The sequence below is a fragment of the Haloferula sp. A504 genome (genome assembly GCF_044385805.1).
Classification (GTDB): Bacteria; Verrucomicrobiota; Verrucomicrobiia; order Verrucomicrobiales; family Akkermansiaceae; genus Haloferula.
Map to the genome: position 1 here is coordinate 1 of NZ_JBISBU010000036.1, position 54,992 is coordinate 54,992.

Here is a 54,992-nt window from a genome sequence, read left to right on the forward strand (position 1 = left end):
CCCTCCACCCCCCTGCCTTTTCAAACCGGGTGACTCCGAGAACAAAAAAGCGGTTGCATGCACGGCCACCGCTTCCGTAGTCTCCCGCGCCGCGACGGAGGGTGCCCAGGCCGACTCCGTTTCGCCCGGCCAAATGCGCGGTTAGCTCAGCGGTAGAGCACCTCCCTGACACGGAGGGGGTCACTGGTTCGATCCCAGTATCGCGCACCATCCTTTCCCGGCCCTCACCCCGCCCCATGCCTGGACCGTCGCCCACTGCCGATTTCGCGACCCTGCTCCGCCTCCTCGACGACGAAACCCCGGAGGTCCGGCAATCGGTGGCCACCGCTCTCGGCTCGTTCGACGGCGATGTGAGCGAACTCATCGGAGAGATCGAAGGCCCGCTCCGCGCGGATCACCTGCATCTTTTGTCCGATCTCCTCCGGCCCGCGAGGCGGGCCCGGCTTCGCCGTGAGTGGATCATCCCCGGCCAGGGCCTCGCCTGCCTGCACGAGGACTGGGATCACAGCGAGTCCATGCTGCGCGTGATCTCGGATTTCCTTCACGACGGCGTGACCCTGCGCCAGCCGCTCGTGGATGCGCTCGATCTCCTGGCGGAGGAATCCGAACCCGCCTTTCTCCGCGGAGGAGCCGTCGGTCTCCTTCAACATCTGCTTGCCGGGGGCACGCTTCGCTGCGACTCGATTGACGAGCTGCAGCCCGCCCATCTCGATCTGGCGGCGGCGGCGAGCGGCCACCCGTCGAACGCCGTGGGATGCGGCGCGGTGACCCTGCTGGTGGCCCGCCGTCTCGGTGCCGCGATCTCGGGAATCAATCTTCCCGCGACCCTCCTGCTGGTCTGCGAAGATGCGCAGGGAGGCACGGTCCATGACCCCGCCTCGCACGGTCGGGAAATCGATCGGGAGGATCTTCTCCACCGGATCAGCCGCCACCCGGATGAGGTCCGCATCCGCTGCGGACGCCCCATCAGCCCGGGAGAACTGCTGCTTCGGGTCGTCGAGGAGCTGGCGTTGTGCTACTCGGCGCTCGAGCAGGATGAAGACGCCGACTTGTTCGACCAATTGGTTGCAAGCTTCAGCACCACGGTCTGAAACCGGCAGGCACGGCACCTTGCTCAGGACACCTCGCCGTCTGGATAGAGTTCGTGCGCCTTGATCGCCTCGACCGCCACCGCGGCGGCGGTTCCGTAAAGGGTATCCTCGGAAGCGGTCCGGGGCACCTGCGCCAGCGGCCGGGCCATCCCGACGAGAAACTGACCGAAGTTCTGCGCCCCGGCGCAATGCTGCAGCAGCTTCATCGAAATGTGCGCCGCATCGAGACTCGGAAACACGAGGACATCGGCCGACTTGAAGCGATTACCCGGAAGCTTCACCTCGCAAGCGGCCGGATCGAGCGCCACATCCGCCTGCAGCTCGCCCTCGATCCGGAAATCCAAAGCCTCCGCGGAGGCCTTCTCGCGGGCGAGCACCGCGGCGGCGGCAACCCTCCGGGCCGGCTCGGTGACCGCCGAACCCTTGGTGGAATGACTCAGCAGCGCAACCCGCGGCGCCCGGCCGAGAAAATGGCGTGCCAGTTTTCCGGTTTCGACCGCAATGGTCGCCAGCTCCTCCACCGATGGATCCGGCACCAGACCCGTGTCCGCCAGAAAAAGCACGCCGTTGCCCCCAAAATGCTCGAGATGGGGCGCAGACAGCGCCGTCACGCCGAAAAGTTTCGGGATCGAAGGCATCGGCTTGATGGCATGGATGACCGCCCGGAACAAGGTCGAGGGCATCGCCAGGTTGCCACCCACCAGCGCGTCCGCCTGACCGTACTGCGTCATCATCGCCCCGAAGTAGTGGGGCCTGCCGACAAGCTCCGCGACCGCCGAGGGCGAACGTCCCCGGTAGCGCGCGGTCTTTTCCAGGCGCGCGCGGAACAGGTCGAAGTCCGAGGACGACGCCGGGTTGATCACCTTCACGAAGCGCATGTTGATGCCCTCGTCGGAGGCCATCCCAAGGATCCGCGCCCGGTCGCCGAGCAGGATAGGCACGACGGCCTGCTCCGCCACGAGACGCTCGGCCACCCGCAGAATCCGGAGATCCTCACCCTCGGTGAAGACAACCCGCTTCGGATGACGTCTCAGCTTCTCGATCAGCGGTTCAATGAACCGGGATGCAGCTTGGCTTGTCGCGTCATTCATCAGAAACTCGACGCAGCCATTCCACCGCGCCCGCGCAAACATTACGGACTGCCTAACTTGCCGCAACCCGAAACCCGTGCCCGCCGACTATCACACCCACACCCCCCTCTGCCGCCACGCCGAAGGGGCGCCGGAAGCCTACATCGATGCCGCCATCGCCGCGGGGCTCACCGAATACGGCGTTTCCGACCACGCCCCGGCACGCCCGGAGCCCTTCGACGACTGGCGGATGAGCGAAGCGGAACTGCCGGACTACCTCGAGTGGATCGACCGCGCCCGCCAGCACGCCGGCGACCGGATCCCGGTGAGGGCCGGCCTCGAGTGCGACTGGCTCCCCGGCTGCGAAGAGTGGATCGCCGATCTCGCCACCCGCCACGAGTGGGACTACCTGATCGGCTCGGTCCACTACCTCGACGACTGGGATTTCGACAACCCGAAGTGGATCGGGCGCTGGGCGGACGAAGACCTGGAGGTCGCGTGGACCCGCTACTGGAGAACCTACGCCGCCATGGCGGCAAGCGGGCTGTTCGACATCCTCGGGCACCCGGATCTCATCAAGAAGTTCTCGCCCGGCCCCTCCGGCGATCTCGACCGTTTCCATGAGCCGGCGATCGACGCGATCGCCGCGTCGGGATGTGCCATCGAGCTCAACACCGCCGGCAGGCACAAACCCTGCACCGAAGCCTACCCGTCACCCCGCTTCCTCGAACTCGCCCGGGAGGCCGGCATCCCGCTGGTCATTAGTTCGGACGCCCACACCCCCGCGGAAGTGGCCCGCGACTTCCCGGCCGCCGTGGAAATCGCCAAAGCAGCCGGATATACCGAGACGCTGCTCTTCGAGAGAAGGAAACGGAGCGTCGAGGCGCTTTGAGAAAGTGGCGCAAAGCTCCTGCTTTGCGAGAGATCGACCAAGCTTCGCTTGGTCGTGGGAAGGAATGTCGGCGTCTTCTTCCCTGCGCGGAGGCAAGACAAAGCCTTGCCCATCCCTCGCAAAGCAGGAGCTTTGCGCCACTCAAGCCATCACCGCGTTGACGATCTCCCCATAGAGATACTCGGCGCTCCGGACGTCACCGCTTCCCCCTAACACCACCGGACGCTCGCCCTCGGGCACGACATCCCGTCCGTGCGAGCCCTTCACCAGGCCGGCATCCAGCGGCACGACCTCCAGCAACCCGCGCAGACCGAGCTTTTTCCTGCCGAGAAACTTCGCGATCTCCCACTTCGGGAAACGCAGCGCCGGATCGATGAACAATTCCACCGGATCATAGCCCGGCTTGCGGTGGATATCCACGGTCCGTGCGAAGTCCGGCGCCTTCGCATCATCCTCCCAGTAATAGTAGGTGAACCAGGCGTCGGCCTCCGCCACCACCACGAGATCCCCCGCCCGCTGCGCACCGACTCCACTGCCCCACATTTCGGCCGCCGCGCGGACCTCCGCGACGCCGGGGACCTCGTCGAGAAACGCCCGGACCCGGCCCAACATGGACGGATCCCGCAAATAAACGTGCGCCACCTGATGATCCGCCACCGCAAACACCCGGCACCCTCCGGCATCGAGGGTTTCCCGGCCCAGCTCCTCCTTGACCTGGATCCAGCCCTGCTCACGGAACAATCGATTGAGGTGGATCGGCCGGCTGACCGGTGAAATGCCGTATTCGGAGACCACGACCGGCCTCACCTTACGAGACTCGTAGTAGTCGATCAGATCTCCCGCAACCCGGTCGATCGCCCCGAGTTCCGCCGTCATCTCCGCCGCCCCCGGACCGAACTTCTGCAGGCCGTAGTCGAGGTGCGGAAGATAGACGAGACTCAGGGTCGGCGACTCGCGCTCCTCGGTCCAGCGCGCTGCCGCCGCAATCCACTCCGAACAGGCAATTCCCGCAGCCGGACCCCAGAACGACGGAAACGGAAACTCGCCGAGATCCGCCTTCACCTGCCCGCGCCAAGCCATCGGCTGGGTGTGAATGTCGAAGACCTTTCTTCCATCCGCCGGATAGAGCGGCCGCGGCGTCATGGTGAAATCCGCCGACGAGTACATGTTGTACCACCAGAAAAGCTTCGCGCAGGTGAAGCCCGGCAGACGCTCCCGGAGTTCGTCCCACACCTTGCGTCCGTGGACCAGGTGGTTGCTCTGCTTCCAGAACCGGACTTCCGCCGACTCCCGGTCATACCAGCCATTGCCGACGATCCCGTGCTCGCGGGGACAGGTCCCCGTCAACATCGACGACTGCGCCGTGCACGTCACCGCAGGAAATGCAGGTCGGAACGAAGACCGGCCCGCCCGCCCGGCGAAGGCCGTCAACCGGGGCATTGCGGGACCGAGCAGGGACTCCGACAGGCCGACGACGTTGATCACGGCGACTCTCTGCATGCCCGCGACTCTCCGCGCTGTGGCCGGTGGCGCGAGAAAAATCGCCCAGCCCGCCCGAAGCGCTGCCCGAACTCCCGGTTGATTTGCGGAGCAATGCGTCCACGATCTGCTTGGCTCTCAAAGACATGGCGAAATCCGAAAAGATCCTGGTCGTCAACGCCGGCAGTTCGTCCCTCAAGCTCGCCATCCGGGAGAAGGCGGAGGCGGAACCGGTGGCCACCGTCCTCCTCGAGTCGCTCGGCACCCCGGCCGCCCGGGCATCGATCCGCGTCGGAACCCGCCATCGCCACCTCGACCTGCCCGACGCCGACCACGACTCCGGTTTGCGTGCCGTGCTCGACACCCTCGCTGCCGAACTCGGGGACCCGCTGCCGATCCGCGCCTGCGGCCACCGCGTCGTCCACGGCGGCGAACGGTTCTCCGGGGCGACCCTGATCACCGGCGACGTGCTCGACGGCATCCGCGCCTGCGCCGAGCTCGCCCCGCTCCACAACCCACCCTCCATCCGCGCGATCGAGGCGGTCTCGCGGCTGATGCCCGACCTTCCCCAGGCCGCCGTCTTCGACACCGCCTTCCACCAGACCATGCCGGCCCACGCGTATCGCTACGCGGTGCCCCGCGACTGGTACGAGGAACACCGCATCCGCCGCTACGGCTTCCACGGCATCAGCTACCAGTATCTGGTCGCCGAGGCCGCCGACCTGCTCGACCGCCCCGTCGCCGAGCTTCAGCTTCTCGCCGCCCACCTCGGCAACGGCTGCAGCGCCGCCGCCGTGCGCAATGGACACGGCGTCGACACCAGCATGGGCCTCACTCCTCTCGAAGGCATGGTCATGGGCACCCGCAGCGGCGACATCGATCCCAACGTGATCGGCTTCCTCGTCGCGCGCACGGAAATGACCGCCGCCGAAGTGCTCGACCGCTTGCAGCGGCAAAGCGGGCTGCTGGGCATCTCCGGCCGCTCGCACGACATGCGCGAGATCACCGAAGCCGCCGGGGCGGGCGACGCCGACTGCCGGCTCGCCTTCGAGATCTTCTGCTACCGGGCGGCCCGCTCCCTGCTGGGTCTCGCCGCAGGACTCGGCCGGATCGACGCCCTCGTCCTCGCCGGGGGCATCGGCGAACACGCCGCACCCGTCCGCGCCCGCGTGCTCGACCACCTCGCGGTTCTCTCGCCCCGGCTCGATGACGGCCGCAATGCCCGCCACGGCCGCGACAGCCGCTGCCGGATCACCACCGACGACTCCCCGCTTTCCGTCCTTGTCGTCCCCACCGACGAGGAGCGCATGATCGCCCGCGAGACCCGGAACCTTCTCGATTCCACCGCATGAAACCTGCTTTCTTCCTCTCGCCTTCTTCGATCGACGTCGGCCTCACCACCGTCTCGCTCGGCCTCGGCCGCGCACTCCAACGCCGCGGCGTGTCGGTCGCCTTCGTCAAGCCGATCGCCCAGCAACGCGCCGATCCCTCCGAGGGAGAACGTTCCGCCGCCTACGCCGAGAGCGCCCTCGGCATCCGCCCCGTCGAACCCATCCCCTACCCCGAGGCCGCCGAATGGCTCCACGAGGGCAAGCTCCAGGAACTGATGGAGCGCATCATCGAGGTCTTCGAGCACTCGACCCGCGAAGCCGATGTCGCGGTCGTCGAAGGACTCATCGTCAATCAGGCCGACCTCGCCTCGGCACGGCTCAACCAGGCCATCGCCCGCAGCCTCGACGCCCGTGTGGTCCTCGTCGATGCCTTCACCGACTCAGACACCAAGGCCCTCGAACACCGCCTCCAGGCAGCCAGTTCAAGCTACGGAGGGGTCCGCACCCGGCGCGTGGTCGGCTGCATCCTCAACAAGGTCTCACCGGAAACCTGCGGCCCGACCCGCGAGGAGTGGAAAAGCGCCCTCAAGGATTTCCGGGAACGGGTGCCGGACTTTCGCAGTGGGACCTTGCAACTCCTCGGTTGCGTCCCGCGCAACCCGGCACTGCTCCACTGCCGCACCCTCGACATCGCCCGCCACCTCGGGGCCCGGATCGCCACCGCCGGCGAGATCGCCAGCCGCCGCGTCACCTCGGTCAAGATGGTCGCCCGCACCGTGCCGAACCTGCACGACACCTTCACCGCCGGCGCGCTGCTGCTCACCCCGGCCGACCGCGACGACGTGCTCATGGCGACCTCGCTCGCCGCGATCAAGGGCATCCCACTCGCCGGACTCGTCCTCACTGGAGCCGACACGATCACTCCGGATCCTTCGGTGCGCGAACTCTGCACCCCCGCCGCCGAATCCGGCCTCCCGGTGCTCCTCGCCGCCGGCAGCAGCTACCGGGTCGTCACTGCCGTCGGCCAGCTCAATACCGAAATCCCCACCGATGACCAGGAACGGCTCGACGCCACCCTCGACTTCATCGCCCGCCACCTGGACTGCGAATGGCTGATCAAGGAAGGCATCGACCAGCAACTCGAAGCCCAGCTTTCGCCACCCGCCTTCCGCTTCCGGCTGGCCGAAAGCGCCCGCGCCGCCAACAAGCGCATCCTCCTTCCCGAAGGCGACGAACCCCGCACCATCGCCGCCGCCGTCAGCTGCCACCAGCGGGGCATCGCCCGCTGCGTCCTCATCGGCGACCCGGAGGAGATCCGCGCCAAGGCTGCCGGGGTCGAGATTCCGCCGGAAATCGAAATCCTCAATCCTGCCGACATCCGCCAGCGCTACGTCACGCCGCTGGCCGAGATGCGCCGCCACAAGGGCCTCACCGAGGCGATGGCCGCCGAGTTGCTCGAGGACAACGTCTACCTCGCCACCGTGATGCTCGCCCTCGACGAGGCCGACGGCATGGTCGCAGGCGCGGTCCACTCGACCGCCTCGACCATCCGCCCCGCCCTCCAGCTCATCCGCACCGCACCGGAGGCCAAGGTCGTCTCCTCGGTCTTCTTCATGTGCCTCCCCGACCAGGTCCTCGTTTACGGCGACTGCGCAGTGAACGCCAATCCCGACGCCGAAACCCTCGCCGACATCGCGCTGCGCAGTGCCGAGAGCGCCGAGACCTTCGGCATCACGCCGCGCGTCGCCATGATCAGCTACAGCACCGGTGAATCCGCCGGCGGCGCCGAGGTGGAAAAGGTCCGGACCGCCACCCGCCTTGCCCGTCAGCTGCGGCCCGACCTGCTCATCGACGGCCCCTTGCAGTACGACGCCGCCGCCATTCCCGAGATCGCGAAAAGCAAGGCCCCCGACAGCCCCGTCGCCGGAAACGCCACCGTCTTCATCTTCCCCGACCTCAACACCGGCAACACCACCTACAAGGCGGTCCAGCGCTCGGCCAAGGTCGTCTCCATCGGCCCGATGCTCCAGGGACTGCGAAAGCCGGTCAACGACCTCTCCCGCGGCGCGCTGGTCGATGACATCATCTACACCATCGCCCTCACCGCCGCCCAGGCCGCCGGGCGGTAGTGGCTGCGGCGGCCCGCCGCAGGCCGTGGAGGCGGCGGCCCGCCGCCTCTTCAGTTCACCCCACCGCAAACCCATAGAAATCCTCCTCGTCGAACCACCCGCCGCGACCGACACGCCTGCTGTGGCCCGGCTTCGTCATGGTTGAAGGGTGATTCGCAAAGCGGAGGCAAGCCTCCGCACTCCAAAGCCTCCGGCATGCATCCCCTGACAGAAGACCCTTCCCATCCCGCAGCGGAAGCCCGATCGAACCTCGTCGCTGTCAAAAACTTCATCTTGCTTCTCCTCCCCACGCTCGCCTCCGGCCCCGATCCCGACGCCGGAGGCGTCGCATTCCGGTAGCCGGTGGTTGAGCGAGGCACGAGCGACACCACCGGATCGCGGTCTCATCCCGAAGCCGCACCCCGGCAGGGGTGCCATGTGGTGGGCGGTTGCCATCATGGAGGACCGAAGCGCTGCCTCTCATGGCAATGACCTTCGACTCTTCTTACCACGATTTCATTCAGCGGGATCTCACGCGGGCCTTGTCGGGTTCTCCTCTTTTCCGGCAGGCCGCGTTGCGGACTGCGAGCTTGGCGGGTGCCTGCATTTCCGGTTTCCTTCATTCCATGCACTTCGCCCCTGCCTTCGGCGGTCCGCAGCGCCGGATCCGCCTCTTCTCCGAGACCTTCCCCTGCCGCACCCGGGCCGAGGTCATCCGCACCCTGGCCAAGCGCCGCATCACCGTCTGGCGAATCACCGGCGCTCCCGGCCGCTGGACGACCTGGTTCCGCCTTCGCGGCCGCAAGGACACGCTGGGTCGCCAAGAACTCTCCACTTCCGTCTGGCGCGGCGTCGAGCGACCGACCCTCTCGACCCAGGCACTGCCTGAAGCTCACCGCCCATGCCATGTCAAAAACCGATGTTTTTGGCATCGCATCATGAAAAATAAAGCATTGTTAGCAGCAGGAATTGCAGGATTAATGGCAGCAGGATCATCTAAAGGAGCTACTGTTGCGAGTAGCGCTTTTCAGAGTGCGGGCTCAACCAATATCGATACATACATTACAAATAATGATAATGCAATCTATAATTCAGCAACTTTTGATCTTGTTGGAACTTATGGTAATCTACTGCAAGCAATTAAAGATAATAATCCTACATATGCTGGACTCGGATTAAATGATATCGCAAGTAATATCGGAACTACAATTCGTTCAAATCCAACTGGTGAAGTTAATAATGGATGGACTTCTGCATATGATATTGCAACTGGGAAGGTTACTTTGGCCCATATTAATGGAATCCCAGGTCTATCATACGATCAATGGAACTCTGCCGTCGCAAATAACGACATGATGGCACTCACTTTCAACTTTGGCAACATGCTCGACTTCAACGATAACGGTGTCACAGACTTCACCGAACTCCTCCAACCAACAGGCACAACATATACTAATGGTTTTCGAGGAATTGAAGGTGGATTACAATATGGTGGAGATACACCAATGTTTGAATTGGCGAACATTCCTGAACCATCATCTGCATTACTAGTAGGAATTGGTGGACTAGGACTCGCTATGCGACGACGACGTGAATTTCGCTCCGCGTTTCCTTCCGTGAGCAAGGGGAGCGGGATACGAGCCGCGTAGGCCCCAGATTCCGCAGGTTTCCTTCCGTGCTCCGGGTTCCAGGCGTGGGGTGATTTCGATTTCCATCCGGGACTTTTTGATAAGCTCTGGATTGTCAATATCCCCGGTTCTGACATCCTCTTCCCATGTCAACGACGCATGAATTGACGATCCAGTTCCCCACGGGCCTCGAACCTGGTGAAGAACTCCTGCAAATCGCCCGCGAAGGAGCGGAGCGGGCCCTGCGCGAGGCGGCGGACCTGCAAGCCAAGGTCAGGGACCTCCAGGAACTCGGGATCGACATCACCCTTGCCGAGTTGCTGCGCAAACGCCGCGGAGCCTCCCCCAAGGCCGCATCGTCCGCCACCCGCCGCACCCGGCTGACGCCTGCTGAGAAGGACGAGATCCTCGCCGCACTGAAGTCCGGCACCCCGGCCACCGCACTCGCCGAGCGCCACGGCCGTTCGCTCGGCACCATCATGAACCTCAAGCGCCAGGCTGGCCTCACCCGCCCACGCAGGTGAAGGGATGACGGACACTCCCCTGGCACTCCGAAGCTCACAGAGCGAAGGCGGCTGTCGATCTTCATCCATCCCGGACAAGTGCCCTATTTCTCACCCCTTTCCGGCCGAACCACCCGCACCTTGACGCCACCCGCGAGAACATGTATTCGTTTTTGTATGACAAAGGTTTTGACAGTCCGGATCGACCCGGCGCTGCTTGAGAAGGCAGAGGCACGGGCGGCTCGGCTTGGGCTGGATCGGGCAAAGTATGTGCGCACGCTCATCGAAGAAGACCTCGCCGCCGGTGACGAGCCGTCCGGTCCGGGCTTCGCATCATCCGACTTGGCGGGCATCTACGAGGGCACCGGCAAGGCGGCCACCAACGATGAAGCCCGCGCACGCCTGCGCCGACGGCGGTGAAGGAGATCGCCGACACCGGGCTGATCGTCGCGCTGCTGTTCCGCAACGATCCGTTTCATGCGTGGGCCCAAGAGGCCTTCCGCAAGCATGCGCCCTTCCTCACCTGCGATCCGGTCCTCACCGAAGCGGCGAGTTTCTGCCCCGACCCGGTCGCGGTGCTGAAACTCGTGACCCGCGGGGACCTGATCCTCGATCCCGATTTCTCGCTCGACGAGGAAGCATCGCACCTCGCGTCGTTGGCAGCCAAATATGCCGATCGTCCGATGGATCTCGCCGACGCCTGTCTGGTCCGCATGAGCGAGCGGCATCCGAGATGCCGCATCTGGACGGTGGATCGCAACGACTTCGCCACCTACCGCCGCCTGGGGCGCCGCGCGATCCCCTGCGAGTTCCCTCCAGCGGGCTGACGGGGCACCAGGACCAGCGGTGATGAAACCGGCACGGCTGCTCATCCGCCCCCGCCCACCTCATCGCCGGGGCGCACATCGGCGGCTGATCCCGTCAGATTTCACGACGACGACGCCTCACGGACGATGGCAGGATGTTTGGCGGCGATCTTCAGGAGCGTACGGGCGGCACCGCTCGGCCGGATGGTTCCCCGTTCCCATTTGCGAACCGTGCCCAGGGAAACGCCGAGCATGCGGGCGAACGCTTCCTGGGTGAGGTTGATTTCCCGGCGGATCCTGGCGGCCTCGGTTTTCGCTTCCCACGCGCGGGCCTGGGAGGTCCGGTATGCTTCCGGGTCGAGGGCCTTGCGCTCCACGCTGCCATCCGGGCGCTTGGTGACCTTCCAGACGCGGCCCGCTTGGATTTCCCCGCGCTCCATGGCCAGGGCTTCACGCTCGAGGGTTTCGATTTCACGCTTTTTCATGGGTCCAGTTCGGTTTGGATTTGCTGAATTTCGGTCTTGGAGAGATTGGATTGATCCGATTTCTCGTAGATTCGGCAGAACTGGATTTTCTCCGGCTCCACATACCAATAGTAGATCACGCGCGAACCGCCTCGTTTGCCCTTCCCGCCGGTGGCCACACGGATTTTCCGCAAGCCCCTGGAACCCGGAATCAGATCGCCCGCATCCGGCCTGTCGATCAGGAGGTCTTGCAGTTCGAAATAATCCTGCTCGCGGAGGATTTGCTGCACGGCCTTCGTGAACGAGGGCGATTCGCTGAAGATCACACCGGGCAATCTGCCCACGGAGCCAGGACGCCGCAATGCAAAAGTGAGCAATAAGGGTATTTAGCCTTCATCGCCGAGCTCAAGGCCGGCACCCCCGCCACCGACCTCGCCGAGGGCCACGGCCGCTCGCTGGGCAACATCATGAACCTCAGGCGCCGGGCCGGCCTCACCCGCCCGCGCAAGTGAAGCGCAGGGCTCAAAGTGGCTGCGGCGGCCCGCCGCAGGCCGTGGTGGCGGCGGCCCGCCGCCTCTTCGCGACGGGATGTGCGGCGGCTGTTCATCAATTCGGGGGAGGTCGATGGCATCACGCGCTCTGTCCCTGTCCGGGTGGCTTGAATGTTCACTTCTTTGTGAACAAAATCACTCAAGCACCTTTTACGACCTCCTCCTGAACCCCTTTTTGAGTTGATTGTTCACTTCTTTGTGAACACTCTCATATCCATGAAGCTTTTCGGAACGGACGGCATTCGTGGCCGGGCCAATGAATTCCCGATCACCCCTGAGGTGTCGCTCAGTGTCGGTCAGGCGGTCGCCACGGTCCTCCGCAACAGCGACCCCCGCCGCAACCGGGTGGTGGTCGGCAAGGACACCCGGATCTCCGGCTACATGTTGGAGACCGCGCTCACCGCCGGCCTCGTTTCCTCGGGCATGGATGTTTATCTGCCCGGCCCCCTCCCCACCCCGGCGATCGCCCACCTGACCAAGTCGATGGGCTGTGCCGCCGGCATCATGCTCACCGCCTCCCACAACCCCTTCGAGGACAACGGCCTCAAGATCTTCGGGCCGGATGGCTTCAAGCTGAACGACGAACTCGAAGCGAAGATCGAGGGTCACATTCTGGGCGAGGAGGGCGAGACCCACACCGTCCCCCCCTCCGAGATCGGCAAGGCCTACCGCATCGACGATGCCCGCGGGCGCTACATCGAGTATGCCAAGCAGACGGCGGACAACATCCCGCTGCACGGACTGAAGATCGTGGTCGACTGCGGAAACGGGGCCGCCTGGTTCATTGCCCCGCTCATTTTCCGTGAACTGGGTGCCGAGGTCATCAAGACCGGCTGCACCCCGGATGGCCTGAACATCAACGACGACTGCGGTGCGCTCCATCCCGAGCACGCCGGCGAACTCGTCCGGGCCCACGGCGCCGACCTGGGCATCTCCTTCGATGGCGACGCCGACCGCGTGATCTTCACCGATGCCAGCGGCACGCCGGTCTCGGGCGACCGCATCCTCGCGCTCAGCGCCCTCGCCCTCAAGGAACAGGGCCGCCTCCGCGGCAACACCATCGCGGTCACCGTGATGAGCAACCTGGGCCTCCACGACGCCATGAAACAGCACGGAATCAAGGTGCTGACGACCGCGGTCGGGGATCGAAACGTGATCGAGGCGCTTCGTGCCAACAACCATTCCTTTGGAGGCGAGAACTCCGGGCACCTGATCTTCGCCGACCATGCCACCACCGGCGACGGCATCCTCTCGGCCCTGCAGGTGCTCGCCATGATGAAGCGTCGGGACGCGACACTGGCCGAACTGGCAAACTGCATGACCGAGTTCCCGCAGAAACTCGTGAATCTCCCGGTGAGTTCGAAGCCTCCCTTGGAAACGCTGCCGGAATTATCCAGGACCATCGCCGATGCCGAGGCTGCCTTTGGCAACTCCGGGCGGCAGTTGATCCGCTACTCGGGCACCGAGAACAAGATCCGGATTCTGGTCGAGCACCGGGAGGAAAAGGTGGTCGAGGAATGGACCGGCCGCTTCATCCGCGCCGTGCAGAACGAACTTGGAGCCGCCTGAGCCACAGCCAAAAACTGCTCCACCGAGATGTTTCGCATGATGAATGGGATGGAAGTGCATGATTGTCGCAACGGGTTTCACCGGCGCTCATGGGTTGGAGTCTTGGAACGGCGACAGCGGATGTGGCCGGGGCTTCCAGCCCCGTCGCCATTCCTCGAACTGGATGCGGCGACGGGCCTGGAAGGCCCGGCCACGGCCACCGCGGCATGACCGGTTTCATCGTTCCCTCCCTTCCATTGCATCGAGCAAGCATCCCCGGAAATCCCACCTCCTGAAACCATGCCCGTCTTCGACACACGATCCATCCGCGACTTTCCCATCGGCAATATCCCGCTGCGCGACCATCACGCGACCCTCCCCAAGGACTGCTCCATTCATCCGGAGGCGTGGATCGACGCTCGGGATCTGGCGGCCCTGGCCGATCAAGGCGAAGGATCCCTCATCGACGAATCCGGGCTTCCTCTCGCCTGGTTCAGTGAAAGCCCTGCCTCGGGCCCGGCCCTTCAGGCATCGAATTCCTTCGTCATCCGGCACCCGTGGGACCTGCTCCGTGCCAACGAACTCCACGTCTCACTCCTCGCCGAAAGCTGGATCCCGGCTGACCTGAGCCCCTTGGTCTCCATCGACGGCTGCGTCCGCATCGGCGAGGGGACCAAGCTGCTTCCCGGAGTGGTCATCGAGGGCAACGTGGTCATCGGCGCGAACTGCAAGATCGGCCCCAACTGCTATCTTCGTGGCAATACGTCCATCGGCGACCACTGCCACGTGGGCAACGCCGTCGAGATCAAGAACTCCATCCTGCTTTCCCACACCAATGTCGGCCACCTGTCCTACGTCGGAGACTCGGTGCTCGGCGAGAAGGTCAATTTCGGAGCCGGCACCATGACCTCCAACCTCCGCCACGACGGCAGGAACCACCGCACGATGGTCGGCGAAACCCTCGTCGATACCGGACGCCGGAAATTCGGCTGCATCGTGGGCGACGGCGTGCATACCGGCATCAACACCTCCATCTACCCCGGCCGGAAACTCTTCCCCGGCACCTCCACCCTGCCCGGCGAGATCGTCCGCCGCGACGTGCATGCCTGATCTCCGGGCGCGCAGGACTCTTGCTTGGAACTTCGAACTTCTTACTTGGAACTTCAGCATGTGCGGCATCGTCGGTTACATCGGAAAATCATCGGCCCCCGAGGCGCTGGTCCGCGGCCTGCGCCGCCTCGAGTATCGCGGCTACGACTCGGCCGGAATGGCGGTGCTCGAAAACGGCTCGTTGATCGTCAGCAAGGCCGCGGGCAAGGTCGCGTCACTCGACGAGAAGGCCCGCTCCGAATGGCCGGAAGACCGCTTCCAAAATTCGCGCATCGGGATCGCCCACACACGCTGGGCGACGCACGGCCCGCCCACCGAAATCAATGCCCACCCCCATCTCGACCGGAGCGGCGGCATCGCCCTGGTCCACAATGGAATCATCGAGAACTACCGCGCCCTGCGCGCCCGGCTCGAGTCGCAGGGCCACGAGTTTCTTTCGGAAACCGACACCGAAGTGCTCGCCCACCTGATCGGCGCGTGCGACCAGGGAAACCTGTTTCAGGCGGTGTGCGACGCACTCCACCAGGTCGAGGGCACCTTCGGCATCGCCGCCATTTCGGCCGACGAGCCCGACCGCATCATCACGGCCCGCCGCGGCAGCCCGATCGTGATCGGCATCGGCGACGACGAGACCATCATCGGCTCGGATGCCGCCGCCATCATCTCGCACACCCGGCAGGTGATCTACCTGGAGGACAACGACATCGCGGTGGTCACGGCGGAAGGCGTCGAGATCCGCGACCTCGACCGGGTCCCGGTCACGCGCGAAGTCGCCGAGCTCGGATTCGACGCCGAAGCCGCGGAGAAGGGCGGCTACGAGCATTTCATGCTCAAGGAGATCCACGAGCAGCCCGATTCCCTGCGCAACGCCATTCGTGGCCGTCTCGACTTCAATCTGGGTTCGTCCGTGCTTTCGGGCATGGGCACCTCGGCCCGCGAACTCGCCGAGATCCAGCGCGCCGTGCTGCTCGGCTGCGGCACCTCGCTGCACGCCGGACTGGTGGGCGAGTATGCCTTCGAGGACCTCGCCGACATCCACGCCGAGGTCCAGCAGGCAGCCGAGTTCCGCTATCGCAATCCCCTGATCACCCGCAGCGACCTCGTGGTCGCCATTTCCCAGTCGGGCGAAACCGCCGACACCCTGGCCGCCGTGCGCGAAGCCAACCAGAAGGGAGCCTTCGTCATGGGTCTGTGCAACGTGGTCGGATCCACCATCGCCCGCGAAACGGGTCGCGGCGTGTATCTCCACGCCGGTCCCGAGATTTCCGTGGCCTCAACCAAGGCCTTCACCTGTCAGGTGGCCGTGTTGCTGATGATGGCGCTCAAGCTGGGGCGCGGAAGGCGCTTGTCACGTGATGAAGGGGTGCGCCTCGCGCGCGAGATCGAGCGGATCCCCGAGCTGGTCGAGCGGACGATCCGACAGAATGAGGCGATCGCGGCACTCGCCGGCCGCTACGCCGAACACGAGAACGCCTTCTTCATCGGTCGGGGCTACATGTATCCGGTCGCGCTCGAGGGCGCCCTCAAGCTCAAGGAAATCTCCTACATCCATGCCGAGGGCTACCATGCCGCCGAGCTCAAGCACGGACCCATCGCGCTGCTTGAGCAGGGCACGCCGGTCGTGGCCCTCGCCAATGACATCCCCGGCAAGGACAAGACTCTCGGCAACATCGAGGAATGCCGCGCGCGCGGCGCCCGCATCCTCGGTGTGATCACCGAGGGCGATGAAGATGCCCGCGGCTTTGTCCACGACGCGATCGCGGTCCCCGCCTGCCACCCGCTGGTGGCGACCATTCCCTCGGCGGTCGCCCTCCAGCTCTTTTCCTACCATGTCGCCCGCCACCGCGGCTGCGAGATCGACCAGCCCCGCAACCTCGCCAAGTCGGTGACCGTCGAGTAGTGCTGTCTGGAAACGGAAATCCCCGGATGCTGCCGGGGGTCGGCCGCATCCGGGGACTCGGTTGGGGGGAATGAAAATGCCGCCGCGGGAAGTATGGTTTGTTTTCCGGGGGGATGTGGGGGGAAGGGTTTCCCGCGACGGCAGGGGCACCATAGCCCGAAACTCCGGACCGCCTACCCCATGATCACGTAATCACAGATGATTTGCATCAACGCCGCCGGGATTGCTTGTCCGGAGTCCCCGATGGTCCAGACTTCCGCCATGCGAACGTACCTCGATCTGCTCCGCGACGTGCTGCAGAATGGTGAAGACCGCGCCGACCGCACCGGCACCGGAACGAAGGCGGTTTTCGGCCGACAGGTCCGCTACGACCTGCGCGAGGGGTTTCCCTGCCTGACGACCAAGAAGCTCCACCTGCGGTCGATCATCCACGAGCTGCTGTGGTTCCTGAACGGCGACACCAACATCGCCTACCTCAAGGAGAACGGCGTGCGCATCTGGGACGAGTGGGCCGACGAGCACGGCGATCTCGGCCCGGTCTATGGCCGTCAATGGCGATCCTTCCCCGCGCCGGACGGACGCCATGTCGACCAGATCGCGGAGTTGGTCCACGGTCTGCGTGGCGACCCGCATTCGCGGCGTCATCTGGTCGTGGCCTGGAATCCCGGCGAGATCTCCCGCATGGCCCTGCCGCCCTGCCACTGCCTGTTCCAGTTCTTCGTTCACGAACCGGACTCGGACAAACCGGGTCTCTCCTGCCAGCTCTACCAACGTTCGGCCGACCTCTTTCTCGGGGTCCCCTTCAACATCGCCTCCTACGCGCTGCTCACGCTGATGCTCGCGCAGGTCTGCGGCTACGAGCCGCGCGAGTTCATCCACACCTTCGGCGACCTGCACCTCTACGCGAATCACGTCAAGCAGGCCGAGGAGCAGCTGTCCCGGGATCCCCGGCCGCTGCCGACCATGTGGATGGAACCCTCGATCACCGAACTCGCCGACTTCCGCTTCGAGCACTTCCGGCTCGAAAACTACGATCCGCACCCGCACATCAAGGCGGAGGTCTCCGTGTAAAAGCTGAAATTCTGAAACGCTGAAAAGCTGAAATGAAGCTCATCGGGATCGTTGCGATGACCGCGGACCGGGTGATCGGCCGCGACGGCGGACTGCCGTGGCATTTGCCGGGCGATCTTGCGTTTTTCAAGCGGACCACCAGCGGCCATCCCATCGTGATGGGGCGCGCGACCTACGACTCGATCGGCCGCCCGCTGCCGAAGCGCCGGAACATCGTCATCACGCGCAATCCCGACTGGGCGGCGGAGGGTGTCGAAACCCTCGGATCCCCCGAGGCACTCGCCGCGCTCGAACTCGACAACGAGGTCTTCGTCATCGGTGGAGCGGCCATCTACGAGGCCTTTCTGCCCCATCTCGACGAACTTCTCGTGTCCCACGTTTTCGAGTCCCACCCCGGCGACACCCGGTTTCCGGCCTTCGAGCACCTGTTTTCTCCGCCTGAAGTGGTCGAAAAACACGAGGATTTCGAAGTCCGGCGCTACTGCCGCTTGAAACCCGGGGCCTGAACTCCAAGACTCCCTGCATGGCTTACGAACTCGAAGGCACCGTCCACAAGATCTTCGACACCCAGACTTTCGCCTCCGGCTTTTCCAAGCGGGAATTCGTGGTCGAGGTGCCGGACGGGAATTACACGCAACAGATCAAGCTCGAGGCGGTGAAGGACAAGGCCGCCCTCCTCGACGACGTCTCGGAAGGCGACCAGGTCAAGGTCACCTTCGACCTCCGGGGCAACGAGTACAAGGAGCGGTTCTACGTCAATCTCGTCGCTTGGAAGCTCGAGAAATCCGGCGACGGTGGCGGCGGCTCCGGCGGGGCACCCAGTTCGTCCCTCGATGCCGCCCTCGACAACGAGCCCGACGAATCGGACGACATTCCGTTCTGAGCGGTGGCGCAAAGCTCCCCTTTGCGAGTGATTTCCAAAGCTCCAGCTTTGGACTCAGTCCCCCCACTCCGCTGCGGAAAAGCGCCCCACTCCCTCCGGCAGCCGGGCCATTCTCGGATTGTCCGCGATGTATTCCCGGAACCGATCCAACTGCCTCCGTGTCCGCACAATGTGGTCCCACGACTCTTTCTGCCAGAAGTTCCCCGTCCTCCCCATCCGCCCGTTGATTTCCCTGGCGGTGAAACCCTTCCAACTTTTCAGAATCTCGCTCAGTTCGTGACCGACCCCCGGTTGCACCAGCAAATGCACGTGATTTGGCATGATCACGAAATCCCCAAGCCGGTACCGCTCGCCGTCGAAATGCCGCAGGGCTCTTTCCACAAGGACTGCGTTTCCCCGGTCTGCCAGCGGACAATCGCCCAAACCCCGGTCCAGCTCGGTCTGCAAGGCCTTCACAAAAGTGCGGTCGTATTCGCGATGTGCTTCGAACGAAAGTTTCGAGAGATCCACGGGACGGTTCCTCTCGACAGGGATGCCATGATTTCCAAGCCATTCGGCGCGGCGGAGATACCAGCGGTCGAGCGTGTCCTTCGGTAGGGAATCCGCCGTGCGGAAAGTGACGAAGTAGGTTGCCCCTTCCTGCCGCCAGTGCGGGAGCCGACGGCGCTTCTTGATGGTTTCGGGGCTGTCCTTGCGGAAAGGAACGAAAACGATGGGCGACAGATCACGAACTGGCGGGCGCACGGCACAGCCGGACGCATCAGCTCGCAAAGCGGAGCTTTGCGCCACCGCCACCCGCCTCACCATCTCCAGCGCGGCCTGGCTGACCGCCAGCTTGAAGCCCGCGCGGTCGCGCCGGTGAAACTGGTGCTCGACGCGGGTCTCCCCGCCCTTCATCGCGACGGCGATGAACACCGTGCCGACCGGCTTCTCATCGGAGCCTCCATCCGGCCCGGCGATCCCGGTCACCGCCGCTGCCAAATCCGCGCCGGAAACCCTCAGGGCGCCCTCGGCCATCTGCCGGGCCACGGTTTCGCTCACCGCGCCGTGCTCCGCCAGATCCGCTTCGGAGACACCGAGCACCGCGACTTTCGCCTCGTTGGCGTAGGTGACGAACCCATGGGTCAGCACCGCGCTCGCACCGGGCACGTCGGTCACCCGGCTGGCGATCAACCCGCCGGTGCAGCTCTCGGCCAGCGCCAGCTTGAGCCCGCGCCGGGCCATCGCCCGCACCACCACGGCTTCCATGCTCGATCCATCCTGCGAAAAACAGCGGTCTCCCAGCCGCTCCAGGGCCAACTTTCTGGCCGCCTCCACCGCCGCCGCCGGGCCAATCAGGCGCAGATCCACCTCCGCCGGGCGCGCACAGTAGCCCACCTCCAGGCCATCGATGGCCTCCAGCTGGGCGTCAATTTCGCGATGCAGCTCACTCTCGCCCAGCCCGGTGAATTTCAGTTCGAGGATCTCGGTGGCATCCTCGATCCCACCCAGTGCCCGCAGCCGCGGCACCACCTCGGCCTCGAACATCGGATGCAGCTCCCGCGGCGGACCCGGCAGCAGAAACACCGCGCAATTTGCCGCCCCGTTGAGCCTCGGCGGGATGTAGAGACCGGGGGCGGTGCCATTCGGGTTCGGCAGCACGTCGGCACCCACCGGCACCTGGGCCTGACGGCGGTTTTCCGGCGCCATGATGCGGCCGCGTTGCTCGAAGTACGCCTCCAGCGAACGCAGTGCCGCCTCGTCCTCGATCAACTCGATCCCGAGCACCCCGGCCACGGCCTCGCGGGTGATGTCGTCGCGGGTCGGGCCGAGCCCGCCGGTCACCAGCAGCACGTCGCAGCGGTTCACCGCCTCGGAAATCCCGGCCTGGATGGCATCGCCATCGGGCACGGTGACCAGACGCTCGACGCGCAGCCCGAGGGAGAAAAGCTCGCGCCCCAGCCAGTGGCCGTGGGTGTTCAGCGTGCGGCCCAGCAGCAACTCGCTGCCGGTGTTCAGGATCTCGACCTTCACGGCTCAGGCCTCCGGCACCTCGATCTCCTTGGCATCGCCCCACAAGGTCTCAAGCGAGTAGAACTCCCGCAATTCCTCGTGCATCACGTGGACCATCACGTCGATGTAATCGAGCACCACCCAGCGGCTGTCCACCCTGCCCTCGGCGTTCGCCGGCTTCGCGCCGGTCCAATCGTCCACATGGCCGCGCACGTCGCGCAGGATCGCCCGCAGATGCGGCATCGACCCGCCCGAGCAGACCACCATGAAGTCCGTGAGGGACGAAAGACCCCGCAGGTCGAACACCCGGATGTCTTCCGCCTGAATCTCCGCCGCCGCCTTGGCGCACGCCAGAGCCAGTTCCTTGCCATGCTTCGCCATGAATTCAACGCCGCCTTCCAGCGGGCGCGCATCCTAGCTCCGAGTTGGCCCTTGGCCACTCCCAAATGGAGGCGGCTTCCCCGCACCGCGTCTTGACCCGACCTGAATAGACTCCACCCTCCCCGCACCGGATGTCCGCCCACCTGAAAAATCTCAGCGACCACGCCAAGGTCGTGCTCAAGCCCGCCCGAAAAGGCCAGCTGTCGCCTGCGGAGCGCATCGCGCTGTTCAAGAAGTTCATGAAGCTGGAGGAGCACCGGATCCGCCTGCGCCACAAGGGCGGCGCCGGGGGGCTCGAGATCGCCCGCGCCCGCTCCGAGCTCCTCGACGTGGTCCTGAGCGAGATTTTCCGCACCGCAGCCCTCAAGCGTTCGGAACAGGTCAGCATCGGGCTCGTCGCGGTCGGCGGCTACGGGCGCGGCACGCTGAATCCCGGGTCCGACATCGACCTGCTGTTCCTGCTCCCGCGGGCCTCGAACAAGCTGCCCAAGGAACTCGAGGAACTGGTGCAGGAAATCCTCTACCTCCTGTGGGACGTCGGCTTCAAGGTCGGCCACGCCTGCCGCTCGATCGTCGAGTGCATCCAGCAGGCCCGCGCCGACCAGGAGAACAAGACGGCGCTGATGGATGCCCGCCTGATCACCGGCGACAAGGCCCTGTTCTCGCAGTTCCGCCAGCGCTTCGAGAAAGAGGCGGTCGCCAAGGGCCAGAAGGCCTTCTTCGAACTGCGGCGCAACGACCTCAGAGGGCGCCACAAGAAGTACTCGCGCACCGTCTTCCTGCAGGAACCCAACGTGAAGGAAGGCTGCGGGGGCATGCGGGACTATCACAACATCTGCTGGGTCGCCCGCGCCAAGCGCGGCTACCGCAAGCTCAAGCAGCTGGTCGATGCCAGGATCCTGACCCGCACCGCCCACCGCGAAATCGAGGAAGCCTACGACTTCCTGCACCGCGTCCGCAACGAACTCCACTACGAGTCCGGACGCTCGTCGGAGCAACTCACGCTGCGCATGCAGGGGGTCGTCGCCACCAATTTCCGCTACCCGCAGCGCTCGATCCTCCGCCGCACCGAGGCCTTCATGCGCGACTACTACCGGCACACGAAGAACCTCTACCAGCACACCACCTCGTTGATGGAGATCTTCCAGATCGAGGAGGAGCACGCCCGCGACAGGGGGCTGGTTTCCTTCCTCACGATCGGTCGCCGGAAACGTGAGGAGTTCGACGGCTTCATCGCGCGAGAAGGAAGAATCTACCCGGCGAACTCCGCGATCTTCGCCGAGGATCCCAACCGGATGATGCGGCTCTTCCACCACACCCAGGTCCGGAACCTCAAGCTCAGCCCGCCCATCCGCAAGCTGGTCAAAAAGCACTGGAGCGACATCGACCGCCCCTTCCGCTACGCCAAGGCCAACCGGGAGGTCTTCAAGGATATCCTCACCCGCAAGGGCCAGGTCGGCGCGGCACTGCGCCAGATGCACCGGGTCGGGTTCCTCGGCCGCTACCTGCCGGAGTTCGGGGCGCTCGACTGTCTCGTCCAGCACGAGTTCTTCCACCGCTACACCGCGGACGAGCACACGCTGCGCTTCATCGAGGCGATCGACGCGCTGGTCGACAGCGACGACCCCGGCCTCAAGCTTTTCCGCGACCTGCTCCACGCCATCGAGGACCCCTACGCCTTCTATCTCGCGATCATCCTCCACGACACCGGACGCTCGGAGAATGTCCGCGAGCACATCGACGGTTCCGCGGTGCTCGCCCAGCGCCTCTGCAACCGGCTCCAGGTGCAGGGACACCGGCGGCGCATGATCATGTTCCTCGTCGACCACCACCTGACCTTCTGGCAATACGCGACCAGCAAGAACATCGAGGACCCGCAGGTCGTCGCCGATTTCTCGGGCCTGATGAAGACCGCGAGCCGCCTGGATGCGCTGATGCTCTTCACCTACGCCGACTCGGTGGCAACGTCCCCCGACTCATGGAACAGCTGGAAGTCCGCCCTTCTTCGCCAGCTCCACCGGTCCGCGAGCCGCTTCCTCGAACACGGCGAGGCCAAGTTCGCCAAGCAGCTTGCCGACGAACGGGCCGAACTCGAGAACCAGGTGCGGGCCTCGGCGGGAGAGGGCTGGGACGACGAGATCCGCGAGCATTTCGAAAGGATGCCCGCCAGCTACTTCCGCTTCCGCGACCCGAAGACGGTGCCCATCCACCTCAAGGCGATCCGGGAATTCCTCAAGCGCGAGCGCGAAGGCGAATTCACCTGCGTGGGGCGCTCGTTGGACTACCCCGACCGGGGCTGCTCCGAAGTCGTCATCGTCTCGCGAGACCGGCCGCACTTCCTGCAGAAGGTCTGCTGCGCCTTCGCCTCGCAGGAAATCAACATCCTGTCGGCCGACTTCCACACGCGGACCGACGGCATCGTCGTCGACCTCTTCCGCGTCTGCACCACCGACTTCGGCGCGGTCACCAACGAACGGCAGCGCCAGGGCTTCACCGACACGCTCGCCGAGCTGGGGAACACCGATGACTACGATCCGGGCGTCTACCTCAAGCCGAAGAAGAACCTGCTGCGCTCCGAAAAGCGCTCGGACATCGCCTTCCCGGTGCGGGCCCACATCGTCAACGAAGCGGGCGGCAACTCGACCATGATCAACCTGCAGGCAATCGACCGCATCGGTCTGCTCCACGATCTGTTCCAGGTGATCAACCAGGCGGGCCTCGACACCGTGCACGCCCGCATCAACACCGAGAAGGGCGCCGCGGTCGACACGCTCTACGTCACCCTGCCCGGCGGCGGCCAGGCCACCGACCCGCAGCAACTCGACCACCTCGAGCAGGAACTCGAAAAGGTCATCTCCCGCAGCTGAATCCATGCGCATCATTCTTTTCATCGCCGGCCTGGTCACGCTGGCCGTCGGTTTTTCGGCCGATGCCCGGCTCGACGACCCGAATCTGCTGCAGGGCTCGCTCACCCTCGGCGGCGGCTGGCTGATTTGCGCGGCCTTCAGCTTCTACTCGACCTGGCACGGCATCGCCGGGGGCGGTGTTCTCGCCCTGCTGGCCGGCGCACGCTGCGCCCCGGCGCTCTTCACCCTCTCAAGTCCCGATCGCCCGGCAGCCCCTTATCAGGCGATCGTGTTCGTCATCAGCGCGACCGTCCTGGTCGCCACCATCCGCACACTGATCCGTGAGCGGGCGCGCCGCGAACGCGAACGGATGCTGGCGGAAGAAGATTGAGCCGTGGCGCAAAGCGATGCTTTGCGAGAGTCGATCAAGGCTCCTGCTTCGGTCTTTTCCCGGCAAACCTTGGGTCACCCTGGCGGTGCGCCACGCGACGGAGGCCCGTCGATCCATTCGCAACGCATCGCTTTGCGCCACCCTACCTTGAGCCCATCTCCTGCCAGAGGGTGGCGACGATCTTCTCCTGGACCTCCTCCATCCGCTTCCGCTGATTCTCTTCCTCGTCCTCGTGCCCGGCCAGATGCAGCAGGCCATGAACGAGGTATCGCAGGAGTTCCCTCAGCTCCGGCTCTTCGTAGTCGGCGGCTTGGCGCTTCGCCACCTCCACCCCGATCACGATCTCCCCGTGCTCGAAGGTGATGACATCCGTCGGCCCGTCGATGCCCATGAAATCGCGGTGCACGCGGTCGCTCTCCGAGTCGTCGACGAGGGCGACCTCCACCGACTCGAGGTCGGCCAGCGGAGCCGATCCGGAGAGGAGGTGCGCTTCACGGATCCAGCCGCAGGCCCGGACACCCGCCGACTCGAGGTCCACCAGCCACTCGGAAGGAAGCGCCACCTTGCTCTGGTGGTCGCAGATCAGCACCTCCAGTTTCATGGCGTGACCCGTGCCGTGGGCGGATTGCCGGAACGCTTGCCTCCCGAAGTCGCATCCCCCCGCTTCGTCGGCCTCGGTTCGTCAGGCCTCCGGGTCAGGTCCGACTTGCGGCCCTTCTCCTCGTCCTTGGGGTAGTCGATCCGGCTGTGGAGCATGCTCCGCAGGGTCTTGCAGAAGACTTCCTTGACCTGCGCGAGGTCGCGCATGGTCAGGTCGCTGTCGTCCAGCTGGCCGTCGCAGATGCGCTGCTCGACGATGTCCTCCACCAGCGCCCGGATCTTGGCCGGCGTCGGCTTCTTCAAGGTCCGCGAGGCGCTCTCGACCGCATCGGCGAGACTGATGATGCCACTCTCGCGGCTGCGCGGACGCGGCCCCGGGTAACGGAAATTCTTCTGGTCGACCTTCGGCAGGTCCTCGGGATTCTCCAGCTTCTTGTCGATCTTGGCCTTCTCGGCGCGCTTCTGCTCCTGCGCCTTGCGGTAAAAGTATCCGACCAGCGAATCGCCGTGGTGCTCGCGGATCACGCCGATCACCTTCGGGTTCAGGTGGTGCTTGAGCGCGAGATCCACCCCATCCTTCACGTGCGCCACGATGATCAGCGCGCTCATGGTCGGCGTCAGCGAGTCGTGCGGGTTCTCCGCCCCCTCGTGCTGGTTCTCGATGAAATACTCCGGCTTGTTGAGTTTGCCGACGTCGTGAAAGTAGGAACACACCCGGCACATGGCGGCATTCGCGCCGACCGCCTCGGCCGCCGACTCGGCAAGCGACGCCACCACCAGGCTGTGGTGAAAGGTTCCCGGAGCCTCCAGCTGCATCTGCCGCAGCAGCTTGTGATTCAGGTCGCTCAACTCCAGCCAGCTGATGTCGGTCGTGAGCCGGAAGATCCCCTCCAGCACCGGGAGCACCCCGCCCACCAGCAGCGCGGTGCCGATCCCGACACCGAGCGCCGATCCGGCTGCGAGGCCGAACAACTTCCAACCGTTCATGGCATCGACCCCGGCGAGATTGGCATAATCGATCACCCCGAAGACCGAGGCGAGGATGATGGCCATCAGGCCCGAGTAGAGACCGGCGCGCAGCAGCTGCGAGCGGCGGCGCGTCTTGCGCAGGGCCAGCGCCGCGACCAGACCGCACAGCAGGCTCACGGTCAGGAACAGGGCCTTTCCCTCATCCGGCACCAGCAGGGTCCCGAGCAGGGAAACATACACGGCCGAGAAAACCCCGGAGCGCGCACCCAGCAACACCGCGTGCACCATCGGGGCGACGACGAAGGGAGTGAGTAGCAGACCGACACCGGTCGGAAGCTGGTTGAGGCTCACGATCAGGCTCACCGCATGGATCAGGCCGAGCTGGGCGAGGATTCCGGCGAGCAGCAGGATCACCCGCCCGTTCCGCTCGATCACCGCGGGGTGATTCAGCTCGATCACCGTCACGGCGCTCAACGCCAGGAAGAAGGCATACAAGCCGGCGGTCAGCGGTTCCTGGCCGTCGCCGGTGGCGGCGATCACTCCCCGCATCACCAGCACACCCGCGGACGCGCAAAAGATCAGATACAGCGAAAAACGAACCCACGGCGAACGGTCGAGGGACACGGATACAGAATCGTCGTTCTGCACCCGGCGCTTCTTACCCGAGGAAAGACCCCTTTGGGCGAGGCGCCAGCGTTTGAATGCGTCGATGAATCCCACAGGCAAAAGAGTGAACTCCGATGGGCGTCCGGAGACGCCGGAGGGGCGTGATCCGGCACGCCCCTCGACAGCGGCTGAGTATCGGATGACCGCCCGCTTGGCAATCGGCAAAAGCAAGGGGCGCGTCAGATTGACGCGCTACTTCAATTTCGTCGAGCGGGCCGACTCGTAGGCTTCGATGATGCGTCCGACCACCGGATGCCGCACCACGTCCTCTCCGCTGAACCGGACGAAGCCGATTCCCTTCACCGACTCGAGCGCCCGGACCGCCTCGCCCAGCCCCGACGGCACTCCCGGTTTCAAATCCACCTGGGAGGCATCGCCGGTCACCACCATCCGCGATTCCTCTCCGAGACGGGTCAGCGCCATGAACATCTGCTCACGGGTGGTGTTCTGCGCCTCGTCGAGGATCACGAAACTCCGGGCCAGGGTGCGTCCCCGCATGAAGGCCAGCGGCGCGATTTCGATCGTGCCGTCCTCCAGGTAGCGCTCGCCCTCGTCGGCGCCGATCATGTCGTGGATGGCGTCGTAGAGAGGTCGCAGGTAAGGGGCCACCTTCTCCCGCAGGTCGCCCGGCAGGAAACCGAGCGCCTCGCCGGCCTCGACCGCCGGCCGGGTCAGGACCACCCGGTGGACCCGCTTTTCCTTCAGCATCGAAAGCCCCATGGCCATCGCCAGATAGGTCTTTCCGGTACCCGCCGGGCCGAGCCCGAAGGTCACGTCGCTGGACTCGATCGTCCGCAGGTATTCGAGTTGGTTCGGAGTCTTCGGCACGACCGGCTTGCGCCCGCGCCGTCCGAGAAGACGGACTCCGGTCAGTTCGCTCACTCCCGTTTCCCCGCCCCGCCGGCCGACCTCCACCGCCAGCCGGAAATCCCTCGCCGTGATCTCGGCCCCACCCCGCTTGGCCTGCTCGAGGTCGGCGAAAATCCGCCGCACCGACTCCACCCCCTCGGGCGGACCGACGACCAGCAACCAGCCGTCGCGGGTCACGGTCCGGACGCCCAATGCCTCCTCCAGAAAGCGCAGCTCGCCGGTGTCGTTGGCAAACAGCGAGTGCAGGAAGGGAGCGGTCTCGAACTCCAGCTTCAGCTCGACCTCATCGGCGATCATCACCGCCTTCCCTAGCCGCGCACCCCCCCGGCCTCAACCGCAAAGCCGTGGCGCACAGCTTCGGAGTTCTTGACCCCGGGGCCGATGGCACTGCCCGGGCCGCTTCGCCCGGCGAGTCCGCTCCTTCGCAAAATCGAGCTTTTCCCTTGCCAAAAGTCCTCCGCGGCTTTTTTCAAACAGCCCCGCTCGCCGGTGTCGCTATGGCCGACGTCGGACGCATAAAGCCTGAAACTCATTTCACCATGATCGAAGTCGAGAACCTCACGAAACGCTTCGGCTCCAAACTGGCCGTCGATCACCTCAGCTTCACTGTCGAAAAGGGCGAGGTGCTTGGATTCCTCGGACCCAACGGAGCCGGCAAATCCACCACGATGCGGATGGTCACCGGATTCCTCCCGCCGACCTCCGGCAGCATCCGGATCTGCGGCACCTCGGTGATCGACGACCCGAAGGCCGCCAAGCGTCACATCGGCTACCTTCCCGAGTCCGCCCCGCTCTACAACGACATGACGGTGACCGGGTTCCTCAACTTCGGCGCCGAGATCCGCGGCCTCTCGGGCGCGGCGAAAAAGGAGGCCGTCGACAAGGCCATCGAGACCTGCTTCCTCGAAAGTGTCGCCCGCCAGTCCATCGACACCCTCTCCAAGGGCTACCGACACCGCACCTGCCTCGCGCAGTCGCTGCTCCACGATCCCGAGGTGCTGATCCTCGACGAGCCGACCGACGGCCTCGATCCGAACCAGAAGCACGAAGTCCGGCAGCTCATCCGCCGCCTCGGCGAAACCAAGGTCGTCCTGTTCTCCACCCACATCCTCGAGGAGGTCGAGGCCGCCTGCACCCGCGCGGTGATCGTCGACCGCGGCAAGATCGTCGTCGACGGAACGCCCGAAGAACTCAAGGCGAAGTCGGGCACCGGCTCGCTGACCGATCTCTTCCGCCAGGTCACCACCCGCGACACCGAACCCGAAGCCCCCGAAGAGGACGCCGCCTGAGCACTCCCGTTTCAGCATTTCAGCATTTCAGCATTTCAGTTTACCATGAAAGACGTCTGGACCATCTACAAGCGTGAGCTGAGCAGCTACTTCAGCCAGCCCATCGCCTACGCCATCATCATCATCTTCCTGCTGCTCTCGATGGTGTTTGCCTTCACCCTCGGCAACTTCATCGAAGCGGGTGACGCCTCGCTGACCTACTCCTTCTTCCTCTACCTGCCCTTCGTCCTGATGGTGCTGGTGCCGGCCGTCGGCATGCGCCTGTGGTCGGAGGAACTCCGCACCGGCACGGTGGAGCTGATCGGCACCTACCCGATCTCCCTGTGGTCGGTCATCCTCGGCAAGTTCAAGGCGGCGGCCACCGTCTGGTTCATCGCCATCACGCTGACCTTCCCGATTTGGATCACGGTCAACTGGCTCGGCGAACCCGACAACCTCGCGATCCTCTCCGGCTACATCGGGGCCTACCTGCTGGCCTGCACCTTCCTCTCGATCACCCTGCTGGTCTCGGCCTTCACCCGTGATCAGGTCATCTGCCTGATCGTTTCGTCGGCGATCTGCATCGGCCTCGTCTTCGCGACCTTCGATCCCTTCGTCCGGCAGTACTCGAAGACCTTCTCGCCGGAGGTCAAGGACGCCATCACCGCGCTCGGCGTGTGGGACCACTTCCTCTCGCTGGCCCGCGGCGCCTTCCGCCTCCAGGACCTGATCTGGTTCGCCTCCATCATCGTCGCCTCGCTGCTCGGCACGAGCGCGATCCTTTCCGCGAAACGTTCCTGATTCTTCCATCCCGAATCCACCATCTTCCATCCACCATCTTTCATCATGAGCCAGGAAGACAAGACCCTCCACCCCGTCAGCCGCGCGATCCTCGCGATCGTGGCGCTGCTCGTCATCGTGATCGCCGGCAACATGCTGGTGTCCTCACTCGGCATCGGCCACAAGACCCTCGACCTCACCGAGGACCGCATCCACACGCTCTCGGAAGGCACCGGAAAGATCATCGAGGAACTCGCCGCCCCGGTGGTGATCCGCTACTACGCGTCGCGCAACACCGCCTACATGCCGGAGGACCTCAAGCTCCACATGCGGCGGGTCGACGACCTCCTCGCGGAATACGAGAGCCTCTCGACCGACGGCAAGCTGCGCGTCGAAAACCTCGACCCGGAACCGGACACCGACGCCGAGGACGCCGCCAACCTGGACGGCATCAACGGCCAGACGATCAACAACGAGAACGTCTACCTCGGCATGGCGGTTTCCTGCCTCGACCGCACCACGACCATCCCGTTCCTGAATCCCCAGGACGAGACGATGCTCGAATACCAGATCTCCCGGGCCATCGCGGAGGTCAGCGCCACCCGCAAGCCGGTCATCGGCGTGATGTCGGCCCTCGAACTCGCCGGCGGTCCCCCGACCATGCCGGGCCAGCGTCCGAGCCAGCCGTGGGTGATCTACAACCAGCTCGAGCAGAACTACGAGGTCGAGGACCTCACCATGACCCCCGGCGAAATCGACGCCGAGAAATACAAGGTGGTCCTGCTGATCCACCCGGCCGGGATCACGCCCGAAGCCGAGTTCGCGGTCGACCAGTACCTGCTCAAGGGCGGCACGGTGATCGCCTGCATCGATCCCTTCTCCGTGGCCGCCCAGATGACCGGTGGCGGCAACCCGATGATGGGCGGCGGCGGCGCTCCGACCTCATCCACCCTGCCGACCCTGCTCGAAGCATGGGGAATCGAGATGTCCACCACCCAGACCGTGGGCGACGGCCGCTACCAGACGATGATGAATCAGAACCGTCCCGGACTCGCGGTCCTCACGGTGCCTCAGGAGGGGATGCCCCAGGAGGACAGCATCGTCACCAAGGATCTCGCCAGCGTGACCTTCTTCCTCCCCGGCGGCATGGTGAAATCCGGCGGCGGCGGCGTGACCGTGAACACGCTGGTCAAGGCCTCCGATGAGTCCGGCCTGATCGACAACATGCCCGCCTCGCGTCTCGACCCGACGCTCATCACCCGCTTCCGCCCCGATGCCAAGTCCTACGATCTCGTCACGCATCTGAGCGGCGAGTTCACGACCGCCTTTCCCGACGGCGACCCGGCGGCTCCGGCCGACGAGGAGGACGGCGAAGAGGAATCTCCGGACTCGGGAGAAGCATCCGAGGACGGTGGAGCCGATGACGGTGGGAATGGCGCGGAAGACGCTCCAACGCACCTGACCAAGGCCACCAAGCCCGGAAACGTCTTCCTCATCTCGGACGTCGATGCCTTCTACGACCAGTTCGCCTATCAGGTGCAACGGCTCGGCAACCTCCAGCTCGCCCAGCCGATCAACGGCAACTCCTCGCTGTTCTTCAACCTCATCGACCAGGCGGCGGGCTCGCCGCACCTGATCGGGTCCCGCAGCCGCGCGGCGACCAGCCGGCCCTTCACGGTCTTCCGGGAGATGGAGGCCGACGCCAACCAGGCGGTTGGGGAGAAAATCCAGGAGTATGAAGAGGAAGCCCAGGAGGCCCAGCGGCGCCTCAACGAACTCCAGGCGCAGAAAACCCAGGGCACCGAAATGTATCTCTCGCCCGAACAGGAAGAGGAGATCCGCAAGCTCCGCAAGCAGGAGGTCGACGCGCGCAAGCAGATCCGCGAGCTTCAGAAGGGACTTCGCCGCGACAAGGACGCGATCGCCGCGAAAATCATCACCTGGAACATTGCCGGGGTCCCCCTGGCCATCCTCCTCATTGGACTCGGGCTGTTCACCGCCCGCCGCACCCGCACCCGCGCCCGCTGAAACCCCTTCCCCATCCGCAAGACCATGAACAAAAAGCAAGTCATCGTCCTCTGGATCGTCGCCGCGGCCCTCGTCGCCGCCCTCGCGATCGTCAATTCCTCGAAGTCCGACGGCTATCAGAGCACCACCGAGCGCGAACGGGGTGAAACCCTGCTCGCGGACTTCAAGCCGACCGAGGTCGCCGCCATGACCATCACCGGCGCCGAAGACTCGGTGAGCTTGAAGCGCACCGATGGTCAGTGGGTTGTCAGCAACCGCGACGACTACCCGGCCAACGTCAGCGACGTCAACCAACTCCTCCGCACGATCGCGGAGGTCAAGGTCACCCAGGGCATCGAGGCCGACCCCGAGTTTGCCCCGCGTTTCGGCATGGACCCCGAGGCGGAGGAAGCGGACGAGCACGGCATCGACCTGGTTCTCTCCAACGATGCCGGCACCGAACTCGCCCGCCTCAGCTTCGGCAAGAACACCGAGGGTGCCGCCAACCCCATGAGTCCCTTCGGCGGCGGCGGCGCCACCGGGCGCTTCGTCCGCAACCATGCCGACACCTCCGGCATCTACGTCACCAGCGAACTGTTCCCCATGCTTTCGGCCGAGCCCAGCTCGTGGCTCGACGAGGACTTCCTGCGGGTCGAGAAGATCCAGTCGATCACCCTGAGCAAGCCGGGCAATGAGAACACCACCGAGTGGAAGCTCACCCGCGTGGACGAAGACGGCGATTTCGAGTTCGAAGGCCGGAAGGACAACGAGGAACTCGACACCGCCGCCACCAATCCGCTGAAAAACCTCTTCTCCTACGCCCGCTTCGAGGATCTGGTCCCGGCCGATGAAGTCGAGGCGGCCTGGCTCAAGCCGCAGCGTCAGCAGGCGGTGATCGAGACGTTCGAGGGCTTCACCTACAACGTGACCTTCGGCCCCGAGGACGGCAGCGAGGATTACCTGCTGAACGTCGTCGTGACCGCCGACATCCCCGACGAGCGCAAGCCCGCCGAGGACGAGACCGAGGAGCAGGCCAAGGACGCCCAGGAAGCCTTCGAGACCCGGAAGAAGGAACTCGAGGAGAAGCTGGAAGTCGCCAAGCAACTCGAGGGACGCACCTTCCGCGTGACCAAGTTCACCGTCGATGCCCTGCTCAAGGACCGCACCGGACTGATCAAGTCGGCACCTCCCGCCGACTCCGCCTCGCCTGGAAATGCCGGAACTCCCGGAAACGGCGGCGTACCGCCCATGCTCCAACCCACCAACCCGACCCCCGCCCCCGCCCGCCGCCCTGCACAGGCGGTCACTCCGCCGATCGCCATCCCGCCACTTCCGGAAGAAGGGGACGATGGAGAAGAGACCGGCGACGAAGACCAGGACGGGAACGCCGGGGATTCCGAATGACCCACCCAAGGCCCGCCGGACCGGCGGGCCTTTTCTCTTCCTCCGCCAAACGCACTCCCGCTTGCGCCCTTGGCGATGGGGCCTAAGATGGTGTCCGTCATGGTAGCGCCCGCCGAGATGCCCCCCACCGACTACGATCTTGTCATCATCGGAGGCTCCTTCTCCGCGTCGTCACTCGCGTTGCTGCTCAAGCGGACCCGTCCCGAAACGCGCATTCTCCTGCTGGAGAAGACCGAGGTGTTCGATCGCAAGATCGGCGAATCCACTTCGGAAGTGTCGGGATGCTTCCTCACCAAGGTGCTCGGGTTCTCCCACTACCTCTCCCGGGAGCACTTCCAGAAGCACGGACTGCGCATGTGGTTCAACTCCGGCGACAACGACTGCCCCAACGCGTGCACCGAGATCGGCCCCTTCTCCCAGGCGCGTTTCCCGACCTACCAGCTCGATCGCTCGAAACTCGACCAGCACATGCTGGAGACCGCCGTCGGGGAAGGCTGCGAGCTGATCAGGCCCGCCACCGTGAAGAGCTTCGAACTCGGGGGCGCCGGCAACAACACGCTGACCTTCAAGGCCGACGGCGAGACCCGCACCATCCGGGCCGACTGGGTGGCCGATTGCTCCGGCAAGGCCGCCATGATCGGCCGCAAGCGCGGCACCATCCGGTCGCTCGACGCCCATCCCGTTCACTCGATGTGGGTCCGGTTCCGCAATGTCCGCGACATCGACTCCAACGAGGCCCGCCAACTCGCTCCCGCCCTCAAGGACGGTCCGGCGGTCTCCCGCGGCAGCGCGACGAACCACCTGATGGGCCGCGGTTGGTGGTCATGGATCATCCCCCTTTCGAACGGCGAGTTCTCCGCCGGAGTCACCTGGGACGAGCGGCTTTTCACCCCGCCCTCCGAGGGCCCGGTCGGCCAGCGCGTGCTCGAGCACCTCAAGACCCACCCGATCGGACGCCTGATGTTCGAGCATGCCGAGCCGGTGGAGTACGATGCGCGGATCTACAAGAACCTGCCCTACTACTCGACCGAGGTTTGTGGCGACGGATGGGTCTGTGCCGGCGATGCCGCCGGTTTCATGGATCCCCTCTACTCGCAGGGCCTCGACTACTGCGCCCATGGGAGTTACGCCGCCCACAAGATCATCCTCAAGGCCCTGGGGGGCGACTGCGTGAAGATGGATCTCGCGCATCACAACAAGCAGTTCGGACAATCGTACCACCGCTGGTTCAACGCGCTCTACCGGAACAAATACCAGTATCTCGGCGATGCCGACCTGATGCGCGCGGCCTTCCACCTCGATATCGGCACCTACTTCATCGGCCCGGTGCAGCTGGTCTACCGCCTCACCGACCGCGAGTTCTCGAAGATGCCCTACGACGGCCCGATCGGGGCGGGATTCGCCCGCTTCATGGCCTTCTACAACCGCCGCTTCGAGCGCCTTGCCCGCAAGCGCATCGCCAACGGCACCTACGGCCGCCACAACCTCAACGAGCGGATGTACATCAAGATCTCCTTCGTCGGCGGCCCGAAGGTCATGGGCCACATCCTGCGCGGGATCCGCACCTGGCTCTGGCTGGAGCTCAGAAACGCCTTCACCCGGCCGATCGACGAACTGCCGGAGCCGAAGGGAAAAATGCCCGCCACCACGATGCCCGCCACCGCCGGGCAGGCCACCGTGTAGCGATCCGTGCGACGGGTTCGTCATTGACCCACCTTTTGGGTCACACATGAAACGAACCAGCATTCGCGAACTCAAGCACGAGACCCGCAAGGTCCTGGCGCGGGTCGAGTCCGGTGAGACCATCGAAGTGCGGCGTCGCAATCAACCCGTGGCGGTCCTCTCCCCGGCCGGGCGTCGCGGACCGGTGGAGAAGCCCGATTTCGCCGCCCGCTTGAGGGGGATCTACGGGGACCAAGTGCTGGAATCCACGGCAACGGATCTGGTTCACGACGCCAGGGGCGACCGATGACTACCTACGCGGACACGGGTTTCTATCTTTTCCGCTCGGCGCGCGGCCATAAAGGCGGTGCGGGTCCGCAACATTAACGGTAATGCGCTCATGAAACTGAAGGAGATTCAGGAGAGCGCCCTCGAACTCCCCGATTCCGATCGAGCCGCCCTCGCAGCGGAACTTCTTGGCTCGCTACCGGCTGTGCTTGTGGAAGATGACGACGGACTTGCGGAAGCCCGGCGGCGCTCAAGGGAACTCGACGAGGACCCTGCTGCCGGACGCACTTGGGAAGAGATCAAGCAGGGCTTGGGGCGCTGATCCATGCAGGTCATCTACCACCGCTGGGTCCAGAAGGATCTCAGTGCAGCGATCTCCTACTACGAGTCGGAGGGGGGCACAAAGCTCGGGAATCGTTTTTTTGAGGAAGCGGAGGCAACTGCGGCAAAGGTCATTGAGAACCCGCGTAGGTTCCACTTTGTTGAGGAGGGAGATATCCGCAGGCGGGCTTCCCTCAGATCGTTCCCTTACCACTGAATTTTCGAAGAGAACCAGTCCCTCCTACGATTTCTGGTGCTGCGTCACGACAAGCGTCATCCAAGCTTTGGTCTTCGTCGTCGCCAGGTGCTGACGGGTGAAAGAAACGGTCAATCTACTCCCCGTCCGCCTCATCACCACCAGCCTCGCGCGCACAACGCGCCGCGTCCCAGCGACCGTCGTGGACCATCACCTGATAGACATGGGTAAAGGACTCGCCTTTCCCCATCTTCAACGGTTCCTCCTGAAGCAGCGCCGAATTGGCATACCAGAAGGGCAGGTCCGGGCGACCGGTGACATACCAGCTCGGGGGATGGCGCGGATTGCCCGCATCGTCGACGATGAGCAATCCGGCGGGCCGGCCTTCGATTGAACCCGAGACGTTCACCCAGTCCGAATGCTCCCGGTGGGCGGCCCCGTCCCGCCGGCCTTCGCTGTCGAGAAAACCCACCGCCTTGAAATCCTTCGCGCCACGCCAGGAAAATCCGCCGTAGCCGCCCCAGTCGCGCCCTCCGGGTTCGCCGGGCGGTGGCGTGCGATCCAGCACCACCTCCGCCAGCGCCGTGGTCTTGATCCGCCACTCGACCTTCACACCGGCATCCCCGGTCGGCCGGGTGATCTCGATCGTGACCCGGTCCTCGAGCACCGCCGACCCTTCCGGATCGGGATGGGAAAGCTCGCGGTAGCGAATCGTGGCCATGGCGCCGTCCGGACCGACCTCGATCGACGGATCGTGGATCTCGTTGCGGCCCTGTTGCCGAAACTCCTTGTCGGTCTCCCAGAAGTTCACGCCGTTGATCTTCTTCCACGAAAACCACAGGCCGTAGTGCCAGATGTGATCCGGCGGCGACACCCACACGGTATTGCGCCCGTCCGCCGTCGCGAGGATGTCGAAGTGGGGATCGCGCGGTGCGGCATCGAGCACGAACCGGGCGATCTTCCCGTCGTCCCCGCCCAGCTCAACCGAACGGTTGCCGTCCTGTTTCCAGACCGGCTCCGCGGCCACCAGCGGACAAACGAGCAAGGCCAGCGCAAAGGCTTTCATGACATCAGCTCTGGCGCCAATCCCCGCGGATCTCCGTGCTCATCTTCCCGTTGAGCGACTCCGGGGAAACGATGCGGTAACCCTTCGGATCCCACACAACTTCCTCGCCCGCCTCGATCGCCATGATCGAAAGGTGGCTCAAGGCATCCGAGCGGACCGCCTCGCCGATCGGCCCGACCGAGGGCGCACGCTCGCGCACGGTGTCGATGAAGCCGTGGTAGTAGTTCGGTCGGTAGTGCACGCGGCGGTCCCCCTCGCACTGGCGCATCCGCAGCCACTCGGGATTGCTGGCCTGGGCCGAGCCGCGGCTGAGGCTGACCCAACCCTCGCTGCCGATGAAGGTCGTGCCGTCGCCCGGAATCTTGTCGAGATAGCCACCCGCCAACTTCTGCTTCAGGTCGCTGCTGACAAAGCGCATCGCCACCTTGCCGCCGAAGTCGATCTCGACGTCCCAATTCGTGCAGGCGTTGAAAAGATCCGTCTTCGGCGGAAACTTGCCCCCGCCCTTGAACTTCACCGGACCCTGCTGGTCGTAGTCGAGACCCCACACCGCGAAATCGAGCGGATGGGCACCCCAGCCGGCGATGAACCCGAGCGCGTAGTCGCGGCAGAACCACGACCCCTTGCTGGTGATCCGGTCCTTGGTGCAGGGCTTCAACGGAGCGGGTCCGAGATAGAGGTCGTAGTCGAGGCCCTCCGGCACCGGGATCTCCTCGGTCGAGCCTCCACCCTGCCCTGCCGGTGCCCAGACGTGGACTTCCTTCAGTTCGCCGATGTAGCCGTTGAGCACCAGCTCGATCCCCCGCTTTGTGATCTCCTGGCTCCGCTGCTGGGTCCCATACTGGAAAATCACGTCGTGTTTCCGGATCGCGGCCTCCATCGCGCGGTTCTGCTCCAGCGTGTAGCCCAGCGGCTTCTCGAAATAGATGTCCTTCCCCGCGCTCGCAGCTTCAAGGCCGATCGGCACGTGCCAGTGGTCCGGCGTGGCGAGCACCACCGCATCGATCGAGTCGTCCGCCAGTAGTTCGCGGAAGTCGTTGTAGAGCTTGGGTGCCTCGCCCTGCGCCTCCTTGATCATCCCCGCCGCCCGTTCGCGACGTTCGGCGTAGGGATCGCACACCGCCACCGAGCGCGCACGCTTGGCGGAGACGAAGTTCCTCAACAATGCGGTCCCCCGCCCACCGACCCCGATGTGGCCAAGGCAGATCTGATTCGAAGGCGCGGTGTCCGAGGCCAGCAAACGGCTCGGGACGATCATCGGCGTGACGCCGGCAGAGAGGATGCCCCCGAGGAACCGGCGGCGGCTGGTGGAGATGTGCGTTTTCATGGGAAGTCGAATGAAGGTGGCAAGAGATCAGGCGGACCATTCGCGCAGGCGCTCGGCGGAAACCTTCACGGCTTCCTCACCGGCAATCTCAAGGGTGGTCGGGCCATCGAAACCGGTGGCCAGCAGCTCCTTGACGATGGCCTCGATGCCCACGATCCCGTCCCCGAGCGGAATGAGACCCATGCCACAACCGAAGACCTTGCCACGCTGCGGCAGCCATTCCTCGGGCATGTCCTTCCAATGGACGTGCTTGATGCGCGAGCCGAAGGTTTTCACGAACTCCAGCGGGTCACCACCGCCGAGCCACGAGTTGCCGGTATCGAGGTTGATGCCGACCGTTTCCTCGTGGCCCAGCGCCTCGAGGATGCGCGTCATGCCCTCGACCGTGTCGGTCAGGATCCCATGCGGCTCGAGCAGCAACTCAATGCCAAACTGCTCGGCCCAGCGGATCGGTTCGTGAAGCTTCTCGCGGATGCTGAAAAGGCGCTGCTCGTCACTCAGGGCATGCCCGAAATCGGTCTTCGGATCCCCCTCGGTGGTGATGACCTGTTTCACCCCGAGGAAGTGGGCCAGCTTGATCGCCTTGATGATCTGCGCCGTGCCGTAGCGGTCGGGCGCGGTCGGATCGAGCAGGTTGGCATGGGCGCACACACTGGTCAGCGTGAGGTCGAACTCACGGACCATGTCGAGGATGGTCGTCGGATGCGAGTCGAGGCTGAACGAGGCCGAGAAGCCATACTCGGTGCCGAGTGTGGCACCGTCGTGGTTGTCGGTGAGGTCGGCGAAGTCGAAGCCCATCTCGCGGATCAGCTCGAACTGCCGCCGCATGGGCGAGAAGGGTTGGATGAGGGCGAAGCAGCCGATTTTCATGGGTTCACGGGGTTGATGTTGTGGTGGATGAGGCGTCTTCCCGGGTGACCGGCCAATTCGCGGCCGGAGGGATGGTGACTTTTCCGGTCGCGGCCCACTCGGTGCCGCGCAGCAGCAGGGTTTCCCAGGCGGCATTCCGCATGACCGCCGCGTCGTGACCGAGGAACAGCGCGAAGCCCCGCCCTCCCCCGTACTCGGTGCAAAAGATGACCGGTTGCGGCTTCCCGCTGCCGCCATGGCCCGGGTCCGGGGTCACCCGGGCCAGCGACCGGGCACCCGGCGCCACCGCGATCCGTTCCCAGAATTCATCGCGGATCCAGAACGGCTCAAGGCCCCCGGTGATCGGACAATCCGAATCAGTGAAGGTCACCTGACTGAGGTGGATGCCGCCGTGGCGGGTGGCACCATTCTTCCAAGTGCCGCAGGCCAGGGTGTGAAACTCCGGCCAGTTGTAAAACATCGAGCTGCCCGCGTGGATGATCACCAGTCCCATGCCCTTCTCGACCCGCTCGAGGAAAGCCTGCCGGGTCGCCGCCGGCCATTCCTTCCGCTCGGGCGCGTTCTTGCCGTAGGTGTTGAAATTGCTGAGCACCACCGCATAGCCCGCGAAAGCCCCGGAGCCCATCTCCATCACGCGTTCCTCGACCTCGACCTCGAAGCGCCCGCTCTTCTCAAGTGCCGCCACGATCACCGGCGTCGTGCGCTTCCAGTCGTGGTTGTTGGCCCCGCTCAAGACCAGCACCCGTTCCTTTCCCGCCACCACGCCGACTCCCGCCAGCGCCAGCGTCAGGCAGAAACGCAGGCCGATCATGCATCACTGTTTACGCCGTCCACCGACCCGGGTCTTGCAAACCTCGTCACTGGTAAATATTGCACATCTGACATGAGGCGTCGCAGCGGGTTTTCGAAAGACAGCGAGGACTTCCGCGTGGACACCTGCGAGCCGCTGAAGCGAGCCGCCACCAGCGGGGACGTCCGTCTTGAGGCGCTGGGCCGCGGCAGCTATCCCGGGCAACGGCTGCCGGATGACGACCTGCCCGAGCTGCGCATGGTCGGCTGGTGGGACGCCCACACCGCCCAGAACTGGGGGCTCGACTGGCACTGCAACGAGGGCATCGAAATCGGCTACCTCTCCGCCGGTCGCCTGCCCTTTGCCGTGGGAGACCGTACCCTCGAGGTCGTGCCCGGTGGAGTCACGATCACCCGTCCGTGGCAGCGGCATCGCGTCGGGGATCCGACCGTGCCGGCCTGCCACTACTCGTGGCTCATCCTCGACCTCGGTGTCTGCCGCCCGAACCAACCGTGGCAATGGCCGGCCTGGGTGCTGCTTTCCCCGGCCGTCCTCAACCGGCTCACCGACACGCTGCGCCACAACGAGCAACCGGTGTGGCAGGCCGACGCCGAACTCGGCCTTTGCTTCGCCCGCCTCGACCAGGCCGTCGGCAGCGGTACCGGCGAGGCCAATCTCACCCGGCTGAAAATTCTCATTAACGACCTGCTCCTGCGGCTGGCCGAACTGCTGGAATCCAACCGCCCGGCCCTCGACCGCAAGCTGTCCGGCAGCGAACGGACCGTGCGCCTGTTCATCGAGGCCCTCGACGACCGCCTCGACGAGCCCTGGACACTCGAATCGATGGCCGAAGCCTGCGGCCTCGGTCGCACGCGATTCGCCGCCTACTGCCGCAGGATCACCAATGGATCGCCGGTCGAACACCTCACCGCCCGCCGCCTGCGCAAGGCCGCCGAGTTGCTCGCCAACCAACCCACCCTTCCCGTCACCGAAATCGCCTTCCGCTGCGGCTTCCAGTCGAGCCAGTACTTCGCGCGGGTCTTCCGGCATCGCTACGGCCATCCCCCGAGCCGCTTCCGCGATCAGCCCCACAGCTGAATGACGGACACGGAGTTGCTTTGCAGCGGCCGGAAGTTCAAAAAGTGCTGCGGACCGTAACCCTCAGGCTCCGGTCCCCGATTCAACAACCCTCCTCCTACCCATCTGTGAAGGTCAGAATTTCACTTCCAGACTCAGGTGCTACGGTCCCAGTTGCCATTGGTGACCACCTTCCGTCCCTTTGAAGGACACTGGCAACAAACTTTGTAAAATCCTCGACTCCAACAAAAAGGAGGTCGTCCCCGCTTGAGATAGTGGAGGTCTTGTCCCCAATCTGAAACTTTAGATCAACGGAGGATCTGTTTTTGACGAGCACGTCGCCGGTTGGCGAAGAAGGAGCCGGGTCTAGCCGCGCCTGTGCCCTTAGCAATCCATGATCCACTCCGCCATCGACATCCACCTCAAATCTCTTGCAAGAAGCGACAACCAAAAAGAGAGCGAGTATGTAGGAAAACTCAACCTTCATCGGTTCAGAATTGAAAACACCATGATTTGCCCATCTGCCGAACGAATCGATACGTCACAACACGACGTGTCCGTTTCCAAAGCGCACGATCAATCGCGTTTACCGAAGCTTGTCGGGCCTTTGCTTCGGCATTGCAGCGAAAGTCGAGCGTCCAAAACACCGCATCGTAACAATCCGTGCAGTTCGCTGAAGCTGCAGGCGCAGAGGCAGGCTGACAATAGTTTGTGTAGACACTTTTCACCCCTCCAGGAATGGCCCGACCAGTCGCTGAAAGAGTGCGGATGGTGATTTCACACCTGCCACAACCATAACAGCAGCTGTAGAGACCGATGTAATCGACAAGATTTACCCCGTTATTGAGGTTGAACACGTATAGTGGCTCTTCACCTCGATTTGTGAGGTCCATCTCCTCAACAAGGCCTCCGACAGACAGATTAAATCCAAGCTCCTCGATGGGATCTCTTGATGGCCACCTTCCGGTCGCGGGGTTGTAATAGCGGTAACCGTAATACGTCACACGCATGCTTCGGTCGGCCTTGCCCATTTCGGGCAAGTCGCTAACGGTTAGAGAGATAGAGTTTGTGACTTCGCCTGCCGGGCTTGGTGGGCGTTTGGGGAGCCCGACCGGTCTGGCCGCGGGTGGGTCGTCCTCGGGCGGTGTCTGCGATGCCGGGACGGCGACGCGCTCCCGCTCCGGGGCGGGTGGCGCGGGTCGCCTCTGAAGCATGGCCGACATGATGCGAGGCGTTAGCATTCGGGAGCGTTCGGGACCAGTCAATTCGGCCCCGGTGTCCGGTCCGGAAGGCTCGGTTGGCTCGGTTGGCTCGGTTGGCTCGGTTGGCTCGGTTGGCTCGGTTGGCTCGGTTGGTGGCGGGCAGGGCGGTGGCGGGCAGGGCGGCGGCGGGGCCTCGCCGGGTTCCTCTCCCTCGGGCGGGGCGGCGGGAAAGGTCGGCACGTGTCCCGGCCCCCCTCCCGGGCCGCCGTGGGGATGGCAGCGGGTGTGGATGTCGCGCAGGGCGTCGATGTGGACGTGGGTGTAGATCTGGGTGGTTTCCATGCGCTCGTGGCCGAGCATTTCCTGGACGTAACGGATGTCCGCCCCGCCGCGGTGCATGTCGGTGGCGCAGCTGTGGCGGAAGAGGTGGCAGGCGCCGGGCTTGTCGATGCCGCAGCGCTTCAGCTGCTGTTTTACCCAGTTGCCGAGCCAGGCGGGGGTGAGGCGGGTGCCGTAGCCGCTCAGGAACAGGGCGGTCTCGCCGGGCAGGTGGGCGAAGTGCGGGCGGACGTCCCGCAGGAAGAGCTCGAGCCATTCGGCGGCGCGCTCGCCGACGGGCAGCAGGCGGGCCTTGCCGAACTTGCCCTTGCGGACGTGCAAGGTGCGGGCGTGCGGGTCGTAGTCGCCGTGGTCGAGGCCGGTCATTTCGCTGCGGCGCAGGCCGGTGGCGTAGAAGAGTTCGAGGATGGCGCGGTCGCGCAGGCCGAAGGGGCTGGTGAGGTCAGGCAGGGCGAGGAGCGCCTCGATTTCGGCGGGAGCGAGGGATTTGGGGAGTTTGCGGGCCTGCTTGCGGGGCAGGTCGAGGTCGGCGGCGGGATTGGCGGGGATATGGCCGTCGCGGCAAAGACGGGCGAAGAAGCGGCGGACGCAGCCGAGGCGGGCAAGCTGGGTGTTGATGCCGAGCGCCTGGCCGGTGCGGGGGCTGCGGTAGCGGTGGAGGAAGAGTTGGTAGTCTTCGAGGTGGGCGCGGGTGAGGGCGGCGGGGTCGTGGAGGCGCTCGGCGGCGGCCCATTGGCTGAACTGCCGCAGCGCCCAGCGGTGGGTGTCGATGGTGGCTGCGGAGCGGTTGAGGGCGGCGAGGCGGTCGAGGAAGTGTTCGACCTGAGCGGCGATGCCACGAGGTGTGGCGGGCGGAGGCGCGGGGCGTCCGCCCTTGGTTCTGCCCTGCATGCCGTGGAGATTGCGGAGTCCGGGTTTTCCTGCCATGGCCGAAGGCATCGATGCCGTGAATGCGCATGCCAAGACTGATTGCTGGACGGTGACAAAGATGACACGAAATGATTGCTTCCATGCCATGCTTTATCCTTGTGTCTTGAAGAAGGGAAAGTGTAACTCGATGAGGCTTGAACGTCTGAATTGATGATAAGTGATCGTTTGGCATCGACTTCAACGCTACGGCTGAACGGTCAGCGGTCAGCGGTCAGCGGTCAGCGGTCAGCGGTCAGCCTGCGGGCTTGTTAGGGAGAGGAGGTTCGGCTTGAGGGCGACGTCCCTCGGACTGGTGGCGGGTGCCACCCTTGCGTTGGCGCTTGCGGGGAAGGCGGTGGCATCCGGGGTGAGGTTTGAGTCGAAGGTGGTGCGTCTCACGGTCCAGCCGGATGCGATCAATGAACCGCTTCAGTGGAAGTGCACGAACGGCACCGAGATTCCGCTGGTGGTCGAGCGTTTCGAGCAAGGCTGTGGATGTCTTGCCGGAGCGGTCCGGGATGTGGAGATCGCTCCGGGGAAAACCGGAGCCATCGAGGCGAAGTTCACTCCCGGACCGTATCGGGGACTCGTCCGCAAGTCGTTGCATGTGAGGTTCGTGGGCTTCGAGAAGCCCGTCGAGCTGGTGGCCGAGGTGACGATTCCTTCGACCGTCGAGCTGTCAGCCCGGGATCTGCTCTGGGAGGCGGACGATCGCTCTTCCAAGGTCATCGAGATCGAGGCGGGCACGAAGACCGACTTTCGGATCACCGGGCTGGTCGGCGTGGAGGAAAGTCAGTTCAAGCTGGAGCAGGAAATCCTTGTCGCCGGACGCCATTACCGGTTGAGCCTGACCCCTCAGGATGGGGTATCGCCCGGGCATCATGTGCTCCAGGTGCGCACCGACAGCCCGGATCGCCGCGATCAGGTGCTGGCCGTCTTTCTCAAGGTGGAAGCTCCCTCCGGAAAGGAGGGTGCGTCGTGAGACCGCCGCTCAAGGCCTCGAAGACGAGTCGGCGTCTGCTGCTGACGGGTGGCTTGCTGGTCATTGCGGGAATCGTCGCCGTGCTCCGTCAATGGCCTGCCGACCCTCCGCCCGCAGCGGCACGCGCGACGATCGCGCAGACCGATCCGGGCCTGGATCTCGAAGACCCGCAGCCGTCCTTTGCGCTCCTGCGCCACGTTGCGGAAACCGGCGGGGACGAGGTGACGCGTGAGCTGGCGGTTGTCTGGCTCGACGCTCAGGCCCGCCGTCGGGTGGCGCTTTCGCCCTCCTACGAAAAGTGGCTGCTGGCGATGCTGCGCGACGGAGGTCACGCGGACTGGCCGTCCGAGTTCCGCTTCTGGATCTACAACTCCGCCTTCAACAACCTGCAATACGGAAACGACCCGAAGGCCTTCACCCAACTGCTTCGCGATCTCGCGCTCAACGCCCCCGAGCGGACGATGCGTCTCTATGCGCTGCAGCACCTCGGGCTCCAGCGCTTGGGAGGCCAGCTTGCGGATGAGCTTGGCGACCAGGTGGAGGCGGATCTGAGGCAGCTTGCCGCCGCCACCGATGGCGAAGTTGCAGGCACCGCGGTGGCGCTTCTCACGCAATGGGATGGCGAGGACGCACCGGCCCGTGGCGGTTCCATTGAGCGGGCCCTTGAGATCGCAGAGGACTCCGGTCGTCCCATCGATGTCCGGGTGACGGCGCTTCACGCCGCCGGTGCCAGTGCGCTGCCTCTTGCCCGGCGTCTTTCGACCGATCAGGGACAACCCATCCCGGTCCGCAAGGCGGCGATCGCCTGCATCGGGCACCACGGCACCGGGGCCGACTGCGCCGAACTCGAGGAATTGTCTGGCGAAAGCTCGCGCCTCGCCCAGGCGGCCGATCCCGCCCTGCGCTCGATCCGCCATCGGATATCCAACCCGGACGCTCCCGAACCCGTTCCGTTCTGAACTCCCAAGCCTCCTTCGCCATGAAATACCGCCCGATGATCGCCGCCCTGCTCGCAGGTGGCCAGATGTCACTTTGCACCATCGCCCACGCGACCATCACGGCGGACGGGAATGCATCGTGGACGCGCACCAATTCCCCCGGGACGTATGATGCTTCGGCTTCCGACAAGCTGGTGGTCGTCGTCTCCGGCGAGCACAATTTTTCCGGGAATCTAACAGGAGACTGCACGGGAGTCACCTACAACGGGCAAGCCTTGACGCTTGGCGTCAAGCAACTGCCTGTGGCCATCGGCTCGGGTGGCCACGGTCAGACCCATTCGTCGGTTTGGTATCTCGATGATCCGGGCAACCATTCCGGAGCCGGCACCATCAACGTCACCTGCGTCGGCAACAACTGGGTTGCCACCGCGATCGGACTTTCCGGCACGGCCTCGGGGATTGGCTCGACCGCCAAGGTCTCGGCCGCCTCGACGGTCCCGCTGGGGACCTCGGACTACGGCTCGATGGTCATCTCGGCCCTCGGCATGGGAGGAAACGGCAACACCGCAACCCCCTTGCCGGGGGTGACGGCGAATTCCCCCTCGCAGGCGGTCACGCTTGCCGGCATTCGCATCTCGACCTGGGCCGGGCACGCGGTGGCGGCCTCGACCATCAACTACGTGTCGTCCAACAACTTCGGTTTCAACACCGCGAAAACGGATGTCACCACGGTTGCGGCGGAGTTCAAGGCGGCGAACCCGCCGGTTCCGGTGGGACCGGTCCCGACGGCGCTGGATGTCGTGCCGGGCGAGTCGGTCATGCTGACGTGGACCAACCTGCTGCCCGGCTCCGGGAACGACGTGTGGGTGGATGTCTGGATCGGCCCCGATGCCAACAGCCTCGTCAAGCTCGTCGATGCGGATCCGGATGGTCTGAACCTCACCTCGTTCCTCTACACGGCTCCATCCGAGGGGACTTATCACGGCCGGATCGATTCCTACCTGATGGGCTCGCCCACCGGCACGCCGCATCAAGGTGAACCTTTTACCTTCGAGGTCAGTGACGAGGGCATCCTGGTCGAGACCTGGCTCGGATTGCGACCTCTCTCCTCGCTCGAACTTCTCCAGCAGGAAGGCATCTCGCTTCGCTCTCCGGATCAAGCGAGCCGGGTGGTCGCCTCCGGCGTGGCCGGTGTCGCCGCGCCCGCCGGTGTGAGAATCCGGGGACTGCTCACTCCGGACGTCACGGGCGACTATCTCTTCCATGTGGCCGGATCGCAGAACGCCGCGCTGTGGCTTTCCGCGGATGACTCGCGGTTCGGCAAGCAGCGCATCGCGTGGAATCTGGGACCGACCGATCCCCAGGAGTGGGACAAATTCGGCACGCAAACCTCCGCTGCCATCCCCCTCCAGGCCGGGGTCTCCTACTACATCGAGGCCCAGCTCATGAATGGCGCGGGAATCGGGCACCTCGACCTCGGCTGGACCCCGCCCGGCGGATCCTCACCGGAGTCGATCCCCACCAGCGCCCTGAGCTACCCGGTGGTCGATTCCGACGACCTGAATGACAACAACCTTCCCGACTCCTGGGAGGCATCGACCGGACTTGATCAGTCCGGCCTGCCCGGCGCCCTGTCCCAGTATGGCGACCCGGATCAGGACGGCATCCCCAACCTCGCCGAGTATGCCTACAACTCCGACCCCCTGGCCGCCGAAGATCTCGGCAACGGCATCACGCGGGAAACCTGGACCGCCGATGGCATCTCCGGCGGGGCGGTGTCCGTGCTGACCTCCAGTCCGATCTTCCACGACCTCCCGAATGAAACCATCCACGCGCCGGGCGTGGATGACGCGACCTTCGGGACCCAGTACGGCGTGCGATACCGTGGCTTCCTCGTGGCGCCGACGACCGGCCCCTACCGCTTCTGGATCACCGGCAATGACGAGGTCCAACTCTGGCTGGCCGATGCCACCGTGACGCCCCACGGCGAGTCGCAGGCCCGTGCGGATCGATTCGGCAAGCACCTCGTGGCCTACAACGAAGCGATCAGCACCTCCTATGATTGGGGCGCTCCTTACGAGTTCGACCGCACGCTCTCCCAGCGCAGCGCGGTGACCCAGCTTGTGGCCGGCCAGCCGTACTACATCGAAGTCCTCCACAAGCAGGGCTGGAGCAATGCCAGCGGCGACGCCCACGTTTCCCTCGCCTGGCAGGCGCCAGGTCAGGCCCGGGAAGTCATTCCCGCCTCCGCCTTCCTCGGCAACCGTCCCAACCCCCTCGACCTCGATGACGACAACCTGCCGGACGCCTGGGAAAGCGCCAACGGCCTCGACCCGGCGGACAATGGACTCACCGATTCGACCCAGGGGGAATACGGCGACCCCGACGGCGACGGCCTGACCAACCTGGAGGAATACCACGCGGGCACCGATCCGTTGAATGCCGACACCGATGGCGACGGACTGTCCGACTCGGCCGAGTTGCGCCGTTATGGGACCGATCCCCACATCTCCAACAACCTCGACCCGGTCGCCATCACGCTGCCTCCGCTGGAGCAGTACACGGCCGCCACCGGTTCGTGGACCCTCAATGAAGACGACTCGCTCACCGCCGCCGAGCGCCGCGGCGAGATCACCTACAGCTTCGCCGTCACCGAAGCCGGCGTGCACGAGGTCATCGTGTCCGCCGCCCTGGTCACTCCCGATGACTGGATCACCCAGCCCATGCCACTGGTCCTTTCGCTGGATGACGATCCGCCCTTCGCCCGCGAAACCCTGAATGCCCGAAACGGCGATCCCGAGGAAATGCGCGCCATCACGCCCTGGCTTCCGGTGGGCAACCACACGCTGACCATTCTCCACGACAACTTCCAAGCCGACCGCCGCCTTCGCATCGAATCAGTGGTCGTCAATCGCCTCGGAGGCACCGACCTCGACCTCGATGGCATCCCCGACTGGGTCGAAACCAATGAAACCTCGGCCAACGCACTGACGCGCATTCCTTCCGCCAGCCGCACCTCGCCGGTGTCCATCGAGGGCATCACCCGTCAGCTCTCCAGCACCACGCTCAGCGTGCTCATGCCCGGAGCCCCAACGCCCAGCGACGTGCCGGTCAGCGAGTCCATCAACGATTCCTTTTTCGCCGACGTGCCACTCTCCGCCGATGGCGACGTCACCCTCGACGCCAGCTTCCTCGGTGGGGTGGTCACCGAAAGCCACACCATCACCTGGACGGCGACCAATCTCTTCGAGGGCTTCCCCGACGACACCCTGCACATCCGCGCAGGCGACTCACTCCTGCTGGATGCCTGGAGCGGCGCTTCCGCCGACGGCGGGGCCTTCACCGTCACCCTCGACGGCACCCTGCTCGAAGACGGCAACCAGAACACCAGCCACACCTCCGGGCAGCCTTTTGCAGCAGCCTTCGCCACCGCAGGGAGCTATAGCCTGGTGGCCACCCACGACGGCCAGACCGCGACGGTCACGCTGGAAGTCCACACCGCCGACTTCGGCGCATCGCACCTCGTCATGGCCCATCTTGTTCGGGAATGGACACCGACCGTCCTCGGGCCCGTCGCCCTGATTGAGGCCGACGACGCGGTCATCTTCACCGAAACCACGCCCGATCCGCAGGTCGATCCGCGCCGTTTCAACGTCCAGGTCGATACCGCCGGAAACCGTTATGTGATCGCCCGGCTTCCGGGCGACATCGACGGTGCTCCCTCCGCCATCCTCGCCCGCGGCACCGTCCACGGCTTCGATGTCGCCCGGGTCGATCAGACCCGGGATGCCCGGATCGTCCACCGTTACGACGACGGCACCTGGCTCATGCGCAGCACCGTGGTGGCAGTCAATTTGCCGGCGGGGATCATCATCCGGATGACGACCTTCGCCCAGGGAGCCCTCTTCACCAACGGCTCCACCATTCTTGATCTGCGGGCCGAGGACTTCGACGCCAACGGCATCGCTCATGTTTACTACGAATGGACGGGGACAGGCGATCCGACCCTGTGCCACCGGACCCAGCTCTTCATCGAACCATGAAGTCCGCGCCTCGTTCTCTCAACAATCACATCTTCTTCACTCCCATCCGACCTTTCGCCATGAAATCCGTCCGAACCCCGTTTCCGCGGTTCCACCGCCATGCTCTGGCTATCCTGGGTAGTGTGTTCCTCCTCCCCATCGCGGCTCAGGATACCGCCATCAGCGACAAGAACACCGATAATCCAGGGCTCAAGCGGTGCTGCGAATGCCTTGAGTTGCTCATCAACGGTGAGGACCCCGCCGTGCCTGATGCACCTCGTGAGGTGACGAAAGATGAAAATGGCAACTACAGCGTCTCAGTCACGGTTATTCACCGTGGACAGACCGGCGGCGATTGCGACTTCAAGATCGGTGTCAAGGTCTGGGCGGAGCCCGCAGACACCGGTCGAGAGGATCAGCTTCGAACCAGGCCGCTTTCACCCGGGGAGACTTTTCCGGTGACGTTTACTTTCAGCGCGGACCAAGCTGAAGAGTACGACAATTGGAAGATTCATCTGAGTTGTGAAGATGACTCGAGTTCTTCGACTCCCTCAAGCTCATCAGGGTCGGATAGCGGTATCTGTGAAAGCGGAAGTATTTCCCTGAAAGGCGGCTGCGATGCATGCACCGAAATGTGTCGATTCACAGGCGAGGTGCAGGCCAACCAGGACTCGTCAAACTTCACCGCGAGCATCCCCACCACCAATTCCTCGGGCGGCATGGCGAGTGGCGAACTGGTCTTCCGAGCGCCGGATGCCACCTTCCCGGGACGCGCGGGCCTTTTTGCCAACGTGCCTTCGAGTGTGACCGTCACCAAAGTCGGCGGACTCATCACCAAGGTCGAGAACGGGATCGTCACCATGGACGTGGCCGATGTCTCAGGCGAAGACGCCTTCACCATCACGCTGACCGACGACGCGACCAGCACCGTGATCCGCACCACCAAGTTGTCCGCGATCAATCCAGGCCCGGCGGGAGGGATTCGGATGGATTCGACGTTTGATGGCCAAACGATCCGATACGAACAGACCGAGGACCAGAATGGCGCGCGGGTTCTGGCACGCGGGGCGGTCGACGGCCAGACCTTCAATGCTTTGAGGCGTGAGACCCTGCTTGTCACCGAGCCGACTCCGGGAACCCGTGTTTATGATCGCATGATCGAGGAGCGGGCATCTGCCACCAGTGGATGGAGCACCGTCTCCGACGTGCTGACCACCTTCGAGAATCAGATCCACGGATGGGTGAAAACCCAGGAGGTCATGGATCCTGACACGGCGGCTCTCACCTCGACATGGACCTACTATCAGCCGGGAGAACCGACTGGCCCGGGCGCTTCCACGGAGGGACTCGGAGAGTTGAAGCAATACATCGGCTACGATGGGCGCCAGAGCTTCCACACCTACGGGCTCAATACCAGTAGCGTCGCCACCCCCTACGCCGGCGACCCGGCCGGCCGCGTGACGACCACGACTCGGAACCCCGGCAGCCGCACGCGGACCGTGGTGACCACCGTGGGTGGGAACACCGTCTCGAAGACCGTTACCACCTTCGGCACGAACACCCGCACCACCTCCGTTTACACTTCCTCCACCGCGCCACCATTGGTCACGACCACGGACTCGATGCCATCTGATGCCGACTTCGGAGGCATGCCGAAGCGAGTCCTCCGCCCCGACGGAACACTCGTCACCTACAGCTACTCCCGCAACGCCACGACCGGAGGCTACATCGCCACGATGGGGGAGGGTGCCCCCACCGACGGTGACGACACGACCGTATCCAGAGGCATGCGGACCATCACGACCTACAACTCCCGGGGCACGGTCATCCTGCGCCAAACCGAAGCGATTGGTTTTGGCACCGCCGACGGCGAGACCTTCGACACGATCGCGGTCACGGCAGTGGACGATCTTGGCCGACCGCTTACGACCATGCACTATCCGACTTCCGTGACGATTCTGGATGATCAGGTCCTGGCCAGCGGTGCCAAGTGGACGACAACCACCACCTACTCTTGCTGCGGCATCGAGTCGGAAACCGACAAATACGGCATCATCACCCGCCACGCCTACGACTCGCTGCGCCGCCGGATCAAGACCAACCGCATGGGCGTGACGACCGAGACGGTTTACAATGGCCTGACCACCGAGACCCACCGCTACGCCGAAACGGTGAGCGGAAGCCTCTCGGCGACCTTGGTTGATAACGACAGCAACCTGATCGGCAAGACCACACGCAACCTCGCAGGCACATCGATGACATCCTCCTCACCCGACCCGACCAGCGCGACGGCGGGTGATCTGGTCGATACGACAACCGTCACGACCTACCAGCCAGCGCCCGGACTCTCCAAACGGGTGGTCGTCACCGCCCCGGACAACTTCAGCCAGACCACCGACCATTACCTCGACGGCCGCACCTACCAAACCACCGGCGACCTCTCGCCGGAAATGCGCTACGCCTACGCCGTGAATGCCACCGGCCAGGCCACCAGCCGATCCTATCTGGATGGAGCCAATCTGCGTGAAACCACCACCACCCAGACGGACTGGGCCGGGCGCACCGTCGGCGTGACCTACGCGGATGCAGCCACTGCATCAATGGAATACAATGCCAAGGGGCAGATGGAGAAGTCCGTCGATCCCGACAATGTCACCACCTTGATGATCTACGATGACCGCGGAGAGCGCACCATTACCGCCATCGATCTCAACGCCAATGGCAGCATCGACCACGGCACCGACAGCATCAGCTTCAGCGACACCATTCCGGCTCTCGACGGCTCGGGCGATCCGGTCTGGCTCACCGTTTCGAAAGTCTGGCAGGACGGTGACACAAGCCCGACGGGCGGCACCGTCGTTTCGACCTCCACCCGCTCGCCCGACGGGCTCACCAGCACCACTCAATCGGTTGGGGTCGCGACTCCTGCCACCAGTGTGACGACCCTCTCCGGAGGTGGCGCGTGGACCATTCTGGCGACCCATCCCGATGGTTCGAACACCCTTCAGACCTACAGCGGAGGGCTCGCCGCATCCACCGTCTCACGCGACAGCGCCGATGCGCCGGTCGAGTCGATCACCTACGGCTACGACAACCTCAATCGTCCCACCACCGCCACCCACTCCCGCACCGGAACCACCACCACCGCCTACCTCTCGGCCACCTCCGATGTGGTCGCCTCAGTGACCGATTCCGGCACCCGCACCACCGCCTTCATTTACGATGTTCGCGGGCGGCGCACCGAGGTCGATGCCCCGGACACCCTCATCGCCGGCGGCACCAGCACCAACATCACGATCACCGCCTACAACCCCGACAGCACCGTCCAGGAAACCACCGGCGCCCAGACCTATCGCGTCACCTACGAGTACGACTACGCCGACCGCCGCAAGACCCTGACCACCTACGGCACGTCCACGGCCACCACCACCTGGACCTACAGCCCCACCCGCGGATTCATGACCCGCAAGGAATACGCCGACAGCGAAGGCACCGACTACACCTACACCGCCGCCGGTCGCCTCGAAACCCGCACCTGGGCGAGGGGCGTCATCACCACCTACGGCTATGACGACGGCGGACGCCTCGTCTCCACCGACTACTCCGACACCACCCCCGATCTGGTGATGACCTACGACGCCCTCAATCGCCAGAAGACCGTCACCCGCGGCGGCGTCCTCCATGCCAGCTACACATACGACCCCGCCGACCTCGTCCTCACATCCGAGCGCCAGCAGATCGACACCCTCAACCGCACCATTGAACGCGCCTACGACATCTATCAGCGTCCTACCGGCTACACCTTCGGCACCCCTGCCAGTGGCACGACCGTCCCGGTCGTGAATGTGGAAGGCAGTTCCACCTGGACCCGTGATTCCGCCGGACGCCTCGCCACCGTCACCGACGGCAGCAACGCGTTCACGTATGGCTACACCTACGAAGTCAACGGAGCCGGAAACCATCAAGGAGCCACCGCCGGCACCCTCTTCGAATCCACCATGCCCTTCACCCTCGATGGTCCCAAAGTCGACACCGCCCTCGAATACGACACCACCCGCAACGCCCTGCTCGGCCGCACCAACACCTACCCCGGAGGCAGTGGCACCCTCTCCGACTTCGCCTACAGCGTCAACGCCATCGGCCAGCGCGACGGACTGACCACCACCGGCGACGCCTTTTCCACCGGCCTCGACTGGAATTGGGCCTACAACATGCGCGGCGAGCTGGTGCAGGCCGACGATCAATCCACCGCTGGCAATGACCGGGCTTACGAGTTCGACGGCATCGGCAACCGCAAGAAGACCGTGGACGGCCTCCTCGGCGACCTCCCCACCACCGACAACTGGGCCGCCAACAGCCTCAACCAGTACACCGCCGTCTCCGGCTACACCCCCACTCCCGTCCACGACGACGACGGCAACCTCACCTCCGGCCCGCTGCCCGCGGCACCGAGCGCCACCTCCACCATGGTCTGGGACGGCGAGAACCGCCTTATCTCGGCGACCGTTGGCACGACCACCACGACCTACACCTATGACCACCTCAGCCGCCTGACCTCCGCGACGACCGGCGGCACCACCGTGCGCTACCTCTACGACGGCTGGAACCGCATCGCCGAATACAACGGCACCACCCAGATCGCCGCCTACCTCTGGGGTCTCGACCTCAGCGGCACGCCGCAAGGCGCAGGCGGCGTCGGCGGCCTGCTGGCGATTTCCGCCATTGCAAGCGGCTCGGTTACGGATACCTTCTACCCTGCCTACGATGGCAATGGCAACGTGAGCGAATACGTCAATGCAGCGGGCGCGGAAGTCGCCCATTTCGAATACGACCCCTTCGGCAACTTGACGCTGGATGCCGAGATGAACGCGGCCTCGTTCCCGTATCGCTTCTCCACCAAGCCTCAAGACGGAGTAACTGGACTTTATTACTACGGTTACCGTTGGTATGATCCCGTGACCGGCAAGTGGCCATCTAGGGATCCGATTGGGGAACGGGGTGGTGTGAACCTGTATGGATTTGCCTACAATTCCCCATCCTTCTCGGTAGATATTCTGGGACTATGTAAGTTTGTGGGTTGGGGGTATGAGCCTCTTGACTCGGAGTCCTTTGATGATGCGGAGCTGGAAAGGCTCAAGCGGCGGCTTGGGGAAGCTGCTGATGACGCCGGCTTATCCGAGGAGATTGGCGGCGAGCTGATGGATCGATTTGAGAAGGCGATCGAGAAGGCAAGAGAGTCGAACCCTCGGAAATACCGCCCGCGTTTGCCGACAGCTCAAGAAATTCTCCAAGGTTTTATCGAAGGAGCCCTTGAGAATGCGGGCAAGGATGCTGAGAATATGGCTCGCGAGGTTCTTAAAGAGTATAGAGACGAACTTGAGGATCACAAAGATGCTCTCCTTAAGCCTTCTGCTAAGATATACCTCAGGATTACTGTCAAGTGTTGCATTGATGAGGGCGGCGGGAAGCCGATTTACGGCCCTGAAGAGAGCGTATACTTTGGTAGGCGGCTATATGTTCGATATGACGGATGGACTGAGGCCGAAATGACACGGAATCCACGACCGCTACTTGATAAAGAAGGATTAGCATTCAAGTGGGCTTGTTACTATAAGTGCGGCCACGTTAAGCCGAATACGCGGTGATTCTGGATACATTGATCGTCTCATGAGGCTTGCAAAGATTATACTGGTTGCCTTGCTGGTCGGCATCGTTGGTGTTGTTGCGGTTACATTTGGTTTGAAGATTGGCGGAAAACCAGAGCCCGAACGCTCTATTTTGACGGTCCACAAGAGCAAGTCGAAGGCGCTGGTTCTGGAAGGGGAGCGGTCATTTCAAATTCATGCATCCGATTGGGGTGCCCTTGAGGTCGCTCTATCTATCGAAAGGCATGGTAGCAGGATCACTCTAGCTGGAAATGGGAGGGGATTGATGGAGATTACAAGGCTGAGCAACTTGGAAATTCCTCTTGATGAAAAGGGTTACTGGGATGCTATGTTGGGTGTTGGTGATGATCGAGGAGGTCGGGTGACCGCGCCCGAGATTGCCCGGCATCATTTTCCTGGGATAGTTTGGGCGAAGCACTTCCAGGGGAGGTATATTTCCGGATATATCTTGGGTTTTGAAAATGGAGATGTTTCAGGACGCCTATGGTACTACTACGAAAAATACTATGGTGACTTTAGTTTTCAACCCAATTCTCAGGAGCAAAAGCCGAACGCTGCGATCGCAGCCGATTTTCTGGAGGTCTTGGATAAGTCTAAGATTCGGCTGCGTTGACGGAATAGTTGCAGCCAACCGCATTGTCGGGGGTCAGTAGTACCAGAGCTTGGCAAGGGGTTTTTTGAAGGTCGTTTTGAGGGCGTCAGGGAGCGGATCGATCCGGGCGGGCCGG

The 54,992-nt window shown here is 64.3% G+C and carries 45 protein-coding genes, 1 tRNA gene and 1 pseudogene; 31 read left to right on the forward strand and 16 right to left on the reverse strand.

The features are described from left to right. Positions 1-135: 135 nt before the first annotated feature. Positions 136-210, forward strand: a tRNA-Val gene (locus ACG2LG_RS15535). A 26-nt stretch (positions 211-236) separates the two neighbouring features. Continuing rightward, entirely contained in the window at positions 237-1,091 is an 855-nt protein-coding gene (locus ACG2LG_RS15540; protein WP_396260478.1) for a transglutaminase family protein, read from the forward strand. A 23-nt stretch (positions 1,092-1,114) separates the two neighbouring features. Here ACG2LG_RS15540 and ACG2LG_RS15545 read toward each other — a convergent pair whose 3' ends face one another. Beyond that, positions 1,115-2,182 carry a phosphate acyltransferase gene (locus ACG2LG_RS15545; RefSeq protein WP_396260479.1) on the reverse strand — a complete coding sequence of 356 codons (1,068 nt, stop codon included), beginning with the start codon at positions 2,180-2,182 and terminating at the stop codon, positions 1,115-1,117. Positions 2,183-2,258: 76 nt separating this feature from the next. On the opposite strand from ACG2LG_RS15545, the gene ACG2LG_RS15550 reads away from it, so the two are divergent. Then, positions 2,259-3,053 (forward strand): histidinol-phosphatase, encoded by a 795-nt coding sequence (locus tag ACG2LG_RS15550; RefSeq protein WP_396260481.1) that lies wholly within the window; start codon positions 2,259-2,261, stop codon positions 3,051-3,053. 141 nt (positions 3,054-3,194) lie between these two features. On the opposite strand, the gene ACG2LG_RS15555 is transcribed toward ACG2LG_RS15550, so the two are convergent. Next, the gene (locus tag ACG2LG_RS15555) at positions 3,195-4,553 is read right to left on the reverse strand and encodes an alkaline phosphatase family protein (protein ID WP_396260483.1); all 1,359 of its coding nucleotides are present in this window, start codon (positions 4,551-4,553) and stop codon (positions 3,195-3,197) included. A gap of 125 nt (positions 4,554-4,678) precedes the next feature. Here ACG2LG_RS15555 and ACG2LG_RS15560 point away from each other — a divergent pair, with 125 nt between their 5' ends. The 6 genes from ACG2LG_RS15560 to ACG2LG_RS15585 all read left to right on the forward strand — a co-directional run bounded on the left by ACG2LG_RS15560 (position 4,679) and on the right by ACG2LG_RS15585 (position 10,929). Further along, positions 4,679-5,884 (forward strand): acetate/propionate family kinase, encoded by a 1,206-nt coding sequence (locus ACG2LG_RS15560; protein ID WP_396260485.1) that lies wholly within the window; start codon positions 4,679-4,681, stop codon positions 5,882-5,884. After that, entirely contained in the window at positions 5,881-7,992 is a 2,112-nt protein-coding gene (gene pta, locus ACG2LG_RS15565) for a phosphate acetyltransferase (RefSeq protein WP_396260487.1), read from the forward strand. Before ACG2LG_RS15560 ends, pta begins: the two co-directional genes overlap by 4 nt. Positions 7,993-8,453: 461 nt before the next feature. After that, positions 8,454-9,620, forward strand: a complete 1,167-nt coding sequence (locus tag ACG2LG_RS15570) for a PEP-CTERM sorting domain-containing protein (protein ID WP_396260489.1) — start codon at positions 8,454-8,456, stop codon at positions 9,618-9,620. Positions 9,621-9,745: 125 nt separating this feature from the next. After that, positions 9,746-10,123: a hypothetical protein gene (locus ACG2LG_RS15575; RefSeq protein ID WP_396260491.1), complete on the forward strand. Its 378-nt coding sequence runs from the start codon at positions 9,746-9,748 to the stop codon at positions 10,121-10,123. 156 nt (positions 10,124-10,279) lie between these two features. After that, positions 10,280-10,522 (forward strand): type II toxin-antitoxin system antitoxin, RelB/DinJ family, encoded by a 243-nt coding sequence (locus tag ACG2LG_RS15580; protein ID WP_396260493.1) that lies wholly within the window; start codon positions 10,280-10,282, stop codon positions 10,520-10,522. Beyond that, positions 10,519-10,929, forward strand: a complete 411-nt coding sequence (locus ACG2LG_RS15585) for a type II toxin-antitoxin system VapC family toxin (RefSeq protein ID WP_396260495.1) — start codon at positions 10,519-10,521, stop codon at positions 10,927-10,929. Before ACG2LG_RS15580 ends, ACG2LG_RS15585 begins: the two co-directional genes overlap by 4 nt. A gap of 101 nt (positions 10,930-11,030) precedes the next feature. Here the strand turns inward: ACG2LG_RS15585 and ACG2LG_RS15590 are convergent, their stop codons facing one another. Continuing rightward, entirely contained in the window at positions 11,031-11,393 is a 363-nt protein-coding gene (locus ACG2LG_RS15590) for a helix-turn-helix domain-containing protein (protein ID WP_396260497.1), read from the reverse strand. Further along, complete coding sequence (locus tag ACG2LG_RS15595) at positions 11,390-11,698, reverse strand: type II toxin-antitoxin system RelE/ParE family toxin (protein ID WP_396260499.1); 309 nt, start codon at positions 11,696-11,698, stop codon at positions 11,390-11,392. The genes ACG2LG_RS15590 and ACG2LG_RS15595 overlap by 4 nt, the downstream gene beginning before the upstream one ends. A 441-nt stretch (positions 11,699-12,139) precedes the next feature. Between ACG2LG_RS15595 and glmM the strand changes: the two genes are divergently transcribed. From glmM to ACG2LG_RS15625, 6 genes are all read left to right on the forward strand, one after another. Further along, positions 12,140-13,492, forward strand: a complete 1,353-nt coding sequence (gene glmM / locus ACG2LG_RS15600; protein ID WP_396260501.1) for a phosphoglucosamine mutase — start codon at positions 12,140-12,142, stop codon at positions 13,490-13,492. Between the two features lie 279 nt (positions 13,493-13,771). Next, entirely contained in the window at positions 13,772-14,581 is an 810-nt protein-coding gene (locus tag ACG2LG_RS15605; protein ID WP_396260503.1) for a hypothetical protein, read from the forward strand. Between the two features lie 58 nt (positions 14,582-14,639). Further along, a complete protein-coding gene (gene glmS / locus ACG2LG_RS15610) occupies positions 14,640-16,481 on the forward strand; it encodes a glutamine--fructose-6-phosphate transaminase (isomerizing) (protein WP_396260556.1) in 1,842 nt (613 codons plus the stop codon). Between the two features lie 261 nt (positions 16,482-16,742). Next, entirely contained in the window at positions 16,743-17,552 is an 810-nt protein-coding gene (locus ACG2LG_RS15615) for a thymidylate synthase (protein ID WP_396260505.1), read from the forward strand. 32 nt (positions 17,553-17,584) lie between these two features. Continuing rightward, entirely contained in the window at positions 17,585-18,058 is a 474-nt protein-coding gene (locus ACG2LG_RS15620; RefSeq protein ID WP_396260507.1) for a dihydrofolate reductase, read from the forward strand. Between the two features lie 17 nt (positions 18,059-18,075). Then, positions 18,076-18,435 (forward strand): DUF3127 domain-containing protein, encoded by a 360-nt coding sequence (locus tag ACG2LG_RS15625; RefSeq protein WP_396260509.1) that lies wholly within the window; start codon positions 18,076-18,078, stop codon positions 18,433-18,435. Positions 18,436-18,489: 54 nt separating this feature from the next. Here ACG2LG_RS15625 and ACG2LG_RS15630 read toward each other — a convergent pair whose 3' ends face one another. Together ACG2LG_RS15630 and rsfS are read right to left on the reverse strand one after the other, a co-directional pair. Next, positions 18,490-20,448, reverse strand: a complete 1,959-nt coding sequence (locus ACG2LG_RS15630) for a competence/damage-inducible protein A (RefSeq protein WP_396260510.1) — start codon at positions 20,446-20,448, stop codon at positions 18,490-18,492. A 3-nt stretch (positions 20,449-20,451) separates the two neighbouring features. Further along, positions 20,452-20,808 carry a ribosome silencing factor gene (rsfS, locus tag ACG2LG_RS15635; protein ID WP_396260512.1) on the reverse strand — a complete coding sequence of 119 codons (357 nt, stop codon included), beginning with the start codon at positions 20,806-20,808 and terminating at the stop codon, positions 20,452-20,454. Between the two features lie 131 nt (positions 20,809-20,939). On the opposite strand from rsfS, the gene glnD reads away from it, so the two are divergent. Together glnD and ACG2LG_RS15645 are read left to right on the forward strand one after the other, a co-directional pair. Next, positions 20,940-23,675, forward strand: coding sequence for a [protein-PII] uridylyltransferase (gene glnD, locus ACG2LG_RS15640; protein WP_396260514.1), 2,736 nt, complete (start codon positions 20,940-20,942; stop codon positions 23,673-23,675). Positions 23,676-23,679: 4 nt separating this feature from the next. Beyond that, a complete protein-coding gene (locus ACG2LG_RS15645) occupies positions 23,680-24,045 on the forward strand; it encodes a hypothetical protein (RefSeq protein WP_396260516.1) in 366 nt (121 codons plus the stop codon). Positions 24,046-24,187: 142 nt separating this feature from the next. Here ACG2LG_RS15645 and ybeY read toward each other — a convergent pair whose 3' ends face one another. The 4 genes from ybeY to ACG2LG_RS15665 form a co-directional block, all read right to left on the reverse strand. Beyond that, complete coding sequence (ybeY, locus tag ACG2LG_RS15650; protein ID WP_396260518.1) at positions 24,188-24,646, reverse strand: rRNA maturation RNase YbeY; 459 nt, start codon at positions 24,644-24,646, stop codon at positions 24,188-24,190. Then, positions 24,643-26,238: an HD family phosphohydrolase gene (locus ACG2LG_RS15655; RefSeq protein ID WP_396260519.1), complete on the reverse strand. Its 1,596-nt coding sequence runs from the start codon at positions 26,236-26,238 to the stop codon at positions 24,643-24,645. Before ACG2LG_RS15655 ends, ybeY begins: the two co-directional genes overlap by 4 nt. 234 nt (positions 26,239-26,472) lie before the next feature. Further along, the gene (locus ACG2LG_RS15660) at positions 26,473-27,447 is read right to left on the reverse strand and encodes a PhoH family protein (protein ID WP_396260521.1); all 975 of its coding nucleotides are present in this window, start codon (positions 27,445-27,447) and stop codon (positions 26,473-26,475) included. A gap of 11 nt (positions 27,448-27,458) precedes the next feature. Then, positions 27,459-27,683, reverse strand: a complete 225-nt coding sequence (locus ACG2LG_RS15665; RefSeq protein WP_396260522.1) for a hypothetical protein — start codon at positions 27,681-27,683, stop codon at positions 27,459-27,461. 6 nt (positions 27,684-27,689) lie between these two features. Between ACG2LG_RS15665 and ACG2LG_RS15670 the strand changes: the two are divergent. The 8 genes and pseudogenes from ACG2LG_RS15670 to ACG2LG_RS15705 all read left to right on the forward strand — a co-directional run. Next, a pseudogene (locus ACG2LG_RS15670) lies at positions 27,690-28,355 on the forward strand (ABC transporter ATP-binding protein); the annotation flags it as partial. Positions 28,356-28,484: 129 nt separating this feature from the next. Beyond that, positions 28,485-29,219 (forward strand): ABC transporter permease, encoded by a 735-nt coding sequence (locus tag ACG2LG_RS15675; protein WP_396260524.1) that lies wholly within the window; start codon positions 28,485-28,487, stop codon positions 29,217-29,219. A 45-nt stretch (positions 29,220-29,264) separates the two neighbouring features. Next, positions 29,265-31,226, forward strand: a complete 1,962-nt coding sequence (locus ACG2LG_RS15680; protein WP_396260525.1) for a GldG family protein — start codon at positions 29,265-29,267, stop codon at positions 31,224-31,226. Positions 31,227-31,250: 24 nt separating this feature from the next. Beyond that, a complete protein-coding gene (locus tag ACG2LG_RS15685) occupies positions 31,251-32,609 on the forward strand; it encodes a DUF4340 domain-containing protein (RefSeq protein ID WP_396260527.1) in 1,359 nt (452 codons plus the stop codon). 99 nt (positions 32,610-32,708) lie between these two features. Further along, positions 32,709-34,292 (forward strand): NAD(P)/FAD-dependent oxidoreductase, encoded by a 1,584-nt coding sequence (locus tag ACG2LG_RS15690; protein ID WP_396260529.1) that lies wholly within the window; start codon positions 32,709-32,711, stop codon positions 34,290-34,292. Between the two features lie 46 nt (positions 34,293-34,338). Next, positions 34,339-34,581 (forward strand): type II toxin-antitoxin system Phd/YefM family antitoxin, encoded by a 243-nt coding sequence (locus ACG2LG_RS15695; protein WP_396260530.1) that lies wholly within the window; start codon positions 34,339-34,341, stop codon positions 34,579-34,581. A 90-nt stretch (positions 34,582-34,671) separates the two neighbouring features. Continuing rightward, the gene (locus tag ACG2LG_RS15700; RefSeq protein WP_396260532.1) at positions 34,672-34,881 is read left to right on the forward strand and encodes an addiction module protein; all 210 of its coding nucleotides are present in this window, start codon (positions 34,672-34,674) and stop codon (positions 34,879-34,881) included. Positions 34,882-34,884: 3 nt separating this feature from the next. Beyond that, on the forward strand, positions 34,885-35,097 hold the full coding sequence (locus ACG2LG_RS15705; RefSeq protein ID WP_396260533.1) for a hypothetical protein: 213 nt from the start codon (positions 34,885-34,887) through the stop codon (positions 35,095-35,097). Between the two features lie 115 nt (positions 35,098-35,212). Here the strand turns inward: ACG2LG_RS15705 and ACG2LG_RS15710 are convergent, their stop codons facing one another. The 4 genes from ACG2LG_RS15710 to ACG2LG_RS15725 are packed head-to-tail and all read right to left on the reverse strand — an operon-like array spanning position 35,213 to position 39,150. Further along, positions 35,213-36,142: a DUF6807 family protein gene (locus ACG2LG_RS15710; RefSeq protein ID WP_396260535.1), complete on the reverse strand. Its 930-nt coding sequence runs from the start codon at positions 36,140-36,142 to the stop codon at positions 35,213-35,215. Positions 36,143-36,146: 4 nt separating this feature from the next. Continuing rightward, entirely contained in the window at positions 36,147-37,469 is a 1,323-nt protein-coding gene (locus ACG2LG_RS15715) for a Gfo/Idh/MocA family protein (RefSeq protein ID WP_396260536.1), read from the reverse strand. 27 nt (positions 37,470-37,496) lie between these two features. Next, entirely contained in the window at positions 37,497-38,339 is an 843-nt protein-coding gene (locus ACG2LG_RS15720; protein WP_396260537.1) for a sugar phosphate isomerase/epimerase family protein, read from the reverse strand. Positions 38,340-38,343: 4 nt separating this feature from the next. Next, on the reverse strand, positions 38,344-39,150 hold the full coding sequence (locus ACG2LG_RS15725) for a ThuA domain-containing protein (RefSeq protein ID WP_396260539.1): 807 nt from the start codon (positions 39,148-39,150) through the stop codon (positions 38,344-38,346). A 72-nt stretch (positions 39,151-39,222) separates the two neighbouring features. Here ACG2LG_RS15725 and ACG2LG_RS15730 point away from each other — a divergent pair, with 72 nt between their 5' ends. Continuing rightward, positions 39,223-40,227, forward strand: coding sequence for an AraC family transcriptional regulator (locus ACG2LG_RS15730; RefSeq protein WP_396260542.1), 1,005 nt, complete (start codon positions 39,223-39,225; stop codon positions 40,225-40,227). 97 nt (positions 40,228-40,324) lie between these two features. Here ACG2LG_RS15730 and ACG2LG_RS15735 read toward each other — a convergent pair whose 3' ends face one another. Together ACG2LG_RS15735 and ACG2LG_RS15740 are read right to left on the reverse strand one after the other, a co-directional pair. Beyond that, positions 40,325-40,693 carry a hypothetical protein gene (locus ACG2LG_RS15735; RefSeq protein WP_396260544.1) on the reverse strand — a complete coding sequence of 123 codons (369 nt, stop codon included), beginning with the start codon at positions 40,691-40,693 and terminating at the stop codon, positions 40,325-40,327. A 4-nt stretch (positions 40,694-40,697) separates the two neighbouring features. Continuing rightward, complete coding sequence (locus ACG2LG_RS15740) at positions 40,698-42,674, reverse strand: tyrosine-type recombinase/integrase (protein WP_396260546.1); 1,977 nt, start codon at positions 42,672-42,674, stop codon at positions 40,698-40,700. Positions 42,675-42,945: 271 nt separating this feature from the next. Between ACG2LG_RS15740 and ACG2LG_RS15745 the strand changes: the two genes are divergently transcribed. From ACG2LG_RS15745 to ACG2LG_RS15765, 5 genes are all read left to right on the forward strand, one after another. Further along, positions 42,946-43,638, forward strand: a complete 693-nt coding sequence (locus ACG2LG_RS15745; RefSeq protein ID WP_396260548.1) for a DUF1573 domain-containing protein — start codon at positions 42,946-42,948, stop codon at positions 43,636-43,638. Continuing rightward, positions 43,635-44,597 carry a hypothetical protein gene (locus tag ACG2LG_RS15750; RefSeq protein ID WP_396260549.1) on the forward strand — a complete coding sequence of 321 codons (963 nt, stop codon included), beginning with the start codon at positions 43,635-43,637 and terminating at the stop codon, positions 44,595-44,597. The genes ACG2LG_RS15745 and ACG2LG_RS15750 overlap by 4 nt, the downstream gene beginning before the upstream one ends. A gap of 20 nt (positions 44,598-44,617) precedes the next feature. Beyond that, a complete protein-coding gene (locus ACG2LG_RS15755) occupies positions 44,618-48,619 on the forward strand; it encodes a PA14 domain-containing protein (RefSeq protein WP_396260551.1) in 4,002 nt (1,333 codons plus the stop codon). Between the two features lie 611 nt (positions 48,620-49,230). Continuing rightward, positions 49,231-54,243 (forward strand): RHS repeat-associated core domain-containing protein, encoded by a 5,013-nt coding sequence (locus ACG2LG_RS15760; protein ID WP_396260553.1) that lies wholly within the window; start codon positions 49,231-49,233, stop codon positions 54,241-54,243. Positions 54,244-54,265: 22 nt separating this feature from the next. After that, positions 54,266-54,877 carry a hypothetical protein gene (locus ACG2LG_RS15765; protein WP_396260554.1) on the forward strand — a complete coding sequence of 204 codons (612 nt, stop codon included), beginning with the start codon at positions 54,266-54,268 and terminating at the stop codon, positions 54,875-54,877. Positions 54,878-54,992: the final 115 nt, after the last annotated feature.

What these genes read in the sequence shown, in the direction of transcription:
- ACG2LG_RS15760 (WP_396260553.1), top strand. Translation starts at nt 49,231, where the DNA reads ATGTGTCGATTCACAGGCGAGGTGCAGGCCAACCAGGACTCGTCAAAC.
- ybeY (WP_396260518.1), bottom strand. Translation starts at nt 24,646, where the DNA reads ATGAAACTGGAGGTGCTGATCTGCGACCACCAGAGCAAGGTGGCGCTT.
- ACG2LG_RS15715 (WP_396260536.1), bottom strand. Translation starts at nt 37,469, where the DNA reads ATGAAAACGCACATCTCCACCAGCCGCCGCCGGTTCCTCGGGGGCATC.
- glmS (WP_396260556.1), top strand. Translation starts at nt 14,640, where the DNA reads ATGTGCGGCATCGTCGGTTACATCGGAAAATCATCGGCCCCCGAGGCG.
- ACG2LG_RS15555 (WP_396260483.1), bottom strand. Translation starts at nt 4,553, where the DNA reads ATGCAGAGAGTCGCCGTGATCAACGTCGTCGGCCTGTCGGAGTCCCTG.
- ACG2LG_RS15735 (WP_396260544.1), bottom strand. Translation starts at nt 40,693, where the DNA reads ATGAAGGTTGAGTTTTCCTACATACTCGCTCTCTTTTTGGTTGTCGCT.
- ACG2LG_RS15710 (WP_396260535.1), bottom strand. Translation starts at nt 36,142, where the DNA reads ATGAAAGCCTTTGCGCTGGCCTTGCTCGTTTGTCCGCTGGTGGCCGCG.
- ACG2LG_RS15680 (WP_396260525.1), top strand. Translation starts at nt 29,265, where the DNA reads ATGAGCCAGGAAGACAAGACCCTCCACCCCGTCAGCCGCGCGATCCTC.
- glnD (WP_396260514.1), top strand. Translation starts at nt 20,940, where the DNA reads ATGTCCGCCCACCTGAAAAATCTCAGCGACCACGCCAAGGTCGTGCTC.
- ACG2LG_RS15720 (WP_396260537.1), bottom strand. Translation starts at nt 38,339, where the DNA reads ATGAAAATCGGCTGCTTCGCCCTCATCCAACCCTTCTCGCCCATGCGG.
- ACG2LG_RS15755 (WP_396260551.1), top strand. Translation starts at nt 44,618, where the DNA reads ATGAAATACCGCCCGATGATCGCCGCCCTGCTCGCAGGTGGCCAGATG.
- ACG2LG_RS15645 (WP_396260516.1), top strand. Translation starts at nt 23,680, where the DNA reads ATGCGCATCATTCTTTTCATCGCCGGCCTGGTCACGCTGGCCGTCGGT.
- ACG2LG_RS15675 (WP_396260524.1), top strand. Translation starts at nt 28,485, where the DNA reads ATGAAAGACGTCTGGACCATCTACAAGCGTGAGCTGAGCAGCTACTTC.
- ACG2LG_RS15580 (WP_396260493.1), top strand. Translation starts at nt 10,280, where the DNA reads ATGACAAAGGTTTTGACAGTCCGGATCGACCCGGCGCTGCTTGAGAAG.
- glmM (WP_396260501.1), top strand. Translation starts at nt 12,140, where the DNA reads ATGAAGCTTTTCGGAACGGACGGCATTCGTGGCCGGGCCAATGAATTC.
- ACG2LG_RS15685 (WP_396260527.1), top strand. Translation starts at nt 31,251, where the DNA reads ATGAACAAAAAGCAAGTCATCGTCCTCTGGATCGTCGCCGCGGCCCTC.
- ACG2LG_RS15725 (WP_396260539.1), bottom strand. Translation starts at nt 39,150, where the DNA reads ATGATCGGCCTGCGTTTCTGCCTGACGCTGGCGCTGGCGGGAGTCGGC.
- ACG2LG_RS15625 (WP_396260509.1), top strand. Translation starts at nt 18,076, where the DNA reads ATGGCTTACGAACTCGAAGGCACCGTCCACAAGATCTTCGACACCCAG.
- ACG2LG_RS15740 (WP_396260546.1), bottom strand. Translation starts at nt 42,674, where the DNA reads ATGGCAGGAAAACCCGGACTCCGCAATCTCCACGGCATGCAGGGCAGA.
- ACG2LG_RS15690 (WP_396260529.1), top strand. Translation starts at nt 32,709, where the DNA reads ATGGTAGCGCCCGCCGAGATGCCCCCCACCGACTACGATCTTGTCATC.
- ACG2LG_RS15765 (WP_396260554.1), top strand. Translation starts at nt 54,266, where the DNA reads ATGAGGCTTGCAAAGATTATACTGGTTGCCTTGCTGGTCGGCATCGTT.
- pta (WP_396260487.1), top strand. Translation starts at nt 5,881, where the DNA reads ATGAAACCTGCTTTCTTCCTCTCGCCTTCTTCGATCGACGTCGGCCTC.
- ACG2LG_RS15730 (WP_396260542.1), top strand. Translation starts at nt 39,223, where the DNA reads ATGAGGCGTCGCAGCGGGTTTTCGAAAGACAGCGAGGACTTCCGCGTG.
- ACG2LG_RS15560 (WP_396260485.1), top strand. Translation starts at nt 4,679, where the DNA reads ATGGCGAAATCCGAAAAGATCCTGGTCGTCAACGCCGGCAGTTCGTCC.
- ACG2LG_RS15620 (WP_396260507.1), top strand. Translation starts at nt 17,585, where the DNA reads ATGAAGCTCATCGGGATCGTTGCGATGACCGCGGACCGGGTGATCGGC.
- ACG2LG_RS15705 (WP_396260533.1), top strand. Translation starts at nt 34,885, where the DNA reads ATGCAGGTCATCTACCACCGCTGGGTCCAGAAGGATCTCAGTGCAGCG.
- ACG2LG_RS15700 (WP_396260532.1), top strand. Translation starts at nt 34,672, where the DNA reads ATGAAACTGAAGGAGATTCAGGAGAGCGCCCTCGAACTCCCCGATTCC.
- ACG2LG_RS15615 (WP_396260505.1), top strand. Translation starts at nt 16,743, where the DNA reads ATGCGAACGTACCTCGATCTGCTCCGCGACGTGCTGCAGAATGGTGAA.
- rsfS (WP_396260512.1), bottom strand. Translation starts at nt 20,808, where the DNA reads ATGGCGAAGCATGGCAAGGAACTGGCTCTGGCGTGCGCCAAGGCGGCG.
- ACG2LG_RS15590 (WP_396260497.1), bottom strand. Translation starts at nt 11,393, where the DNA reads ATGAAAAAGCGTGAAATCGAAACCCTCGAGCGTGAAGCCCTGGCCATG.
- ACG2LG_RS15695 (WP_396260530.1), top strand. Translation starts at nt 34,339, where the DNA reads ATGAAACGAACCAGCATTCGCGAACTCAAGCACGAGACCCGCAAGGTC.
- ACG2LG_RS15605 (WP_396260503.1), top strand. Translation starts at nt 13,772, where the DNA reads ATGCCCGTCTTCGACACACGATCCATCCGCGACTTTCCCATCGGCAAT.
- ACG2LG_RS15540 (WP_396260478.1), top strand. Translation starts at nt 237, where the DNA reads ATGCCTGGACCGTCGCCCACTGCCGATTTCGCGACCCTGCTCCGCCTC.
- ACG2LG_RS15575 (WP_396260491.1), top strand. Translation starts at nt 9,746, where the DNA reads ATGTCAACGACGCATGAATTGACGATCCAGTTCCCCACGGGCCTCGAA.
- ACG2LG_RS15545 (WP_396260479.1), bottom strand. Translation starts at nt 2,182, where the DNA reads ATGAATGACGCGACAAGCCAAGCTGCATCCCGGTTCATTGAACCGCTG.
- ACG2LG_RS15665 (WP_396260522.1), bottom strand. Translation starts at nt 27,683, where the DNA reads ATGAGTTTCAGGCTTTATGCGTCCGACGTCGGCCATAGCGACACCGGC.
- ACG2LG_RS15570 (WP_396260489.1), top strand. Translation starts at nt 8,454, where the DNA reads ATGGCAATGACCTTCGACTCTTCTTACCACGATTTCATTCAGCGGGAT.
- ACG2LG_RS15660 (WP_396260521.1), bottom strand. Translation starts at nt 27,447, where the DNA reads ATGATCGCCGATGAGGTCGAGCTGAAGCTGGAGTTCGAGACCGCTCCC.